Origin of the sequence: Streptococcus suis, assembly GCF_046032535.1 — a bacterium.
GTDB lineage: Bacteria > Bacillota > Bacilli > Lactobacillales > Streptococcaceae > Streptococcus > Streptococcus suis_AK.
The window spans coordinates 114,280-158,833 of the sequence record NZ_JARQPL010000002.1; the positions used below are offsets into that span (position 1 = coordinate 114,280).

The following is a 44,554-nucleotide window of genomic DNA, read 5'->3' on the forward strand; positions in this document are numbered from 1 at the left end:
GGCCACATGAGCTGGCAATAATTTGAGACCGATAGACTTTCCGACAATACCTGCTGTCAGGTCACGTTGGGTATTGAACACATCCGCGTCCTTATTGGCATTTTCATTGACCACAGACTGGTCCTTGCTCAACAGCTTATGAATTTCAAAATTAATATCGGTAGCCTGATGACGGCGAAAATCACGGCGTGTTCGGTATTGAATATAAAGCTCCGCCAAGTCATATAAATGAACCTTTAACAATTCCTGTTCAACGACCGTTTGAATTTCGTAAATTTGAACATCTTTCTCAAATCGGCGACCAATTTCAGCTAAAACAGCTTCTAATACTATTTTCAAACCTGCTTCTGAAACAGGATGTTCTAATTCTTGGTTTGCCCGCCGAAGAGCAGAAAAAATCTTATCCTGGTCAAAGGATACTGTCCGTCCATCACGTTTCAAAACTAATAATTCTATACTCGGTAAGACATTTTCTTGCACATTCATCTGACAAACCTCCAAAATTCTTCACTTCTATTAGTGTAGCACTTCACAAAACAAAAATCAATATCTTGTGTAAAAAAATATAAAAATTTAAAATTTACACTAGATATAGTTTTTTATTTCTGAAAAGCAAATGAAAACAAGAGCCTATTCTGACTCTTGTTTTCTAGTCCATAAAAAGTACAGGTTAATAGCACAGGCCACTAAAATCACAGCAGGCCAAAGCAAATTTAACAAAGGAAGTTTACCGACATTGTAGGCAATATAGAGAGTATTCCACACTACCCCCAAGCTATAGACAATCATCAAAATAATTTTCATAAAACACTCCAATTAAATGATAGTGCTATTATACTACAAACGACCGTTGATGTCCTTAATCTGCCGCTCCATTTTCCGATAATTTAGGAAAAAGAGAGAAGCGTAGACCAAGATAAAGAGGAACCAAAAGAAGATAAGAGCCCCAAGTTTCACGGGAAACCAGCCAGCCAAAATGCCCAGCGGTGTGAAGCCTAAAGCTGTGATACAAAAATGTGTCGCAGTCATTCGCAAAAGGCTCCAATCCTGTTCAAAAATCTTGTCTGCCAGCTGGAACAAGAGACCGATTGCCGCCCAAATAACTACACAAATCATCATGACGGTTACTTGATTAAAGTTGCTCAGGTAGTAAGCCCCCATGGTTGAAAAGGGATTTAGAGGAAAATAGGTTCCCTGTCCGAAGACGGCTGATGTGATAATGGAGATAATGGTTCCGATAGCGATGCCTAAACTGGCTGATAAGATGTATTTTTTCATAGTCCTAACCTTTCTTTGATAACTTTTAGATAGCGACGGGATGAGTAGGTGACCGACCCATTCTTCATGACCAGTTTGACCAGACCGTTGGCGGTCAGCTTGAGGTGGTCCAGTTGCTTAATGTGAATGATCTCCGACTGAGAGATTTGTAAAAAGTTCGCCGGCAAGTCCTCCTTGACCTGATACAAGCGTAGGTTGGAAGTGAAGGAAGCCTCCTGCGTTTCCACCTGTAAGATTTTGTCTTCCAAGTAGAGTCTGACAATCTCATCATGCTCCAAAAGATAAACCTGTTCCCCTTTTTTGACAGTTAGACTGGATCTCTGCTTATCCAAGTTTTGAACATAGGTCACCAAGTTAGTAATTTGCTCTGACATAGCTTGAGCTTCAATAGTTACTAAGTCTTCTACAATGTCTGGCGAAATAGCTAGTTTTACTTTCATATTCTCTCCTTTCTCTTTCTGCCCCTATTAAACACCATTTCTTTACTGGTTTCAAGGGCTTTTGGCTATGTGGTCGATTTCCTGCACTAAACGGCAAAAAAGCCAGAACGTTTGTCCTGACTTAGTCATTCTTTAGAAATGTTAGCCCCGTCACTATCTGCCAAGCTGTGATAGGATAGACAGTTAAGCGTTCATAAATGGCCATTACCGCCACTTGATTTTCTGCGATTGCCGTCTGCAACAATCCTGCAGCGACAAAACCACACAATCCGAGAAAAATACTAATGAAGCGATAAACCATTTTTTGATCGGGCAAGAAAAGACCTGTCAACAGCAAGGTGCTATTGCCCATCATAAAGGACAGACGTGCCCCAAATCCATGCAAACCGTCCTGACCAGGTACACCACCTTGGAAGAAACCAACTAAGAGACTCCCTAGACCAAAGAGGGTGACTATAAGCAGGATAAGGATTGCCAAAATTGGATGTCTTCGCCTTATCTTAGAGAAAATAAGCAGAGCATAAGAAAAGACAAAGCCAATCGCAGTTAGAATAAAGCCGCTATTCATAACAATCGCCCAATTCGAAAAGTTTTCTGGCACACCAGCTACCTGCTGACCATTGTATACCCCAAGAGCTGAAATAAACTGCCGACCATAGACATAGCTAAGCGGATAGCCCGTTCCAATAGCAGCGATTAATTCGGTTCCTAGGTAAATACTGGCATTTATTAGAAAGCCAATGGCTCCCCATTTTTGTAGATTATGTACTCTCATCTTTTTCTTTCCTTATTACTTTCTCTTGGTATTTTGCCACTAGACTTATTTAAAATCTGTAATTTTTTCTGCCTCAATACGAACAGAGTCAAATCCTGGTTCTTTGGCTTTTCCAATTGAAACCATCAGAACGGGAATATAACGGTTTGGATCCAATTCAAAAGTCGCCGCCATCTCCTCAGGGTCAAAACCTGACATAGGATTAGTATCATAACCGTGAGAACGTGCTATTAACATCAACTGCATGGCGGCTAAACTAGCATCCATTTTGACGACTTCTCTCATCGTAGCTGGTGATAAAGCATCATACATGCTCTTAATCACAGGTACTTGATAATCTCGTACTTCTTGGGGCATCTTACCTTCCGCTACAGCACGATCATAGATAACTTCTGTGTGCTCCTGTGGACGGACATCTGCAAAGATTAAAATCACCGCTGAAGCTGTATCGACTTGCTTAGTATTAAAGCGTACCATGGGACGCAACTTGGCCTTAGCAGTTGCGCTTTCCACAACCACAAAACGCCAAGGCTGCAAGTTCACAGAAGATGGAGCTGTAATGGCTTTGTTCAGCATTTCAAGCATTTCTTCGTGGTCAATCGTCACAGTCTCATCATATACTTTGATAGACTTGCGACCAAACATAATTTCATTAAAATCATTAGTTACCATACACGATTATCTTCCTTACATTAGCGCTGTTTTTACATGGGAAAGTAGAGCATAGGTTGTTGCAGGGAAAGCAAAAATCATGCGATTTAAATCTGTTGCTGTCAACTGTTGATTGATAATCAAGGTCAGTAAATTAATCAACTCTCCCGCTTCATGTCCCAACAAAGCAGCACCCTTCAAGGTCTTATCACTTCCTACAATCAGCGTAAAGTGAGCTTCTGTCTCCAACTTAGTTTGGAATTTTAATTGTTGTCCAAAGGGAATCTCTACAATCTTGTACTGTTCAGGATTCGCCTTAGCCTCTGCAACCGTAATACCAACTTGAGCCAGACGTGGCAGCGTGAAAACGACATTTGGAACAACTGGATAGGTAATTGGAGCTGGATTGCCCAAAATATGCTCCGCAATGTAGCTAGACTCAAAGCTAGCAGTCGGTGTCAAGCGAGGAATCGTTTTAGAAACCACATCACCAGATGCGTAGATATTGGATAGAGATGTCTGCATGAATTCATTCACCTTGATGCCAGTGCGATCAAAATCCACTCCAACCTCTTCTAAGCCTAGACCTTCTACATTTGAGACACGGCCTGTGGCGTCAATAATGGTGTCTGTCTCGATTTCTAAGCCCTGAGCCGTTTTGACAAGAAGACCACTTGCTGTTTTTTCAGCTGAAACAACCGCTTGATTGAAATGGAAGCTAACACCATCGGCGGTCATTTTATCAATGACACTAGCTACCATTTGCTCAGGATAGGCTGCTAAAGCACGGTCTGCAAATTCGATAATATGAACTTCTGAACCCAGTAGCGAAGCCATTGTCGCAAACTCCAGCGAGATAATCCCAGCACCGATAAAGACTAGTCTCTCAGGCATGTGATCCATATCAAGAAAGGCACGGCTGTCTTGAAACCATTCATTCCCAGGGACATTTAGTCGAGCAGGGCGTTGACCTGTTCCAATCACAATAAAGTCTGTGGTAATTTCCTTATCATCAACCATCACTGTGTGAAGGTCTTTTAACTGCCCATGTCCTTTTAACAGATCAATTGACAGGCTGGCAAACATACCTTCTAGCATAGGAGAGTAGGTTGGAATTTCCTCTTTTTTATACGCCATCAATTTTTCCCAGGAAATTTCTCCTGTTTTGGCAATCCCTGCTTTTTCATACCGTGCCAATCCATCCATAAACTCAAAGGGACTTTCTAGTAAAAACTTGGCATTACAACCGTAGTTTGTGCAAGTTCCTGCTGTGATATCTTTTTCGACAATGGCCACTTTCTTGCCTGCTTTTGCCAAATCAACCGCGGCATGCCAGTTGGCATGTCCTGAACCGATAAAGGTAACATCGTATTGATACATCATTCTTCCTCCTAATTCATCAACTTCGAAACAACTGTTTGGCCTAGGGCACGAGCAGATTGGGGATTTTGACCCGTCAAGATGCGATCATCCTGGCGAACAACGGGGGAAAAGGCTGTTCCAATTTCAACTTTAGCCCCTTTTTCACGAAGGGCTGTCTCCGTTAAAAATGGTACCAAGTCTGCGGTGCCGTTTAATTCCTCTTCTTGATTGGTAAAGCCAGTAACGACTTTTCCTTCAATCAAGGGTTGACCATTCTCATCTTTGATTGGCAATAGCCCTGCCACACCGTGACAAACTGCTGTGACGAGACCTCCGTTTTGGTAAATCTGGCTTGCCAGCTCTGCTATTTCTACAGACTCTGGAAAATCCCACATGACCCCATGACCACCTGTATAGTAAATCAACTCATAGTCCGTCGCCTTAACCTCTTCAGGTCGCAAGGTCTGACCGAGAGCACGATTGCGAAAATCAGCGCCCTTATAGTAAGTACGGTCTACATCATCCATCATGGTCAAACTATGTGGGTCTAGGGGCACATAACCACCTTTTGGGCTGACAAAATCCGCTTCATACCCCGCCTTGACCAACTCATCATAAAAATGGGTCAGCTCACTGAGCCACAAGCCTGTCAACCGTTCATGCTCACCATATTGTTCTGTATTGGTTAGGACAATCAGTGCTTTTTTCATGCTTCCTCCTAATTTCAATCGCGCGCGATTGTTTTTTGATATGTGTCTAGTCTATCCCTATTCATTTGATTTGTCAAGGTAAAAGAATTTTGATAAGATATTTTTATCGTGTGCGATTAGAAAGCGAGAAACCATGTCAGACTATCATTACTCAAAGCAGCTCTGCTATTCCTTCTACCAAGTCAACAAACTCTTCAATCAATTTTATATGAAAAATCTCAAGGAATTTGACTTGACCTATACCCAATACCTTGTGCTTGTTGTCCTCTGGGAAACAGCTCCACTGACACTCAAGGAACTCGGTAAAAAGCTAGATTTGGCCAGCAATACCTTGACGCCACTTCTCAAGCGACTCGAGGAAAAGGGCTACATCCAGCGAAGCATTCCTCTGGGAGATAAACGACAACTCCTTATCCAGCTCACCGAAGATGGTCAAAAACTCCAAGCCATTCTTGAAGACAAGTTACTTTCCTGCTTTCGCCAACTCGATGGCCTGACTATAGAAAAAAAACAATCGTACGTCAAGTACAATCAGGAACTCATCGAGAGTTTACAGAACTATTTGGACTAATATATCCCCTGCTTTTCTCCATGGAAGCAGTTTTTTTATTTGAAAAAAGCCAGAACAAGAGTCCTGACTTAGTCTTTTATATCAACTTTTTTATGTGAGGAGCCAAAAACCTCAGGAGCTTTACCCTTCAAAGTCATCTAGCCCATCGAAGGCTCCGCTTGCCTTCAACTGCTCCAAATCTTCTAAGGACAGACTGGCATCCGCCCTATCCACTGCCCGTGTGACTTCTTCATAATAGCGACGAGCCATCTTCTCAATAAAATCACGAGGATAAGGATAACGATTGGTCGCAACCCACTCTTCCAACCAAGCCGTTAGTTCCTCAAGAGACTTATCCTGTTGAAAGAGAAAATACTGCATGAGTTCGCTAGCCTGTTCATCATCCAAACCCAGATGATACACATACCAGCTAATCGGGGCAAATTGCGGATTTTGTCTTTCTAGTTCAGCATAGATATCCAAAACCAATTGTTCCAATTGAAACAGTTTATCTGTAATATATTTTGTATCTTTTAAATCCATTGTAGCTATTCTTCCTAAACTAATACACTTAATATCCCACGAACTCCTGCAGCCAATGTTCGAGCAGACCAATTATCTAATCCTGACGCTACTAATCCGTTTATGATTATCTGCTCAATTTGATACAAACCACCATCAATTGTTTGATCAATAACTCTTAAAGGACCTGTGATATACTGTAACGCATGCCCAAATCTTACTGCGGCTTTTCGTCCAAGTACTTTTCCTACCATATTCGTAAGAAACTGTCTGTTTCTGAGTATCCATTTAGCGATAACTCGTGCACTTTTTCCTGCACCAACCCTAGAATTATCACTGTATGCATTTACACTATATCCTTCTTTTCTAGCTAAATCTCGAATTTGCTTATACTGTGAATTACTAATATAAAGACTTCCTGTTTTGCTTACATAGTCATTATATAAATCAATTATAGGTTTCTCATCAGCCATCGCAACTTCAGCTGCTTTAACACTATCTACATTCACAATCGTAGTACTCAATATGTTAAATAACATGATAATTACTGTAAATAAATTAAAAATACCGAGCTTTTTTTTCATATGTTTTATCTCCTAATCAGAATAGAATTATAGAATCAGCCTATAAAAATTATAGTATTTTAATATTTTAGAATTCTGTTGACTTATCACTTTGCAAAATACAATTAAAATTTCAATTTTTATAAAAACATTATCTTAATCACAAATGTATCGATACAAACATATTCTATATCACTTATTCATAAAAGACAATTTTTTTCTTTAATTACCTTCCAAACGTTCGTTCTTTGCTCAAAAAAGCCAGAACGTTTGTCCTGACTTTCATTGTCTTATATTTTTTTCTTCAACTCTGCCACTGCCATCATGACTTCCATAGGGGTCATATTGTAGATGTCTAGTTTTTCCAGTTCATCAAGGACTGGGTGAGAAGGGGTGTCTGCAAAGAGGTCGATTTGACCAGACGGCTCTTCCACAACTGACGGAGCTGGGTTAGCTGGTGCAGTAGGAGCTTGATTTTCAAGTGTCTGCAAAATCCTATCCGCCCGCTCCAATAACTCCTCTGGCATTCCCGCAATCTTAGCCACATGAATCCCGTAGGACTTGTCAGCTGGACCTTGGGCAATCTTGTGGAGGAAGGTGACTTGGCCGTCCTTCTCCAAGGTCGATACATGGACATTCTCTAAGTGTTCCAAGGTCTGGCTAAGGTCTGTCAACTCATGGTAGTGGGTGGCAAAAAGAGTCTTGGCACCAATCTTGTCGTGGATGTACTCGATGATAGACTGGGCCAGAGCCATACCGTCATAGGTGGCTGTTCCCCGTCCCAACTCATCAAAGAGGATGAGCGACCGATCTGTCGCCAGACGGACTGCCTTATTGGCCTCCATCATCTCGACCATGAAGGTCGATTGACCACTAACTAGGTCGTCTGCCGCCCCAATTCGGGTGAAAATAGCATCAAAAATCGGTAATTCAGCCTGATCCGCAGGCACATAGGAACCCATCTGCGCCATGATGACGATAACTGCCAACTGCCGCATATAGGTAGACTTACCGCTCATGTTAGGCCCTGTAATCAGCTGCATATGTGTATCGGTATTCAAGTGAATAGAGTTGGGAATGTAGGTCTGCTTGCCCATGACCTTCTCCACCACTGCATGACGACCACGGTTAATGGTCAGTTCTCTTTGATCTGTAAAGCGTGGACAAACCAAATGTTGCTGCTCTGCCACAACTGCAAAAGCCTGCAAAACATCGATGGTCGCAATGGTCCGAGCCAACTTCTGCAAGCGACTGATGTATTTTTCAACCTCCTGGCGAATCCGCATGAAAATCTCGTACTCCAAGTTAGACGACTTGTCGCGCGCCTCCAACATCTGCCCTTCGATCTTAGCCAACTCTTCCGTTCCATAGCGCTCCGAATTTTTCAAGGTCGCCTTACGGAAAAAATGGTCCGGCACATTGCCCAGATTGGAATTGGTCACATGGAAATAGTAACCGTCTTTTTTATTGTAATCAATCTTAAGATTATTGATACCAGATGCTTCACGCTCCTTGGCCTCAATCTCCGCAATCCAACCCGCGCCCTCACGCATGACCAGACGATACTGATCCAGCGTTTCGTCAAAGCCTGTACGGATGATGTTTCCATCTGTGATGGTCCCTTGGGCTTCTGGGTCAATAGCAGAGCTGATGAGAGCGTGCAGTTCTGGGATTGGGTCCAATCCAGCCACCAGATTGCCTAGAGCAGGCTCATTGATTTGTAGCAAGATATTCTTGATTGCTGGGATATTTCCCAGAGTCTGGGAGAGCTGCAAGAGATCCTTGGGCATGGTTTTCCCAAAAGACACTCGGCTGGCCAAACGTTCGATGTCATAGACACCTTTTAAAGCCTCGACCAAGTCACTCCGTTCAAAGAAGTAATCCAGAAAAACCTGAACGACAGCCTGACGATTCTCAATCCGCTTAAGGTCAATCAAGGGACGATCAATCCATGTCCGCAATAGGCGCATACCCATGGCTGTCTTGGTTTCGTCTAGCAGCCAATACAAACTACCATGCTTCTTGCCTGTCCGACCGTTTTCAAGCAGATCCAGACTGGACTTGGTTGCATAGTCCATTTGCAGATAGTCCTTGATTTCATAGTGGACCACCTTTTGTAAGTGGCTCAGATCTCGCATCTGAGTCCGATGTAGGTAGCTGAGGAGTTTGCCCGCCGCAGCCTTTTCCAAGTCTGTCAAGGAGTTGTCAATCAGCTGGACATCTTCCGTCACCTCATCTTCAAAAGAGAGCAGGAGGTTCATCTGGTTCGAAAAGACCTGCTCTTCTTCCTCCGACAGATCATAGCCGATGACCAATTCACGTGCCCGTAAATTGCGGATCTCACCACAAAGACTAGTAAAATCATCCAAACTAGTCACAAAAAACTGACCTGTTGACACATCCATATAAGAAAGTGCGAACTGCACTCCCTGACGGTCAATCGCAACCAAATAGTTACTGTCTGCTCCCATTTTGGACGAGTCTGTTACCGTACCAGGCGTGATGACCTGCACCACTTCCCGCTTGACCACGCCGACTGCCTGCTTAGGATCTTCCATCTGCTCAGCTATAGCGACCTTATGCCCCAGTTCAACAAGTGTGTCGATATACTGTTGTGCCGCGTGATACGGTACCCCCGCCATAGGAATCGGATTTTCCGCATTCTTATTCCGACTGGTCAAGGACAATTCCAAAATCTGTGCCGCTTCTACCGCATCTTCATAAAATAATTCATAAAAGTCTCCCATACGGAAAAGCAAAAAAGCATCTGGATAGTTTGCTTTTATATCCAGATACTGCTGCATTCCCGGAGAAATTTTTTCTGTTGCCATCATCTCTCCTTGTTCTAATTCAAATAGTAGTTAATCTCCGCTTCAACTTGCTGGGCCGCAACCTCATCTCGACAAATAACTAAAAGTGTATTAGCTCCCGCCAGCGTTCCCAAAATAGTCTCTGGCTTTTCTGCATCAATGATATTGGCCATCAAGGCCGCTTCTCCCAGTTCTGAATGAAGGACCAGAATAAAACTAGCCCTATCTACTTTATACGCATATTGTGCCAATAATTGGATAAAATTCACGCGCTCTTCTTCGATAGCTAAGGAATAAAATGAACGCCCATTTTCATGAATTTTTATCACTCCCAACTCACGTAAATCACGAGACAAGGTTGTCTGGGTTACCACTACCCCTCGAGCCTCTAAACCTTGCTGAATATCCGTTTGTCGCCCTATTTTTTCTTGACGAATCATGGCCTTTATTAAATCATGTCGCCCTGCTTTATTCATCATTTTACCTCAAAATGTATATTTATAGAAATATTATAACACTTTTCCCCGCTATTAGCCTAGAAATGTGTTAAAATAGAATCAATAACTTTGGAGGAAATCCTATATGAATCAAAAACAAGTGATTGCAGAAAGATTGGCTGCCATCCTTCCGAGTTTGGAAGTGGAAGCTATCTACAATCTGCTAGAAAAACCAAAATCATCAGAAATGGGCGATATTGCCTTCCCTGCCTTCTCACTTGCTAAAGTGGAACGCAAGGCTCCACAGGCTATCGCAGCGGACATCGTTGAAAAACTCGATACAACTGGCTTTGAGAACGTTGTTGCAACGGGTCCTTACGTCAACTTCTTCTTGGACAAGGCTGCTATCTCCCACCAAGTCTTGACAGATGTTATTACTGAAAAAGACCAATACGGTAAACTCAACATCGGTCAAGGACGCAATGTTACGATTGATATGTCTAGTCCAAACATTGCTAAACCATTCTCAGTTGGCCATTTGCGCTCAACCGTTATCGGTGATGCCCTTGCTAACATCCACGAAAAGCTTGGCTACAAGCCAATCCGCATCAACCACTTGGGTGACTGGGGCAAACAGTTCGGTATGTTGATTGTTGCCTACAAACTTTGGGGAGACAAGGCTGCGGTCGAAGCAGACCCAATTTCAGAACTCCTCAAACTCTATGTGCGTATCAACGCTGAGGCGGAAGAAAAGCCTGAGTTGGACGAAGAAGCACGTCAATGGTTCAAAAAATTGGAAGACGGCGATCCAGAAGCTCACGAGCTATGGCAATGGTTCCGTGATGAAAGCTTGGTCGAATTCAACCGCATTTACGACAAACTCGATGTAACTTTCGACAGCTATAATGGCGAAGCTTTCTACAACGATAAGATGGACGAAGGCATCCAAATCTTAGAAGAAAAAGGACTTCTTCAAGAATCTAAAGGGGCCAAAATCGTTGACCTTGAAAGCTACAATCTTCCACCAGCCCTCATCATGAAAACAGACGGTGCAACACTTTACATCACACGTGACATGGCAACAGCTATGTACCGCAAACGCACTTACGACTTTGTGAAAAGCATCTATGTCGTTGGTCAGGAGCAAATCAACCACTTCAAACAGCTCAAGGCTGTCTTGAAAGAAATGGATTTCGACTGGAGCGACGATATGACCCACATCACCTTCGGTCTGGTTACCAAGGACAAGAAAAAGCTATCCACTCGTAAAGGAAATATCATCCTACTCGAGCCAACGCTTGACGAAGCCATTTCACGCGCCCTTACTCAAATCGAAGCCAAAAACCCTGACCTTGAAAACAAGGAAGAAGTGGCACACGCAGTTGGTGTCGGCGCTGTTAAGTTCTACGACCTCAAAACCGACCGTGACAATGGCTACGACTTCGACTTGGAAGCTATGGTTTCCTTCGAAGGTGAAACAGGTCCTTATGTACAATACGCATACGCCCGCATCCAGTCTATCCTACGCAAGGCAAACTTTGTACCAAGCGCAGAAAATGACTACAAACTGGCTGATGCAGAAACCTGGGAAATCATCAAACACATCCAAAACTTCTCAAACGTTGTAGAACGTGCTGGTGACAAATTTGACCCATCTCTCATCGCTAAATATGCTATCAACCTAGCTCAAGCCTTCAACAAGTACTATGCACATACTCGAATCTTGGATGAAAGCCCAGAGCGTGACAGCCGTTTGGCTCTTGCCTACACAACCGGTGTCGTCCTCAAAGAAGCTCTACGTCTTCTCGGCGTAAAAGCACCTGAAAAAATGTAATTACATCCTATCCTCAATCTTACTGGTTGAGGATTTTTCGTTTGCGATAATTTATCAATTTCAGAAAACAAATATAAAATGCCAAAAAATTATCCAACTTCTTGCGAATAGATTTAGCGAGGGGGAGTAAGAACCTGTATTCACAGTTCAGCACGTTCACCTAAGGCTAGTTTTCCAGTTACTCATCGTTCGTTTTTTTCAAAATACAGTCAGTATTCCCTCAAAAAACTGCCTTGATTAGCGAAAAACTATCTCTTATCTAAAAGCACTTTACTTGTGAATACAGGTTCTAAGACCCCTACAAAAAATCATCAAAGGAGTCTGAATGACAAAAACATCACTTACAGCAAACCAACCACGCTTTTCTATCCGCACTTATTCTCTCGGTGCTACTTCTGTTCTACTAGCCTATGCCTGTCTGGCAGCTGCTCCAGTAGCTAGTGCCAATACGACAACTAATCCATCTACAAGCCCAACTATAGCCCAAACAACAAATAGCACTACTGAACAAAAAAACAATCAAGTTAGTCAATCTAGTACAAACCAAACAAACACTACACCATCCACTAAGTCCAATACAGAACAAATATCGCAAGAAAAAAACGTTACGGGTACAACAACGTCAGCAATTCAACCAATCCAAACCACTACACCATCAACTAGTCCAGCTAGTCAAACACGTTCTCAACAAACAACACCTTCCTCACAGCAAAGTCAAAACCAGACTAGACAAACAAGTACCAACCAAATTCAAACTAATACTTCATCAACAAGTAGCTCTGCTATTTCCCAAAAAACAAACACCCAAACACAAACCAACACCACCAGAGCTCGACTGACTACCCAAACTCGTACTGCCAGCACACGTTCCAGCTCCACCAGTGCCTTGGGGGATGATTATCCTTATACAGCGGTTGACGCTATTGACCCTTGGAGGCTCTACACCCGTCAATGTACTTCTTTTGTAGCCTTTCGCCTCAGTAAAGTCAACGGTTTTGAAATTCCGGCAGCTTACGGTAATGCAGATGCTTGGGGACATAGAGCTCGACGAGAGGGTTACCGAGTGGATATGAACCCTGCCATAGGAGCAGTGGCTTGGTGGACCTCTCCTATGCACGTTGCCTGGGTATCTAGCATCCAAGGTGACATGGTCGAAATCGAAGAATACAACTACGGTACTCGATACACCTACAATCGCCGTCTGATCCATAAGAACTCTGTCAGTGGCTATATTCACTTCAAGGACCTAGCTGGCTCTCCTGTCAGTCAGACCAGTCCTGCACCTACTCAGACGCACACATCTGGCTTAGCAAACAGTGGTACCTATACCTTTACCCAGCAAGCACCAATTAAAAATGAAGCCAAACAATCTAGCACAACCTTGGATTACTATTATGCTGGTGAGAGCGTACGCTACGATCGGGTTCTAACAGCTGACGGCTACCAGTGGATTAGCTATGTCAGCTATAGTGGTCAAAGACGCTACATTCCTATCAAACAGGTACAGTCCTCCCCTGCACCACAGCAGCCAATTGTATCAACTCCTACAAAACCTCAAGGAACAATCCACATTACAAATATCAATCAAGCAGAGGGTAGTTTTGAAGTTATCGTCACCAATGTAAAATCTCCCAAGACTATCAAATCAGTATCTATTCCAATTTGGTCAGATAATAATGGGCAAGATGATATCATCTGGTATCCTGCTCAGCGACAAAGCGATGGCAGCTACAAGGTAAACGTTCAAGCAAGTAAACATAAAAATGACCGAGGACTCTACCACATCCATGTCTATTACACAGATTCCTCAAACAAACTCGAATTCATTACTGGAACTACAACTCAACTAACAGCAATATCTCAACAAACCAATCAAACAAACAGTAATTTACCAGCATCGGGTACCTATTATTTCAAGAGCAAAGCCATTGTCCGCAATAGCCCTAGTCAGTCCGCCAGTGAAATCACCTACTACGGTGCTGGTTCTTCTGTCCGCTATGACCGAGTTGTCACATCCGAAGGACGCCAGTGGATCAGCTATGTCAGCTATTCAGGAGTCCGTCGCTACATCGCCATCCCATAAAACAAAAGAAACTGCAGGTTCACTATGCACCATGCAGTTTTTTAGATGATTAAATATCAGTAGAATTGATAGCTGTGCTCGGTTTTTCTTTCGGTTTACGCAGATGGAAGAAAATAGTTACCCCAAAATAGATGGCAAATAGGACAACTCGAATAATATAATTCATCATTGCCTGCGCCTCTACTGACTGACGCATAACTGAATCCGTATAAATTTGACCCAACCCTTTCTCACCAATAAAAGCGTAGGTCGAAAATAGGAGAGTTACAAAAAGATAACCCAGGTAGGTATAAGAAGCCTGCTCATTTTTCTTGAGGAAAAGCAGCACAATCGTCGCAATCACAGCAAGTAGTAACACAACTGCAAATGCCTTATTGACAAGATTCGTCTGGAAATTGATAGATTCTCTCATGTAGATAAAATATGCCTCATCAATCCCCTCAACATTAAAATTCTGCAACAATTGACGCACAACAGCCTCATCGTACTTCGCAAAAAATATATTAAAGCCACGCAATACGCTCGCAATAGATGACAGTACAACAAAAATATACAGATGAATTGGCCTTTTCATATGGCACCTCCTAATTTTAGTCTTATTCTACTCCAAAAACCATGCTTTGTCAATGTGATTTTGTGAACAAGTTGAAATAAATATATTAAAATGCTATAATAAAGAAAAGTAGTAAGGAGGAAAAGTGATGAAACATTTCAAAAAATACTACTGGCAATACTGTTTCCTGTATCTCCTCTTCTATTTACTAGCAAAGCTCTTATTTCCTAGTTTAGCGGCTATCATAATTACTATCGGCTCCTGGTCTTTAGTCGCCATGCTAGCCTACACAATCTACTACTGGATTTCCTACTGGCTCTATGTCCGTAAACAGAGATAACAAAGGCTCCTCTAAGTTAGCTGCTTAGAGGAGTTCATTTTATTCTGACTTTTTATCAACCAAATGCACATTAACCCGACGATAAGTTTCTGTAAGGTCTAGCAATTCCGCTTCAATCTCTGGTGTCAATTGATCCGCCGTCATCCTCCAAGTCCAGTTGCCACCAAGGGTGTTTGGCAAGTTCATGCGAGCCGAACCATCCAAACCAAGTAGGTCCTGCATAGTAGCCACCGCCATAAAGGCAGGTGAACCAAAGAGCAGGCGGAAAAGAGCATGACTGACCGTTTCGCCCTCACGACGATTGCTGTACTTATCTAAGAATGCACGCGATTCTTTTGTTGTTTCATTTTCGTACCAGCCAAGAATCGTATCATTGTCATGGGTTCCCGTATATGCCACCACATTATTAGGATGGTTATGCGGCATTTCAATGCTGTCTCCTTCTGGATCAAAAGCAAACTGCAAGACTTTCATGCCTGGGAAACCAGTCCTTTCACGCAATTGAATGACCTTATCTGTCACTGTTCCCAAATCTTCCGCGATAATATTCAAATCGCCCAAGTGGTACTTGATGGTTTCAAAGAGTTCGAAACCTGGTGCTTCGACACGATAGCCATTTACAGCTGTTTCTTCACCCGCTGGAATTTCCCAGAAGGAGGCAAAGCCGATAAAGTGGTCGATACGTACCATATCGTATATCTTAAAGGATTCACGTAAACGAGCAACCCACCAAGTAAATCCGTCATGCTTCATCGCTTCCCAATCATAAATCGGATTGCCCCAAAGCTGACCAATTTCCGAAAAGGCATCTGGTGGGCATCCTGCAACCACACTCGGTTTGCCTTCTTCATCCGTTTTAAAGAAATGTGGATTAGCCCACATATCAGCAGAATCAGCCGCGATATAAATCGGCATATCCCCAACAAACTCAACACCTTTGGCATTGGCATAAGCCTTTAAAGCCTTCCATTGTGAAAAGAATAAATATTGTGTAATGCGGTGATAATCAATTCGATCTGCCAACAAGTGACGATAATATTCCAAGGTATCGTGGTAACGTAAGCGCGCCCCTTGATCTTCCCACTCTGTCCAAGGTTTGAGATCAAAATGCTCTTTTATAGCCATATACTCCGCAAAGGTATGAATCCAAAAGTCATTCTCCCCTAAGAACATCCAGTAATCTTCCGGCAAGCCTTGTGCCTTCATGTTGGCAACTGCCTTCTCCAGTAATGGACGGCGAGCATAAAAAATGGCTGCGTAATCTACCTCTGTAGGATTCTGCCCAAAGTCAACACCGTGTAAATCCTCTGCTGCCAGCCAGCCTTTATCAATCAATATATCGAAATCAATAAAATGGGTATTCCCTGCAAAAGCTGAAAATGACTGGTAAGGAGAATCTCCATAACTGGTTGTTCCCAAAGGCAAAATCTGCCAGTAGCGCTGCTTAGTTCTTACCAAAAAATCAACAAATTCATAGGCCGATTGTCCCATGGAACCAATTCCATATTTGCCTGGTAATGATGAAATGTGCATCAGCACACCACTCTGTCTTACTTTCATAAGCTCTCCTATCTAATCCGCTTACACGACGCAAACGTTTTCTCTTTTTCATTATATACTGAAAACGGTAACAAATCAAGGGGTTTTCCTTTAATTCTGTTCGTTCCTATACCATTTCATATTTCTCTTCATTATATATACAAAAAAATTCTTATGTTTTTTAAAACTCAAAAAAAATTTTAAATTTTTTTATAAAAACGCTTGCAAACGGATTCAATCTGGTGTATAATGAAGTCAACTTAGGAAAACGTTTGCGCTATGCAGACGTCACACAAAACTATTTATCTTCGGAGGGAAGAAAATGAAACACAATCTCCTTAAGAGCGTTGCTCTTCTTGCTGCATCAACTGCTGTTTTAGCTGCTTGCTCAAACTCAGGTTCATCAACAGAGGCATCTAAGTCTGCTGAAGGTAGCAAAGAATTGACTGTCTACGTTGACCAAGGTTATGAATCTTACATCAACGATGTCAAAGCTAGCTTCGAAAAAGAAAATGGTGTATCTGTTACAGTTAAAACTGGTGATGCTTTAACTGGTTTGGATAACTTATCATTGGATAACCAATCAGGTTCAGCCCCAGACGTTATGATGGCACCATACGACCGTGTAGGTAGCCTTGGTTCTGAAGGTCAACTATCTGAATTGACTCTTGCAGATGATAGCAAAGCAGATGACACAACAACTGCTCTTGTAACAAACGGTGGTAAAGTTTACGGTTCACCTGCGGTTATCGAAACACTTGTTCTTTACTACAACAAAGACTTGTTGACTGAAGCTCCTAAAACATTTGCAGAACTTGAAACACTTGCTAAAGACAGTAAATACGCATTTGCTGGTGAAGAGGGTAAAACTTCAGCATTCCTAGCTGACTGGACGAATTTCTACTATACATACGGACTTCTTTCTGGTTACGGCGGCTATGTATTCGGTGAAAATGGTACAAATCCAAAAGACATTGGACTTGCTAATGAAGGTGCCATCAAAGCAATTGAATACGCTAAAACTTGGTACGAAAAATGGCCTCAAGGTCTTCAAGACGGTACTGCTGCAAACAACTTGATTAACACTCAATTTACAGACGGTAAAGCAGCTGCTATCATCGAAGGTCCTTGGAAAGCAGCTTCATATAAAGAAGCTGGTGTAAACTATGGTGTTGCAACAATACCAACTCTTGTAAACGGCAAAAACTACTCAGCATTCGGTGGTGGTAAAGCATGGGTTGTTCCAGCAGGCGCTAAAAACCAAGAAATGGCTCAAAAGTTTGTTGACTTCTTGACTGCTACAGACCAACAAAAAGCACTTTACGACGCTACAAACGAAGTTCCAGCTAACACTGAAGCTCGTGAATATGCTGTAAGCAAAAAAGACGAATTGACAACTGCAGTTATCAACCAGTTTGCTTCAGCTCAACCAATGCCAAACATCTCAGAAATGGGTTCAGTTTGGACACCAGCTGGTAACATGCTCTTCGAAGCTGCAAGTGGCTCAAAAGACGCTAAGACTGCTGCAACAGACGCTGTGAAAGCTATTGCAGACGAAATTGCTCAAAAACACAGCAACTAGTCAAGTTTAAAGTTGGACTGGGAGTTCTCTTCCCAGTCTACTTTATTACTTAACGATAAACTGAATAGATATAGTCTTTTAGTTTACTTTTAGTACGAGGCAATGAGTCGCAGGCATAACTGAAGTTAGGCAAGGCGAGTTAACGAAGTAATAAAAGAAAAACTAAATGACGATAACATCCACCATCTATTCAGAAGCTATATAAGGAGACTATGACTATGAAACAAAATCCAGGTAAGGCACTCCTTTTGTCCCTGATCCCTGGTCTCGGACAAATCTACAATAAACAAAAAGCCAAAGGATACATCTTTTTAGGTGTTACGCTTGCCTTCCTTGTTTATTTTATTGCTATTGCAGCTGGTGAATTAGGCAACTTGATTACCCTCGGTAGTGTTCGTGGACAAGATAATTCACTATTCATGCTGATTCGCGGTTCTTTCCATTTGATTATCACGGTTGTCTATCTCGCTTTCTATGCACTCAACCTAAAAGATGCACGTGATACTGCGAAACGATGGAATTCAGGGATACCAGTGGCTACCACATTAAAAGAAATGGTAAAAGGTATCTATGAGAATGGTTTCCCATATCTCTTGATTATCCCATCATATATTGCGATGACCTTCGCTATCATCTTCCCAGTTGTCGTTACATTGTTTATCGCCTTTACAAACTACGACTTCAAACACCTGCCACCAGGTGCCTTGTTGGATTGGATTGGTATTACCAACTTTACAAACATCTGGAAACTAAGCACATTCCGTACAGCATTTGGTTCTGTACTTGGCTGGACAATTATCTGGGCACTCTGCGCTTCAACAGCTCAAATTGTTATCGGTATCTTGACAGCCATCATCGCAAATCAGCCATTCATCAAAGGAAAACGTATCTTCGGTGTTATCTTCTTGCTCCCATGGGCTGTTCCGGCCTTCGTAACTATCTTGACTTTTAGTAACATGTTCAACGATAGTGTCGGTGCTATTAACACACAGGTATTGCCATTCTTGAGCAAATTCCTACCATTCATCGATAATTTCCTTATTCCATGGAAAACAGATCCATTCTGGACTAAGGTTGCCCTTATTATGATGCAGGCTTGGCTTGGTTTCCCTTATATCTACGTCTTGACCTTGGGTATTTTGCAATCCATTCCAAACGACTTGTACGAAGCGGCATACATTGATGGTGCAAGTGCTATTCAAAAATTCCGCAGCATTACACTTCCAATGATCTTGGCAGTGGCTGCACCAACTCTTATCAGTCAGTACACCTTCAACTTCAACAACTTCTCTATCATCTACCTCTTCAACAACGGTGGACCTGGTAGCGTCGGTGGTGGTGCTGGTTCAACTGACATCTTGATTTCATGGATTTACAAATTGACAACTGGTACTGCTCCTCAGTATTCAATGGCTGCAGCGGTGACCTTGATTATCTCTATGATCGTCATCAGTATCTCTATGATTGCATTCAAGAAATTAAATGCATTTGAAATGGAGGATGTATAAGATGAAAGTATCTGTAAAAACTAGACGCATACTCAATCAGACCTTTACTTACCTTTATCTGATTACCCTCTCTATCATTATCATCTATCCTCTATTGATTACCATCATGTCAGCCTTCAAGTCTGGTAACGTGGTTGCCTTCAAATTGGATAGCAATATCAACTTTACACTAGACAATTTCAGCAAGCTCTTTAGCGAGACTCTATACGGAACCTGGTACCTCAATACGCTTATCATTGCTCTCTTGACAATGGTTATTCAAACAAGTATAGTGGTACTAGCGGGTTACGCTTATAGTCGCTATAACTTCATCGCTCGTAAGCAGAGTTTGGTCTTCTTCTTAATTATCCAAATGGTACCAACCATGGCCGCTCTTACTGCCTTCTTCGTTATGGCCCTCATGCTCAATGCGCTCAACCAAAGCTGGTTCCTCATCTTCCTTTATGTCGGTGGTGGTATCCCAATGAACGCTTGGCTCATGAAAGGCTACTTCGATACGGTGCCAATCTCACTTGATGAATCTGCAAAACTAGACGGCGCTGGTCACTTCAGACGTTTCTGGCAAATCGTCCTCCCACTCGTTCGTCCAATGATTGCTGTACAAGCGCTCTGGGCCTTCATGGGACCTTTTGGAGATTACATCCTATCCAAATTCTTGCTTCGTGAAAAAGAATTCTATACTGTAGCTGTCGGCCTTCAAACCTTCATCAGTGATGTGAAAAATATGAAGATTGCCTACTTTGCGGCAGGTGCTATTCTTATTGCCCTCCCTATCAGTATCCTATTCTTCTTCCTACAAAAGAACTTTGTATCTGGTTTAACAAGCGGTGGCGACAAGGGATAACCCTGTCCCACCTTTTCCCTTTTTAGGGGAAACATTGATATTTATGAAAGGTCCAACGAATGCTCCCATATCCTTTTTCCTATTTTTCTAGTATCTTCTCTCCAAGAAATATGTTTGCCAATCGTAGACTAATGAACCTTTGGCAACGGTTGTTTACAACGCTTTTTTTAGTGGCGCTCTTGCTCATTCCGAGCTCCCTACAGACTGTCAATCTCGAAACCTATCCTTTAGAAAATTTCGTAGAAGGTATCTATGCACCTCTGACAGATCAGGTCGTAGATGACCTCCGGCAACACGCAGTCATCGAAAACAACCACCTAACCTATACTGGAAATACTAACTGGGAGCAAGTGACATTTGGTGATACCGTTAGCTCTAGTTCTGACTTTACTTATCAATTCGCCAATCAGTCTCTGACTATTCGTAAAGGAAGTGATATTCTAAGCGAATTGACTTATGAAGGTTTGAATACTGACGATTTTGCTAGTAAGGAGACCTTGACTGCAACCATCTCTAAAAAATGGTATCAAGCCAACCGAGCAGCTGTCGGACTGTCCATCACTCTTATTTCGACCTTTATTTTAACAACAAACCTACTCTTCATCCTACTAGGAGCCAGCTTCTTCCTCTTTTTGACTAAAAAGTCTCGTTTCTTCCATTTTGAAACGTTTGCAGAGTGCTATAATTTTGCTCTCAACTGTCTGGGCCTGCCTACTCTTATAGCCTGTCTAATTGGACTATTTGGTCAACCTGTGACTACCCTTCTGACCATACAAAACATCCTATTTGTGCTATGCTTGTTATGGGTATTTTTCAAAACAAAATTCAGAGATGAAATCTAGGAGGTCTATATGCGTGCAACCATCAAAGATGTGGCTAAATTAGCTGGTGTCTCGCCATCTACAGTTACTCGTGTCATCCAAAATAGCTCTGCCATTAGCCAAAAAACGAAAGACTTGGTTAGGAAAGCCATGGCGGATCTCAACTACCATCCAAACCTCAACGCTCGAAGCCTGGTTTCTAGCTATACACAGGTTATCGGACTGGTTTTGCCAGATGACTCGGATGTTTTCTATCAAAACCCCTTCTTCCCTACTGCCTTACGAGGAATTTCTCAAGTTGCGGCAGATCATAATTATGCCATCCAAATCTCCACAGGAAAGAATGAAGAACAACGTCTAGAAGCAATTTCTCAGATGGTCTACGGCAAACGAGTGGACGGCCTTATCTTCCTCTATTCCAAGCCCGACGATCCATTGGTACAATTGGCTATCCAACACAAATTCCCCTTCCTCATTCTTGGTAAGGCGGATTCTCCATTCATATCACTAGTTGATAATGATAATATCCAGGCCGGCTTTGAAGCTACCAACTACTTCATCAATAAAGGTTACAAAAACATTGCCTTCGTCGCTGGTAACAAAGAGTTGGTCGTATCTCAAGACCGTTATACTGGTTACAAGAACGCCCTTAAATCGCACAATATTCCCCTAGATGAAAACAAGGTCAAGTTTGTGTCTGGCTTCCTTCTCGGAGACAGTGCCTATAAAATTTCTAAGAAATTACTCAAACAAGACCTGGATGCAATCGTCACAACCGACACTTCCGTTGCCGAAGGTGTTGTCAAATATCTCAACGAAGTCGAAGTCAAACTTCCTATCATTTCTTTTGACTCCGTCAAGCCAAAACTAGATATTGAAGCCTACGTTGACGTCCATGCTATTAAACTAGGACGCGTCGCATTCAACACTCTGCACCAAATCATCAATGACAACAAGGAAGACAAGCAAGTCTGCTACCGACGTGTCATTCCACATACCATCACCGAACTCTAACTTAGAAAGGAGCCTTTTGGCTCATGACATTACGACAATTCCAAGCATTCCTTGATGATGTAGCAACTATTCGCTTGGTCATGGAAAAACGATTCGACTCCGAACATATGAGCTTCTCACTCGAATCAAATGATGCTACGTCTCAACTTTTTATCCATTCCTGTCTAGAAGTAGACAATCTCGTTATCTATTATCTAACCAGCCTCCATGCATTGACATTGGATAAGGACTATACCATCTACGACCAGGACCGTAATAAAGCTGAACTCGGCTATGGTCATATCGTTCGCTCTACACTTTTTGAACAAAGTTATACATACAATGGCCAAGACTTGGGAGCAACCTATCGACCAGAGGCAACAACCTTTAAGTTATGGGCACCTATTTCTAAGCAAGTTTTTCTTGTTCTAGAAGGAAACCCACATGCAATGACTAAGGGAGCAAAAGGAGTTTGGGAAATTACTGTTGAAGGAGACCTAGAAGCGAACAGCTATCACTATCTCCACAAAGTAAACGGTGAATGGATTTCCGTTCACGATCCCTACGCCCTGTCTTCCACAGCCAACTCAGGTGACAGCTACGTTATCAATCCAGATAAACTTCATAAAATTCGTCGTGCTAAGACCCAACGACCTATTTCTCAGGCCATTATCTATGAAATGAGCGTCCGTGATTTCTCATGGCAAAAAGAAGCTGGGTTCAAGCATCGCAGTCAATTTCTCGGATTGACAGAATCTCCTACCATGGATGGAATGAAGCTAGGAATGGATTACATCAGAGAACTAGGCGTTACCCATATTCAATTATTGCCTGTTTATGATTTTGGCAGTGTGGATGAAAATAAACCCCAAGCTGTTTACAACTGGGGCTACGATCCTATGCAATACAATCTGCCAGAAGGTTCCTATTCTAGCCAACCAAACGATCCTTACGCACGTATTCTAGAGCTACAAGAAGCTATCCAGGCCTACCATGATGCAGATATTTCAGTTATTATGGACGTTGTTTACAACCACGTCTATCATGCTGAAAAGTACGCATTTGAGCTCATCGTTCCAGGCTACTTCTATCGCTATGATGACCACGGCATGCGAACAGACGGGACATTCTGCGGTAACGACGTTGCCAGCGAGCGCAGTATGGTCCGCAACTACATCAAACAATCCCTTCGCCAATGGCTAGAACTCTATGGTTTTGATGGCTTCCGTTTCGACCTTATGGGTATTTTAGATAGCGAAACAATCAACCAGATTCAAACTGAATTATCTGCCATTCACCCAAATGTCTACCTCTATGGTGAAGGATGGAAAATGGCAACAGGTCTCGAATTTAAAAAGCTGGCTCACCAGTACAATGCAGAGCATTTACCTGAAATCAGCTTCTTCAATGACGATTACCGTGATACCTTTAAGAAACTCTTGCTCAATCCAAACCGTCTAGTAGATAAGCAATTGCACGAAAAGGTACAACATCTCCTGACTGGTAGCCGATTAAGCCATTTCTTAACACCTCAACAGTCCCTCAACTACATCGAATGCCATGATAATGCTACAGCATTTGACTATTTCCATATTGAGAATCCAAACTGGACACCTCAACAGCAGAAACGTGCTGCTAGTTTTGGTCTCCAGCTCATCTTAATCTCTCAGGGTATGGCCTTCATTCACAGCGGGCAGGAATTTTTCCGTACAAAAGATGAGATTGACAATACATACAATGTCTCTGATACAATTAACCGCTTAGATTGGACAAGAGCTATTCATTACAAGGAACATATTGAATTCATTCAGGAATTAATTGCTTTCCGTAAAAACAATCCAATTCTTAGCCAAGACAACTACGAAAGTATTCAACAAACATGTGATTTCTACTGGTTAACTGAATATGTTCTTCGCTATCAAGTGACAAGTGAAGAAAAGACCATTCAATTTATCATCAACTTTGCGGATAGCGACTTTACCTATGAACGTGAAAAAGATAAGGCAGTTCTCTACAACTATCCTCCAGTCGAAGAGCGTGATCAGCAAGAAATCACGATTGCAGGACAGAGTATTTGCATTTTAGAAGACAAATAGGACTTTAGACCGATGAAACACGATATAGTCTGAGGTATACTATAGTCAATCCTAAATATTTTTCATAATCTCCTTAAAACTCACTGGTCACTCTGGTGAGTTTTTTTGTGTAACCAAAAAAACAACCCAGCATAAAGCTGAGTTGAGGCTCTTTACATCAATTCCATTATCTTCCGACCAATGCGTTCAATGTCATTCTGCATTCCTCTGAGTTCAAAGGTGTCTATAACAGGAAAATTAAATCGCTCAGCATATTGCTTGGCGGTCAGACAATATTGGTTGTTAAAATTGCGGTTGCCTGAGCCAACGACACCCAGACAGAGCTCTGCATTGGTCCCCAAAGCGATAAAATCTCCGAGAGGATTGGTCAGAATTTCCACATCTCCGTTGTCCACTCCATTTCCACCTTCTAAGTAGGTAGGTAAAAAGGCGACAAAGGGTGCATCTAGCTGATAGAAAGGAATATCCTGCTTGACCAAATCTTTAACATGGACCAGTTCAATCTCCCAGTCAGTTTGAAATTGGAAAAAAGACTTTAGACGTTTCACAAAACTCTCTGTATTGCCACTCAAACTGATGTAAACCAAATATATTTTCTTCTTCATACATTTCCTCTTTATAATAAAAACACTACATGTAGACTGTAAATACTATTTTACTCCTACATGTAGTGTTTGTCAATCAGTCACTTTCCACAAACCGACCAATAATATTGACGTTGTCAGCTACAGATACAAAGGCTTGAGGATCTGCTTTTTTCATAATTTGCTTAAATTCACTAAACTCCGCACGCGTGATAATAGTAATCAGTACCGTTTTTTGCTCATGGTTATAAGCACCCTCAGCACCGTTGATAATGGTCACACCGCGATTGAGCTTCTTGTGAATTTGTTTAATAACTCGGTCTGGCTGATTGGTAATAATCATAGCCTGCATCCGCTTCTGCTTGACAAAAATAGCATCTGTCATCCGACTGGAAATGAAAAGAGCCACCATCGAATAAAGGGCGTATCGCCAACCAAAGGTCATCCCTGCTATCAACATAATCATAATATTAACAATCAAGGAAATAGAGCCGACTTGTCGTCCCGTCTTCTTGCGAATAATAATAGAGACAATATCAGTACCACCACTGGATACATTGTTCCTAAGCGCAAAGCCAATTCCAGTTCCCAGCATGAGACCACCAAAAATAGCATTGACTAACGGATCCGTCGTCAGGGTAACTGGCGGCATAAATTGGATAAAGAAAGAACTGAAGGATACCGTAATAAAGGTAAAGATAGTAAATTTATAACCAATTTTATACCAAGCTAAGATAAGCAAGGGAATGTTCAGGCCGTAGTAGACCACCGCAATCGGTACATTCCAACCAGCGTAAGAAGCTGCCAGAGCAGAAACAATCTGTGCAAGACCAGTAACTCCAGACGAATAAACATTCCCTGGTCGAAAGAAAAAATTGACTGCAATACTAGATAGGAGTCCATAAATAATGGACCCCGATATCCGTTCAGCATATTTTTCCCGAGAAATTCCCAAAATGACCGACCAAAACTTATTCTTTCTGGCCTTTCTTAAAAAGCGTACACGCTGTTTTCTGAAAAATTTATTCATTTTCAAGTGTAATGTCTAAAGCCAATTCCTCTAATTGTGCTGATGCAACCGTACTTGGTGCCTGTGTCATCGGATCAGATGCCTTGTTATTCTTCGGAAAGGCGATAACTTCACGAATGTTATCCTCACCAGCCAATAACATGACAAAGCGGTCCAAACCGATAGCCAAGCCACCATGTGGTGGGAAGCCGTAGTCCATAGCTTCTAGCAAGAAACCAAACTGCTCATGCGCATCTTCAGCAGAGAAGCCAAGCGCCTTGAACATCCGTTCTTGCATGTCTTTTTGGTTGATACGAAGACTACCGCCACCCAATTCATAACCATTCAAAACAATATCGTAGGCAACTGCACGCACCTGCGCCAAATCACCATCCAAATGATGAGCTGTTTCTTCCGTCGGCAAGGTGAATGGGTGGTGGGCACTCATGTAGCGACCTTCCTCTTCAGACCACTCAAACATTGGCCAGTCTACAATCCAGAGGAAGTTGAACTTGCTTTCGTCAATCAAGCCTTGCTCTTTTGCCAAGCGGTTCCGTAAAGCTCCCAGGGTATTATTGGCAACTTCCAATTCATCTGCTACAAAGAGGACCAGGTCCTTGTCTTCAAGTTGTAAACTTGCTGTCAAGTTTTCTGTAATACCCGTCAAGAACTTAGCAACTGGACCCGCTAATTCTCCCTTATCAACTTTAACCCAGGCAAGGCCCTTGGCACCAAATTGTTTAGCGTATTCTGTTAATTTATCAATATCTTTACGTGAGTAGCTATCCGCCGCACCCTTGACCACAATAGCCTTTACAACAGGTGCTTCTGAGAAGACTTTGAAGTCAACTTCCTTGACAGTATCTGTCAAGTCTTGCAAGAGCATGTCAAAACGAGTATCTGGCTTGTCTGAACCATAGAAATTCATCGCATTGTCATAGGACATACGAGGGAATGGCAAGGTTACATCGATTCCTTTGGTATCTTTCAAGACCTTAGCAATCAAGCCTTCTACGATGTCTTGGATTTCAACTTCATTCAAGAATGAGGTTTCCAAGTCCACCTGTGTAAACTCAGGTTGACGATCCCCACGCAAATCTTCATCACGGAAACACTTAACGATTTGGTAATAACGGTCGAAACCAGCATTCATTAAAAGCTGCTTAGTAATCTGTGGACTTTGTGGCAAAGCATAGAAATGACCTTTGGACACACGAGATGGTACCAAGTAGTCGCGCGCACCTTCTGGTGTTGACTTGGTCAACATTGGTGTTTCCACATCGATAAATTCCAAGTCATCCAGATAATTGCGAATGCTGTGGGTTACCGCTGCACGTAATTTGAAGTTGTTGAGCATTTCTGGACGGCGAAGATCCAAATAACGGTAACGAAGACGAGTGTCATCGCTGGCTTCAATGCCATCCTTGATTTCAAATGGAGTTGTCTTAGCTGTGTTCAACACTGTCAAGCTGGTTACTTGCAGTTCAACAGCTCCTGTCGGGATATTGTCGTTAGCTTGCTCACGCTCAACAACCGTTCCTGTTACTTCGATAACGAATTCAGAGCGAAGACTCTCAGCTTTTGCCATCACTTCAGCCTCAACTGACTCAGGGTTAATCACCAATTGCATAATGCCTTCACGGTCACGCAAGTCAATGAAAATCAGGCCACCTAAGTCACGACGGCGGCCAACCCAACCTTTCAAAGTAATTTCCTGTCCGACATGTTCCTTACGAACACGTCCAGCGTACATAGAACGTTTCATTTTCTTCCTCTTTTACTGATTTTATACCTATTCATTCTACCATAAAATGGCTGATTTTTGGGAGAAATTGCCGAGAAAAATCGAAAAACCAGCCCTAGTTGACTGGTTTACGGTATAACATATCCAAATGTGGGATATCATCCTCCAAATATACTTCAGAAATCGGTTCGAAGCCAAGCGATTGATAGAATTTTTCCAAATAGGCTTGGGCCCCGATTTTAATCTGACTTTCCTTCCACTCGGTTGTAATGTAAGCGATAGCTTGCTCCATCATTGGCCGACCCAATCCTTTGCCACGATGACTTGGCTTGATGACCACACGACCGATGGAAACTTCATCATAACTTAAACCAGCTGGTAAGATTCTCAAGTAAGCCACTAACTCCCCATTGTCTGTTCCTAAAAGATGAAGACAGTTTGGATCCTTTCCATCAATTTCAGGATAGGGACAGGCTTGTTCTACAACAAACACATCTGTCCGAAGTGTCAAGATAGTGTAAAGTTCCTGTAAACTAAGTTGTTCAAATGTTTTTATTTCCCACTTCATACATTCCTCCTATGGCAAAATGTTTCCTGCACTTCTGTAAATCTCGTACCATTCTGGTCTGGTTATGGTAATCTGGCTAGCTTGAGCAATCTTTGTCAGGCGATCTGGATTCATAGAACCCACAATCGTTTGAATCTTTGCTGGATGACGCAAAATCCAAGCTACGACAATTGTTTCATGTGAAACATTGTATCGCTCTGCTATTTCCCCAATGGTCTGATTTAAAAGAGCATAGTCTGGATGATTGGCAAAAATACCTCGTTGCAAATCAATCAAGAAAGGAGACCAGGCTTGGATAGTGATTTTTTTAAGCTGGCAATAGTCAATTAGCCCACCATCACGCATAGTCGCAGCATCATCTTTCATATTGACATGTAGTCCAGCATCAATCAAAGGCGTGTGAGCAGGAGATAGCTGCAATTGATTAACTGCAAGCGGTTGATCGAGATAGGATTGTAATAACTCCATTTGGTAAATGTTTTGGTTGCTGACGCCAAAATGATGAACCTTCCCTGCTTTTTTCAAGAGATAAAAGGCTTCTGCCACTTCCTCTGCCTCCATTAGAGCATCCGGACGGTGTAAGGCGAGAACGTCTAAATATTCCGTATCCAAGCGCTTTAAAATCCCATCCACAGATTCCAAAATATACTCTTTTGAGAAATCAAAATAACCTTTACGAATACCACATTTTGATTGAAGGACGATTTCCTCTCGTTTGATTCCTACCAATTTTGCCCCCTGAGCAAAACGGATTTCTGATTCACCACCACCATAAATATCCGCATGATCAAAAAAGTTGATTCCCTGTCCAACGACTGTATCTAACACTTCAGCAGTTTCCTGCTCTGTCAGACTAGCCATTCGCATACAACCTAGACCAATTCGTGAAACTTCTAGACCTGTTTGTCCTAATCTTTGCATTTATCTTCTCCTTTGTAAACGCTTTTCGTATTCCTTATTATAACAGAAAAACTCAGCCGAAACTGAGTTTTAGTTAAAACCATAAATTCTTTTAGCGATTTTATAGACGGCATTGGAAATTTTTCGACCTGGGTAACCGTAAAGGTTGGTTAATTGCCCAAGTAACCCTTTTCGAACAATTTTAAATAGAGCAGGATTATTATCCCGAATATAGTGCCATAGTTCCTGCTTCTTCATCATATGCTCAGCAGTACCAGCACGATTGAGAAGAGCACAGGAGATAATGGTCGTAATTTCCACATGATTGAGCAGGTAACTTCGCAAATCAGGATTGTCAATGACCTCCAAGTCCAAATTATCTACCAAGATTCGATTGACTTTTAACTGCTGGTCAATGCGCTTAATCATGACGGATTCATTGACAGACTGGTCATTTCGCCCAATAAAGTAACGATAAAAATCTACTGGCAGATAGAACATCGTTTTCACAGCCTGCAAAGGAGTAAATACAAAAATATTATCCACATAAAAAGTATGCTCTGGCAGAACAAGACCAACCTCACGCAATAAATCTGTCCTGTAAATCAGGGAATGCATCATCATGTATTGCCCCTTGGAAAAGGCACCTACATCCTCCCAGCCAAAAATCCGATTTTCTGGTAAAACATCCTGATAAGACATGGATTTTTTGCGAGATTGTCCCTCTTTTTCATAAACAAAGTTGGAGATAAAGGCATCAACTGGCGTATTTTCATCTTCCAAAGCCTGCAAACTCTCTAGGATCTTCAAATAGGCCCTGGTATCGACCCAGTCATCTGAATCTACAACTTTAAAGTACTTCCCCTTGGCCTCACGTATCCCTGTATTAACAGCTCCGCCATGACCCTTATTCTCTTGATAAATAGCTCGTACATTCGAAAATTGATTAGCAAGTTCCTCTGCAATTTCCTGAGTCCGATCGGTCGAACCATCGTTAATAATCAGAATTTCAACCTTATCACCCCCCATAACAAGGGAATGAACACAGTAATGAAGGTAGGCCTCCGAATTATAACTCGGAATAGCAATGCTTAGTAAGGTCATCTTTCTCTCCATTTGACACAATTTGTTACTATTTTATCACATTTTCAGGAAAGTTGCTTTTGATATTTTCTTTTTGCTTGATAGGCTCTCCATAGTTGGCCTAGGCCCTTGAAAAAATGGCCATTGACAATGGTTAGAATCCCTTCCACCATCGGTAAATCGAGCATGTCACCTGTCATCTTAGCCATAGCCCTAAATGGCATATTATAAAGGAACAGCAGGTTCAAGTCAGGAGTCCCTTTCTGCTCTGCTTTTTTCAGTAAGCTAGCCAATAGTTTATGCACGCCACGTGCCAACCCACTCTTAGCAAATTGGAGTTTCAAAACTGGATCGTTCAGGCTCAGTTCTTGACCAATTTTCCAGGTTTCTTCTGGAACTGGACGTCCAAGCAATTGTGCAAAATCCTGCGATGAGACGGCCTGCACTTGGGCTGTCAGATAAGTCGGAATCTGTTCTGAAGCAGGAAATTGGTCTATAGTGCCTTCTTGGGTAATCTCGCCAACTAAGCGAATATCCTGACTACTTGCACCTACATGCAAGAGATAATTTCCAGCCTCTACTTCAAATTGGCCTGTCTCTTTATTAAAATAACGGAACGTATAGTCCTCAAAAGGAATAAAAATCTGTTTGGACTCGCCTGCTTTTACATATACTTTTTTAAAGCCTTTTAACTCCTTTGCAGGGCGGTAAATCTGACTATCTTCTTTGCCTACGTACAATTGGACAATTTCAGCACCATCAACCAGACCAATATTTGTAATAGTGACTGTGACTCCTAATTCGGTCACATCCAATTGACTGTAAGAAAAGTCTGTGTAGGATAATCCATAGCCAAAGGGATACTTGACAGTCTTGTCAAGGCTTGTAAAGTAACGGTAGCCTACATAGAGAGCTTCCTTATAGAGGGCAAAATCGCCTTCCGCTGGATAGTCATCCGAAGATGGAACATCTGCAAGATTAATAGGATAGGTTTCGCTTAGTTTTCCTGATGGGTTGACACGTCCTGTCAAGGTATCTAACATAGCTCTGGCACCAGCTTCTCCTGATAGATAGCCGTGAAGAACCGCATCTGCATCCACATCCCAATTCATATCCACAACTGAGCCTGCTGATAGGACAACAACGATTTTTTTACCTGTCCCTACCAAGGTATTCAGTAAGGATAACTGATTTTTAGGGAGACTTATATGATGGCGATCCAAGCCCTCACTTTCACTCATTTCATCTAACCCCATATAGTAAAGAACAAGTTCCGCTTGGTTTGCAAGATTGACAGCCCTGTCAACTAACACCCTGTCTTCTTTATCTACACGTTGATAGCCTTGTTCGTAACCAATGACATTTAATGGATAATCTGCGATGCAACCCACTGTTTTATCTAATTGTCTTGTATTGATTAAAGAAGAACCTGCTCCCTGATAGCGAGGATTTTGGGCAAATTCTCCGATGAGGGCTATTTTTGTCCCCCTAGATAAGGGCAAGATCTGATCCTTATTTTTTAATAGCACAATGCTCTCAGTGGCAGCCTGACGGGCCAATTCATGTTGTTCAGAATAATCTACAGCTTGTTTTTCAGCATTGGCCAACTCTAAAACCACATCAAGTAGCTCATCCACGCGCTCATTCAATACTTGCTCGGATAGACGACCTGACTGAACAGCGTCAATAATTTCCTTTTGACCGACCTTTTTAGTACCTGGCATTTCCAAATGACTACCATTTTCAACACCGAGAACATGGTCATTGGAGCCACCCCAATCCGATACAACAAAGCCTGTAAAGCCCCATTCATCACGAAGAATGTCACGCAAGAGACGCTTGTCTTCATTAGCATAGACGCCGTTTATTTTGTTATAGGCAGACATGATTGCCTTTGGATTTCCTTCACGCACCGCAATCTCAAATCCTGTCAGATAGAGCTCTCTCAGCGTGCGCTCATCTACAATGGAGTCTGAAGCCATACGGCGCAATTCCTGACTGTTTACAGCAAAATGCTTAGGCGTTGCCGCAACACCTTGCGACTGCATTCCCCGAATCATTGCGGCCGCCAGTTTTCCCGCTTGATATGGATCTTCTGAATAATACTCAAAGTTTCGACCACATAAGGGACTGCGCTTAATATTAAGCCCCGGCCCCAAAATGACATTGACACCCAAGCTATTTGCTTCTGCGCCGAGACCCTGTCCGACACGCTCAACCAGATCCACATCCCAAGAATTTGCTAAGGTAGCAGCTGTTGGGAAGCAGGTGGCAGGAACAGAAGCGTTCAGCCCTAAGTGATCTCCTTCACCTTCTTGCTTGCGAATTCCATGTGGTCCATCAGACAAAAAGATAGATGGAATTCCTTTTTCAGGGTAATCCTTTGTTTCCCAAACAGATTTTCCTGACATGAGTGCAGCTTTTTCTTCCAACGTTAAACGATTAATAATCTCTTGATGCTTCATTTCCTGTTCCTCATTCATATTTATTTACCATTATCATATCAGACTACACAAGCAATTAAAACGCTTTCTTCATAATCTGTACGATTTTAGGCATAATCTGCTATGAAAAATCTCCCTAGAAATACCAGGGAGATCGTGTTCATCACTTCTTATTTCATGATTACAAACTTCATCATTGGATAGTTGACAGCCACTTGAACGAAAATATTGACCCAGTTGGCCGCTGTCTGTGCCCAACCCAAACTCAAGCCCCATAATGTAAAGAGTTGAGTGGTGTAAGGCGGTAGCACGATGGACAAAATTCCTGCAACTACAACAGTCAAGATATACCAATGGAGGGTTTTGGATATATCGTTTTCTGCTCCGAATACCAACTTCCTTTGGACGATATAGTTGACAACCTGCGCCGCTACATAAGCCAAGAGGAAGGAGAGAAAGCCGTTCAAACCGCCATTTTCTACGGAATAGTGAAAGATAAACCAATCAAATGACTGACTTGACAGGGCTGTAAAGAGGAAATTGGTTGACAACCAAAGGACGCAGAAGTTTGTAATGGTTGCGATGTTTGATAAGACATTAAACTTGATAAACTCCCACAAATCTGGGTGTTTGGCAATCCATTCTTTCATACGGTCTCCTATGCAAGACAAGGGGGAAGGCCCCCTTGTTATGCTACTTCTTTTTCTTCTTTTTTCTTACCTGTCAACTTAACGAGTCCAAGATCTGTCAAGCCGATAAGGGCAATATTGCTTGCTACTAAAGCTACAATCCACCATTTTGTTTTTGGTTTATAGATGTCAAAGGCTGCAGAATGAGCAACGGTGTACAAGATATTTTTGCTTGCCTGACGAAGGGCTGCAACACCTTCTTCTGTACCTGTTGAGGCTGCTGTAGGGAGGCTTCCCATAGGTGTCAACATGAGGTCACCGCCATTGCGGATAGCCTGGTCTGGACTCATGTAATCCTTACCTGCAAAGTCTGTGATCACCATCCCTTTGAAGCCCCACTCGTCACGAAGGACAGTATTCAAGAGGTCGCTATTACCCCCTGCCCAAAGGGTACCGATACGGTTGAAGGAAGACATAATAGCAGTTGCTCCGCCTTCTTTGACAGGAATTTCAAAGGCTTTCAAGTAAATTTCACGAATTGCCTGTTCATTTGACCAGGTTGCAACGCCATCACGGTTATCTTCTTGGTCATTAAGGGCAAAGTGTTTGGTAAAGGTATAGACGCCATTTTCAAGAGCTTTTGCTACAAGAGAACTTGCCATTTTACCTGAAATCAGCGGATCTTCTGAGTAGTACTCGAAGTTACGACCTGAGAATGGTGAACGGTGGATGTTAACTGCTGGTGCATATAGACCAACGATACCGTGTGCCAAGGCCTCTTTGGCAAAAGCATCACCCATTTCTTCTGCCAAGTCTGTGTTCCAAGTAGAAGCAACGACAACCTCTGAGTTGTATTGAATACCTTTGATACCTTGGAAGATACCGTTGATACCAGCAGGTCCATCCAAGTCAACAACAGCTGGTTTATCGATTGATTTGACTGCTCCTGTTGCATAACCACCAAAGCCAACCAAGTTGACCATTTCATCAACAGACATTTGAGCAACTAGTCGTTCCCAACGCTCATCATCATAGTCTGCACCAATCAAATCAACCAAACGAAGTCCATTGTCTTCTGTTGTCACAGTATCAATCGGTGTTTCTGAAGATTCGTCAATGCGGAAGTTCGAGCGATCAACCTCAGCAGCAATTTGCTCACTAGCCTCTTTATCTTTTGTACGTTCAGTTGGCAAAGTACTTTCCCAGTCCGCACGGGCTACATAGTTAACATCACCAACAGCATATTCAAAGGCATTGGTTACCTCAGCCTTGTCAGATGAACGTTGCTTCAAGACTTCCTTACTGTCAACAGTGTAGGTTTCTGAATCCAAAACATCATGAGCGTTATTCATGAGTTTGATTTGGTAGTCACCTTCATCCAAGACATAGGCTTTTTCAGTCTTTTCGTCGTAAGATGCCATATCATCACGGTCGAAGGAAATGGTCATTTCTTCGCTCTGACCTGGGTCAAGGACTTCAGTCTTATCAAATCCAGCTAAAACAACGTGTGATTTCTCAACACCACCTTCTGTATATGGAGCAGTGTAATAAACTTGTGCAACTTCTTTACCAGCCACATCACCAGTGTTGGTTACCTTGACATTGACCTCAATCTTGTCACCATTTTCTTTCATGCTGGTGATTTCTTGGTCAAATTTTGTATAGCTCAAACCGTAGCCAAATGGATATTGCACTGTTGCATCGTAGGCTGCCTCATCTACTTGACCAGTCGCATTGTCAATAAAGCGAGTTTCATAGTAACGATATCCTAGATAGATGCCTTCTTGGTAGTTAACAAATTTGTAGTTAAAGGTCTGAGGCTCTTTTGCTCCCCATGGAGTATCTTCATAAGTAATATTTGTATAAGAGAAGTCACCTGTATTCCAGTAGGTTGGATTGCTTTCCAAGTCGTAAGCGTAGGTATCGACCAAGCGACCAGATGGGTTGACCTCCCCTGCCAAGATATTGGCTACACCAGTCAAGCCGGTTGAGCCAGGACCACCAATCCATAGAGCTGCATCGACACCTGCATCTTCCAAGAATCCAAGCTCCATAGCATTTGAAGAGTTGACTAAGACAACAACCTTATCAAAGTTTTCGGTTACAGTTTTCAACATAGCTTTTTCAACTTCTTGGAGTTCAAGGTAGTGCTTATCCTTGTCACCTTGTTGGTATTCTGCCATGTTTTGTGGAAGGTCCGCCCCTTCACCACCATTACGGGAAATAACTACTAAGGCTGTATCAGAGAAGTTCTTAGCATTTGCTAGCAGTTCCTCTGAGTATTTATCTTGAGTTGGCTCGTAGATATTGTAATCTCCACCATTGAGGGAGAAAATATTTGTCCCTTCTTTTTCTGGAAGGTTTTCTGTGTAGAAGTCTGTCAATTCGCTGTTGACTTCAAAACCTGCATTTTCAAGACCTTGTTGCAGATTGATGTTTTTGGACTCATCTGCCGCACCTGAACCAGATCCACCGTAAGTAATGGCTACAGAAGAAATACCAAAGACATTGACCTTGGATGATTTTTCAAGTGGTAGGGTCTTATTCTTGTTTTCAAGCAAGACAGTACCTTCTTCTTGAATGGTCGTTACCAAGGACTTAGAAACTTCTTCTGCATCAGCAATTTTAGCAGCATCTGCATAAGATGGAGCAAAATATGTGTCAATCACATTGACAAACATATTGACAGCATAGTTAGCTCCAACGATAATGATACTCAAGAGAGCCAAGAGGCTAAAGCCCAACTTTTTCTTCTTGCTAGAGAGGGATTTTTCCTTCACTACGCGATAAATCGCAAATCCCAATAGGCCAAGGACAACTACAGCAGAACAGATAAATACTGTTTTTACAATCCCGACCGCATCCCATGATTGATAGCTACTTGGATAGCTATCTGCATAGACTGTTTTTCCTGATAGCAGAGCTCCTGCTAGGCTCAAGAGAGCCCCTTTCTTTTTCCAAGCCTTCATAAGACTTCCTCCTAAATGTTTCGGCTTTCATGTAAGCCTTTTCTTTTTCTTGAATCCACTATATCAATTAACATACTCAATGAAAACCCTTTCTTCATAATCTGTCATTTAACCTTCATAATTTGTAAATTTACAAGAATAATCCTACTCTTGCTATTTTATCATTTGATTTTCTAAAATATAGCTAACAATTTCATTTTAATTTTGATATACTGATAGAAAATAAAAGGGGTGCTTTATGAAAATCGCGATTGTAGAAGATCAAAAAATTGAGCAAGATAGATTGTCCAACTGCATCAAAACCTACTGCCAAAAAGCTGGGATTGCAGTGGAAATCAGCTGTTTTAATGACGGTCTCCATATCACTAGTGACTATCAAAAACAATTTGACCTGATTTACCTAGATGTTGAGATGGAAATTATGGACGGGATGACCACCGCTCAAAAAATTCGGTCTGTGGACAAAGAAGTTCTATTAGTATTTGTGACCAATCATTCTCACGTAGCGATTCAAGGGTATTCAGTTGAAGCTATTGATTTTCTGCTCAAGCCACTGAGTTCTTTTGTCTTTGAGGAACATTTTAAAAAAATTCTTAGAAAATTACCCGATAGCCAAGAGAAACAAAGTTTATATATAAAAAGCAAGCAGTCCACCGTAAAACTCTATCAAGAAGATATTGTTTACCTAGAAAGTCAAGGACATCAGGTTTACATCTACACAGTTGACGGTGGCCTAACGATTACCCATAATAGTCTCAAGAATCTCGAAGCCATGTTAGACAGTAAAGTGTTTGTACGAGCCCATTCAGCTTATATCATCAATCTTTCCCATGTTCAAAAAGTGGAAGGTAGCCTAGTTTACGTCACAAATACAGCCTTGCCAATTAGCCGCCCAAGGAAAAGAGAATTTATGACAGCTCTAACCAACTTCATCGGAGATAGCCTACTATGATCAATTTCCCTGATATTCCACGTTTCTATACTGCACTAACAGAAAGCTTGGCCTGCCTACTGGTATGTTCCTCACTTGTTTTGTCTGAAAAATGGGCACGCAAACAGGTACGTATCCTCCTGATTTTTCTCATACAAATCTTACTTCAACTTGTAGCTGGCAAACTCCCTTTGCTTTTTTGGACTGTAGGAATGGGCACCAATATCGCTTGGATGTTTGTTTCCATTCGATTGCTTGGAGTTATCCACAAGAGGACTAGTCTCTATTTGACAGCAAAAGCCTTTATCATTGCCGAATTAGTAGCCTCCATTACTTGGCATCTCTACTGTTTGACGATTTATCAACAACCTGTGGATAACTTGTGGACACAGGGGCTATTTCTGTTGATAACTTCTCTACTTTCTTACTGGCTCATCTATCTACAAGATAAAAAAGTTCGCTTAGAAGAATTGGATAAATTCATTGAGCAGCGAGATGTTACTGTAGCCGTCTTTACAACCTTATCTATCTTTGTTCTCAGTAATATTGGTTTCATCCTCTCTGGCACGCGCCAATTTCAAGATTCGACCAGCATCTTCATTCTTCGGACAACCGTCAATCTCTCTGGTCTTCTACTCCTATTCACCCAAGAATCTCAACAATACGATCGCTATTTACGGCAGGAATTGACTTCTATCAATAATATCTTTCAACTTCAATATAAGCAATACCAAGCCTATCGTGAAAACAGTGAGATTCTTGACCGTAAGGTCCATGATTTAAAGCATCAACTGACCATCATCCAACAAGAATCGGATAAAACCAAAAAGGAACAATACCTAGAAGAAATGAGCGAGGTGATCCAGACCCTTGATGCCAAGATTGAAACAGGAAATCCCGTTCTAGATACCATTCTTAGCCAGAAAAATTATTACTGTTTGCAAAACGGTATTAACTTTACCTGTATTGTTCAGGGAGAACCTCTCCATTTTATGGATGTAATGGATATTTCAGCTCTATTTGGAAATGCCATTGACAATGCCATCGAGGCTGTGGAAAAAATAGACAATCCTGAACAACGCTTGATTACTTTAAAGGTTGCCAGCCATCAGCAATTTCTCATCATCCGATTAGACAACTACGATACTTCTTCACTTGACTTATCCACAGGACAGCTCCCAGAAACGTCAAAAACAAATAAGGACTACCACGGATTCGGTCTTAAGAGTATGGAGTATGTTGCCAATAAATACGGTGGCAGTCTCACACTTAGCAAGGAAGATAATTGGGTTCAACTAAAAATCATTCTCCCTTTACAAGCATAGAAAAATCCCGTTTAAAGGCGGGATTTTCTTTCTATTTATCATTTAGAAACCGTTACTTGCTCTACATCTCGACTTTGGCTCCGTTTTATAATCACATCAAGATAGTCAGCTAAGAAACTTCTCGGTGACACTGCTTGCAAGCTCTGATAAGCCTGGCTTGGAAATACTGTGTCATCAAGCCAAGTCTGATCTAGTTTTTCTCCTGAAAAATAAGCACGGTTGGCCGGCATGATAAATTGTGAAATAGCATCTGCCGTCTCGCCGTCATACCAACCTTCATCGTTTAACATATTGTGCACCATGATGTCACTGGTATGATCAAAGACAGTTTGTAAGTAGGTAACGTGATCCTGCAAATTTGGATCACTAGGTTGGTGCTTTTCTGTCCACGAAGCCATATCAAGTTGAGTTTTTTGATAGTGAATACTTGTATCATCAAGGCTCAATTGGCCGATAATAGCTGGATAAATAGAAAATGCTCCATTGACCACTTCAGTATAGCTAACTTGTCCCAAGTCTTCCTTAACAATATTCTGAGAATGAGTGTGCCCTGAAAAACCAAATTGAATCCCATACTGATTAAGTAAAGCCTTCAAATCGGCAGCATTATCCAAAGTGTACCCTTTTGTCAGCATAGCATGCTGTTGCAAGACATTGTGATGGACAACAGGTATCAGGCTCACTCCAGCTTCCTTTGCTGCCTGAAGCTGAACTTCTATCCATTCTAGGGTCTCTTTTTTGATACTTCCATTGGTTGGAGGAGCTCCTTTTCCGTAGCCGTCAGAGTAGATGTTGCTGTCTATCATCAGAAACCAAGCATTGGAAAATGGTTTAGCCAGGTAGCTCAATGAGGCTTTGTCACGACTGCTAGCTTGTTGATAACCGTGATTTGCAAATAGCTCTGCAAATTGCTGAGCGGTGACCTGATCCGTCACTATCTGCTGGTCTCCCTTAAAGACCCTAGCCCAGCCACTGGCAATATCATGGTTGCCAGGAATCACCAAAACCTCAGTTCCTTGTTCTTCAATCTCTGTAAAATACTGAGCTAATTCAACCATGCTCTGCTTTTCACCGTTTAGAGTCAAATCCCCACTGACTAGTAACAAGGAAGGATGTTCACGCTCAACCTGCTCAACCAAAGCCTCCATCCGCTCTTTTCCATAACGTAAATCCTTGCCAGCAGCTGTTTTTTCTATATAGGAAAAAGCCTCTCCATCATCAAATAAATCCTGTGATAAATAATGCAAATCAGTGATAATCCAGATTTTATCCTGGTCTCTTAATTCAGCCTCGGCATAGGATTGCTGACGCTGACCAGCAATAGCAGACCAAATCAAAACAATGACTGCAATAGCTCCTAACAATAATACTATTTTCTTCTTCATACCTTAAAAGTATATCATCTTAGAGATAGAGGGACAAGAAAAAGAGACTCGCCTTCTTTCTGCCGAGCCTCTTGTATCTACAATTTATTTCTTAGCAAATCCTGCTGCCTGTTCACCAGCCTGACGACCAAATACGATGATATCTGCTACAGCATTACCACCAATACGGTTTTGACCATGAACACCACCAGTTACTTCACCAGCAGCATAAAGACCAGAAATTGCTGAACCATCTGTTTTCAATACTTCAGTATTGGTATTGATTTTCACACCACCCATTGTATGGTGAACACCAGGTGCAACTTTAATCGCATGGTAAGAACCAGTATTCAAAGCATGGTCCATACCTGATGTACGACCAAATGCCGCATCATTCTTATCTGCTACAGCCTTATTCCAAGTATCAAGTGTCGTTTGAAGTGTATCCGCAGGTAGGTCAATTTCTTTAGCCAAATCTGCAAGTGTAGCACCCGTTTTTACAAGTCCTTTTTCTTCGTATTGAGCAATAGCTTTCACACGATCTTTCAAGGCATCATCAAAGATAACATAAGCATAGTTTGGCTCTAAGCTATTGATAGCCGCAGAAACTTTATCACGAGTTTCCAATTCGTTAACAAAACGCTCACCTTTTGAGTTGACAAGGATAGCACCTTCGCCACGAACTGCTTCTGTAATCAAGTAAGAAGTTTCTTGCTCAACACTTGGGTGAATTTGGATTTGTTCCATATCAACAGTTGCTGCACCTTCTGATTCAGCAAGCGCAATACCGTCACCTGTTGAGCCTTCTTGGTTAGTTGTAACATAACCTTTCAATGCTGGGTTTAATTTAGCAACCATTTCCAAATCTGCACCGAAACCACCAGTCGCCAATACAACTGCTTTAGCTGAGATTTTCTTAGTTTCACCAGCAATCTTCACTTCAACACCTGTCACAGCTCCATCCTTGTCTTGGAGTTTTGTAACATCTGCATTGACAAAAATTGGTACTTCACGTTCAACAAGATTGTGGTAAAGACCATTTACCAAGTAGCCACCAACAGCTGAACCATCTGCAGGACGGTGGGTACGTTTCTCGCTCATACCACCAGTTGTAGTTAGGTTGCTAAGAGTGATCCCCATTCCATCCAACCAGTCAATTGCACCAGCTGAGTTATCTACAAGGTAACGAAGTAATTCCGGATCATTTGTTCCTTTACCACCTTTAAGTGTTTCTTCATAGAATTTATCGTTTGAATCAGCAATACCTTCCGCTTCTTGGAATTTGGTTTGTGAAGCATTCATACCAGCTGATGATTTAGCCGTATTACCACCGATAACAGGCATTTTCTCTAACAAAACAACACTAGCACCAGCATCTTTAGCTGAGATAGCTGCCGACATACCTGCACCACCTGAACCAACAACGATAACATCGTAGCTATCTTTCAACTCAGATGGATCTGTATAAACTTTCTCAGATGCACCTGAAACAGCTTCTTCTGATGAAGAAGAGGTCGTAGATGATGAAGATGTAGCTGTCTTTTCAGACTTGCCTCCACATGCCACTAAAAACACAACAGCAAGTAGACTCAATAATAAGCCTAACCAAGCTTTCTTTTTCATGATAAACCTCCAATTTTTATCTGATATTAGTATTATACAAGATTGTGAAATGTTTTTCAATCTGTTTTGAAACATTTTTCACAATAATATAAATGCATAGAATTCAAATCATACATTAATAAAAATTATTTACCACCCTTGAAGAGCTAAAAAGCTTGCTATTTCGGAAATTGTTGCCTGACTCCCTTTACGAAGTATTCCAGATAATTTACCCGATTTATAATAGGTTAAGCTAGGAACCGTAGCAAGACCTTGACTCTGTCGAAATTGTTGTATTTTTCCATTCGGATCCGACTCGCTATCCAAATAGTAGATAGTCGCACGTGATTGCTCTACTGCCTCTGTTAATTTCGGAACAAAATCACGACAATAAGGGCATGTCTCACGACCTATGTATAATATAAATTCTTCCTCGTCTTGGACCTTTTGCTCCACTTCATCTATCGAAATAGTCTGGTAACTCTTTACAGCCTTCACATAGTCTGATTCATTTGGCGTAGTCGCTGATTGAGATAGAAAGAAGGCCCCACCTACGACCAAAATAGCTATTAGCACTAGCAAAAAATACTTACGCCACATAATCCCTCCTAAAATACAGACAAAAAGCCCTTGTAAATAGGGCTTTTAAAATATCAATACAAATCTTAGAGCATTTTATTGTAGAATTCTACGACAAGAGCTTCGTTGATTTCTGGGTTGATTTCGTCGCGTTCTGGCAAGCGAGTCAATGAACCTTCAAGCTTTTCAGCATCGAATGATACGAAAGCTGGACGTCCAAGAGTTGCTTCAACAGCTTCAAGGATAGCTGGAACTTTGATTGACTTCTCACGAACTGAGATCACTTGACCAACTTCAACGCGGTATGAAGGGATGTCAACGCGTTTGCCGTCAACAAGGATGTGACCGTGGTTTACGAATTGACGTGCTTGACGACGAGTAGTTGCCAAACCAAGACGGTAAACAACGTTGTCCAAACGACGCTCTAAAAGAAGCATGAAGTTGAAACCAAGAGTACCTTGTTTGATTTTAGTAGCTTGTACGAACAAGTTACGGAATTGTTTTTCACCCAAACCGTAAGAGAAACGCAATTTTTGTTTCTCAGCCAATTGCAAACCGTATTCTGACAATTTAGAACGGTTGTTTGGTCCGTGTTGACCTGGTACGTAGTTACGACGTGCCAATTCTTTACCTGTACCTGTCAATGACAAGCCAAGACGACGAGCTTGTTTCCAAGATGGTCCTGTATAACGTGACATGTGTTATGTCCTCCTAAAAATAAAAATTTCCGTCATTTCGTTTCTCTTTTATTACGTCGTTAAGTCGGCTTGGCATACCTCAGTATAGCCTGCACCTCCTTGCCAACTACTAAAAGGAAACAAAAAGACTTGTCTGTAGGAAATAACGTTTTAAGCAAACCTGATTCGTGCAGGAGGCCTTCATCGAAACAGCAACGATTACTCTTCTTGCTGACCTTCTGTTGACGAGCTTCATTTTGCCCTGCTGTTATTTCACACAAATATCAGTATAGCACAAAAAAAAGGCTCTGTAAAGCCTTTTTCATCGTTCTTATTGCATTTCTTCCATTTCTTCCAATAATTCAACCAGCTTATCCTTTTGAACCTGTCCTGCAAAAGAAACCTTGAGGGTTCCATCACTATTGATAAGGATATGTGTCGGAAAAGCAGCAATACCAAAATGTGTCATCGCCTGATCTTTAGTATCAAACAAGACTGGATAGGTCGCTCCTAACTCACTGGCCTTCTCCAAAATTTCAGCCTTGCTCACATCCGCAGGATTGGTATTCGCAAACTCAGCATCCTTAGGTGACGTGATAGACAAGAAAACATAATCTTCCTTATCCTTGTACTCTTGATAAACTTCCTCCAATTCAGGAATTTCCCTCTGACAAGGACCACAATAGGTTGCCCAAACATTGATGTAAATCTTTTTCCCCTTGTAATCCGCCAGATTGACATCATTTCCATCCTTATCCTTTAGGGAAAAATCTAGCGTGACTGGTTGATTGACCTGTAAAGTCGACTCAGTAGAAGACGGACTGACCAATGGTAAAAGGGAACAGGCAGTCAAAACAAAGCAAGAAACAAGTAAGCAAACGACAATTGATACCAACTTTTTCATAAATAAATCCTTTCTATCCTACTGGAAAAAACGCACAAGATGTTGGAAGAAACCTGTTAAAATACTCAACCCTATCAAGAGCAATAAATAGCCTGAAATACGCTTAGTCCAAGCCAAATAGTGCCGATTGTTCTTGAAGAAGGCCAACATTTTCTGAGAAAAGAAGGCAACCAAAATAAAGGGAAGAATAAAGCCAAGACAATAGACCAACAGCAAGATACCGCTCAACCAACCCTGCTGACTGCTAGCATAAATAAAAACAGATGCCAGAATAGGTCCTATACATGGAGTCCAAGAAAAACTAAAGGTAAAACCCATCAGGAAAGCTAGAAATGGAGTAACCTGTTTTCCTGCTTGGTACACCTTATTTTTAGCAGAAAATTCACGCTCTAACATGGGAATATTGAACCAACCCAACTGCAAAATTCCCATCAGAACAATCAATAGACCACTAATAATCTGCAAGAATTGAGCATTTGCTTGTAAGACCCTGCTCAGCAAACTAGAAGCAAAACCCAATAAGAAGAAGGTCAGAGCAATCCCAACTACAAAACTTAGCGTATTGACGAGAACCTTCTTCTCTCCCTCTTTCCCCTCAGCTCCACCTGCCAACAAACCAATGTAGATAGGGAGAATGGGCAGAACACAGGGTGATAAGAAAGACAAGAGCCCTTCTGCAAACAGAGCCAGAACTGTAAACCATTGAAATTCCATATAAACTCCTTTCTATCTAGCTCAAAAGACAGTATTGAAAACGTTTTTATGTACTAATATTGTAACACACCGCTTTACCTTAGTCAATATATCGTTTTGTTATAGACAATATGTAAAGACCCCCAGTTGAGAATTCGTGGATTTACCTGTACACTAGAATAAAAAAACAATCAACTTCTAACAGGAATTACCACACTCAATTGGAGGTCTTATATGTTTCATTTTACCACACTTTTC

Annotated in this window: 41 protein-coding genes (1 of these 41 cut by a window edge); 12 read left to right on the forward strand and 29 right to left on the reverse strand. The window is 41.8% G+C overall.

Annotation, left to right across the window (positions count from 1 at the left end):
• The 8 genes from nrdD to P7J58_RS01505 form a co-directional block, all read right to left on the reverse strand.
• Positions 1-486, reverse strand: partial view of an anaerobic ribonucleoside-triphosphate reductase gene (gene nrdD / locus P7J58_RS01470; protein WP_408555393.1) — the 5' portion only. It extends 1,686 nt beyond the left edge of the window; 486 of the gene's 2,172 nt are visible here — the first part of the coding sequence; the start codon lies at positions 484-486; its stop codon lies beyond the left edge, outside the window.
• A 144-nt stretch (positions 487-630) separates the two neighbouring features.
• Positions 631-804, reverse strand: coding sequence for a hypothetical protein (locus P7J58_RS01475; protein ID WP_171943691.1), 174 nt, complete (start codon positions 802-804; stop codon positions 631-633).
• A 33-nt stretch (positions 805-837) separates the two neighbouring features.
• Positions 838-1,278, reverse strand: coding sequence for a DUF3021 domain-containing protein (locus P7J58_RS01480; protein WP_408555392.1), 441 nt, complete (start codon positions 1,276-1,278; stop codon positions 838-840).
• Positions 1,275-1,718: a LytTR family DNA-binding domain-containing protein gene (locus P7J58_RS01485; RefSeq protein ID WP_408555391.1), complete on the reverse strand. Its 444-nt coding sequence runs from the start codon at positions 1,716-1,718 to the stop codon at positions 1,275-1,277. Before P7J58_RS01485 ends, P7J58_RS01480 begins: the two co-directional genes overlap by 4 nt.
• 121 nt (positions 1,719-1,839) lie before the next feature.
• Entirely contained in the window at positions 1,840-2,493 is a 654-nt protein-coding gene (locus P7J58_RS01490) for a DUF998 domain-containing protein (protein WP_044671948.1), read from the reverse strand.
• A 45-nt stretch (positions 2,494-2,538) separates the two neighbouring features.
• Positions 2,539-3,165 (reverse strand): nitroreductase family protein, encoded by a 627-nt coding sequence (locus tag P7J58_RS01495; RefSeq protein ID WP_408555390.1) that lies wholly within the window; start codon positions 3,163-3,165, stop codon positions 2,539-2,541.
• Positions 3,166-3,180: 15 nt separating this feature from the next.
• Positions 3,181-4,524 carry a dihydrolipoyl dehydrogenase family protein gene (locus P7J58_RS01500; protein ID WP_408555485.1) on the reverse strand — a complete coding sequence of 448 codons (1,344 nt, stop codon included), beginning with the start codon at positions 4,522-4,524 and terminating at the stop codon, positions 3,181-3,183.
• Positions 4,525-4,535: 11 nt separating this feature from the next.
• Positions 4,536-5,216, reverse strand: a complete 681-nt coding sequence (locus P7J58_RS01505; RefSeq protein WP_408555389.1) for a type 1 glutamine amidotransferase domain-containing protein — start codon at positions 5,214-5,216, stop codon at positions 4,536-4,538.
• Between the two features lie 133 nt (positions 5,217-5,349).
• On the opposite strand from P7J58_RS01505, the gene P7J58_RS01510 reads away from it, so the two are divergent.
• Positions 5,350-5,787: a MarR family winged helix-turn-helix transcriptional regulator gene (locus P7J58_RS01510; RefSeq protein ID WP_408555388.1), complete on the forward strand. Its 438-nt coding sequence runs from the start codon at positions 5,350-5,352 to the stop codon at positions 5,785-5,787.
• A 120-nt stretch (positions 5,788-5,907) separates the two neighbouring features.
• Here the strand turns inward: P7J58_RS01510 and P7J58_RS01515 are convergent, their stop codons facing one another.
• The 4 genes from P7J58_RS01515 to argR form a co-directional block, all read right to left on the reverse strand.
• A complete protein-coding gene (locus P7J58_RS01515; protein WP_248052135.1) occupies positions 5,908-6,309 on the reverse strand; it encodes a hypothetical protein in 402 nt (133 codons plus the stop codon).
• Between the two features lie 14 nt (positions 6,310-6,323).
• Positions 6,324-6,872 (reverse strand): hypothetical protein, encoded by a 549-nt coding sequence (locus P7J58_RS01520; RefSeq protein ID WP_225620753.1) that lies wholly within the window; start codon positions 6,870-6,872, stop codon positions 6,324-6,326.
• Positions 6,873-7,141: 269 nt separating this feature from the next.
• Positions 7,142-9,682 (reverse strand): DNA mismatch repair protein MutS, encoded by a 2,541-nt coding sequence (gene mutS, locus P7J58_RS01525; RefSeq protein WP_408555387.1) that lies wholly within the window; start codon positions 9,680-9,682, stop codon positions 7,142-7,144.
• 14 nt (positions 9,683-9,696) lie between these two features.
• Positions 9,697-10,137 (reverse strand): arginine repressor, encoded by a 441-nt coding sequence (gene argR, locus P7J58_RS01530; protein ID WP_002941938.1) that lies wholly within the window; start codon positions 10,135-10,137, stop codon positions 9,697-9,699.
• Between the two features lie 106 nt (positions 10,138-10,243).
• Between argR and argS the strand changes: the two genes are divergently transcribed.
• Positions 10,244-11,932: an arginine--tRNA ligase gene (argS, locus tag P7J58_RS01535; protein ID WP_408555386.1), complete on the forward strand. Its 1,689-nt coding sequence runs from the start codon at positions 10,244-10,246 to the stop codon at positions 11,930-11,932.
• Positions 11,933-12,257: 325 nt separating this feature from the next.
• Positions 12,258-14,015 (forward strand): SH3 domain-containing protein, encoded by a 1,758-nt coding sequence (locus tag P7J58_RS01540; protein ID WP_408555385.1) that lies wholly within the window; start codon positions 12,258-12,260, stop codon positions 14,013-14,015.
• A 49-nt stretch (positions 14,016-14,064) separates the two neighbouring features.
• On the opposite strand, the gene P7J58_RS01545 is transcribed toward P7J58_RS01540, so the two are convergent.
• Positions 14,065-14,589 (reverse strand): membrane protein, encoded by a 525-nt coding sequence (locus P7J58_RS01545; RefSeq protein ID WP_029177199.1) that lies wholly within the window; start codon positions 14,587-14,589, stop codon positions 14,065-14,067.
• A 127-nt stretch (positions 14,590-14,716) separates the two neighbouring features.
• Here P7J58_RS01545 and P7J58_RS01550 point away from each other — a divergent pair, with 127 nt between their 5' ends.
• Complete coding sequence (locus tag P7J58_RS01550; protein ID WP_024376023.1) at positions 14,717-14,908, forward strand: hypothetical protein; 192 nt, start codon at positions 14,717-14,719, stop codon at positions 14,906-14,908.
• 39 nt (positions 14,909-14,947) lie between these two features.
• Here P7J58_RS01550 and malQ read toward each other — a convergent pair whose 3' ends face one another.
• Complete coding sequence (malQ, locus tag P7J58_RS01555; protein ID WP_024377580.1) at positions 14,948-16,468, reverse strand: 4-alpha-glucanotransferase; 1,521 nt, start codon at positions 16,466-16,468, stop codon at positions 14,948-14,950.
• Positions 16,469-16,769: 301 nt separating this feature from the next.
• Here malQ and P7J58_RS01560 point away from each other — a divergent pair, with 301 nt between their 5' ends.
• From P7J58_RS01560 to pulA, 6 genes are all read left to right on the forward strand, one after another.
• A complete protein-coding gene (locus tag P7J58_RS01560; RefSeq protein WP_044758459.1) occupies positions 16,770-18,029 on the forward strand; it encodes an extracellular solute-binding protein in 1,260 nt (419 codons plus the stop codon).
• A gap of 212 nt (positions 18,030-18,241) precedes the next feature.
• Positions 18,242-19,537 carry an ABC transporter permease subunit gene (locus P7J58_RS01565; protein ID WP_408555384.1) on the forward strand — a complete coding sequence of 432 codons (1,296 nt, stop codon included), beginning with the start codon at positions 18,242-18,244 and terminating at the stop codon, positions 19,535-19,537.
• 1 nt (position 19,538) lies between these two features.
• Entirely contained in the window at positions 19,539-20,381 is an 843-nt protein-coding gene (locus P7J58_RS01570; RefSeq protein WP_408555383.1) for a sugar ABC transporter permease, read from the forward strand.
• 131 nt (positions 20,382-20,512) lie between these two features.
• Entirely contained in the window at positions 20,513-21,223 is a 711-nt protein-coding gene (locus P7J58_RS01575; protein WP_015445375.1) for an integral membrane protein, read from the forward strand.
• A gap of 9 nt (positions 21,224-21,232) precedes the next feature.
• A complete protein-coding gene (locus P7J58_RS01580; protein WP_099832419.1) occupies positions 21,233-22,216 on the forward strand; it encodes a LacI family DNA-binding transcriptional regulator in 984 nt (327 codons plus the stop codon).
• Positions 22,217-22,239: 23 nt separating this feature from the next.
• A complete protein-coding gene (gene pulA, locus P7J58_RS01585; RefSeq protein WP_408555382.1) occupies positions 22,240-24,291 on the forward strand; it encodes a type I pullulanase in 2,052 nt (683 codons plus the stop codon).
• A gap of 152 nt (positions 24,292-24,443) precedes the next feature.
• On the opposite strand, the gene nrdI is transcribed toward pulA, so the two are convergent.
• From nrdI to P7J58_RS01630, 9 genes are all read right to left on the reverse strand, one after another.
• Positions 24,444-24,896 (reverse strand): class Ib ribonucleoside-diphosphate reductase assembly flavoprotein NrdI, encoded by a 453-nt coding sequence (nrdI, locus tag P7J58_RS01590; RefSeq protein WP_009911016.1) that lies wholly within the window; start codon positions 24,894-24,896, stop codon positions 24,444-24,446.
• Between the two features lie 76 nt (positions 24,897-24,972).
• The gene (locus P7J58_RS01595; protein ID WP_099871028.1) at positions 24,973-25,911 is read right to left on the reverse strand and encodes a YitT family protein; all 939 of its coding nucleotides are present in this window, start codon (positions 25,909-25,911) and stop codon (positions 24,973-24,975) included.
• Entirely contained in the window at positions 25,898-27,649 is a 1,752-nt protein-coding gene (gene aspS, locus P7J58_RS01600; protein WP_024376011.1) for an aspartate--tRNA ligase, read from the reverse strand. Before aspS ends, P7J58_RS01595 begins: the two co-directional genes overlap by 14 nt.
• 94 nt (positions 27,650-27,743) lie before the next feature.
• Entirely contained in the window at positions 27,744-28,196 is a 453-nt protein-coding gene (locus P7J58_RS01605) for a GNAT family N-acetyltransferase (RefSeq protein WP_044759658.1), read from the reverse strand.
• A 9-nt stretch (positions 28,197-28,205) separates the two neighbouring features.
• Positions 28,206-29,117, reverse strand: a complete 912-nt coding sequence (locus P7J58_RS01610; RefSeq protein ID WP_408555381.1) for an aldo/keto reductase family oxidoreductase — start codon at positions 29,115-29,117, stop codon at positions 28,206-28,208.
• Positions 29,118-29,186: 69 nt separating this feature from the next.
• Positions 29,187-30,200, reverse strand: coding sequence for a glycosyltransferase family 2 protein (locus tag P7J58_RS01615; protein ID WP_044689955.1), 1,014 nt, complete (start codon positions 30,198-30,200; stop codon positions 29,187-29,189).
• 44 nt (positions 30,201-30,244) lie between these two features.
• Positions 30,245-32,644, reverse strand: a complete 2,400-nt coding sequence (locus P7J58_RS01620) for a glycoside hydrolase family 3 C-terminal domain-containing protein (RefSeq protein WP_408555484.1) — start codon at positions 32,642-32,644, stop codon at positions 30,245-30,247.
• 149 nt (positions 32,645-32,793) lie between these two features.
• Positions 32,794-33,273, reverse strand: a complete 480-nt coding sequence (locus P7J58_RS01625; protein WP_105146663.1) for a GtrA family protein — start codon at positions 33,271-33,273, stop codon at positions 32,794-32,796.
• Positions 33,274-33,311: 38 nt separating this feature from the next.
• A complete protein-coding gene (locus P7J58_RS01630) occupies positions 33,312-36,221 on the reverse strand; it encodes a glycoside hydrolase family 3 protein (protein WP_105146664.1) in 2,910 nt (969 codons plus the stop codon).
• A gap of 238 nt (positions 36,222-36,459) precedes the next feature.
• On the opposite strand from P7J58_RS01630, the gene P7J58_RS01635 reads away from it, so the two are divergent.
• Both P7J58_RS01635 and P7J58_RS01640 read left to right on the forward strand, forming a co-directional pair.
• Positions 36,460-37,173 (forward strand): LytR/AlgR family response regulator transcription factor, encoded by a 714-nt coding sequence (locus tag P7J58_RS01635; protein WP_105146665.1) that lies wholly within the window; start codon positions 36,460-36,462, stop codon positions 37,171-37,173.
• Entirely contained in the window at positions 37,170-38,477 is a 1,308-nt protein-coding gene (locus tag P7J58_RS01640; RefSeq protein WP_105146666.1) for a GHKL domain-containing protein, read from the forward strand. The genes P7J58_RS01635 and P7J58_RS01640 overlap by 4 nt, the downstream gene beginning before the upstream one ends.
• A 38-nt stretch (positions 38,478-38,515) precedes the next feature.
• Here P7J58_RS01640 and P7J58_RS01645 read toward each other — a convergent pair whose 3' ends face one another.
• From P7J58_RS01645 to P7J58_RS01670, 6 genes are all read right to left on the reverse strand, one after another.
• Complete coding sequence (locus P7J58_RS01645) at positions 38,516-39,862, reverse strand: metallophosphoesterase (RefSeq protein ID WP_408555380.1); 1,347 nt, start codon at positions 39,860-39,862, stop codon at positions 38,516-38,518.
• An 84-nt stretch (positions 39,863-39,946) separates the two neighbouring features.
• A complete protein-coding gene (locus tag P7J58_RS01650) occupies positions 39,947-41,464 on the reverse strand; it encodes a flavocytochrome c (protein ID WP_408555379.1) in 1,518 nt (505 codons plus the stop codon).
• A gap of 129 nt (positions 41,465-41,593) precedes the next feature.
• Positions 41,594-42,043, reverse strand: a complete 450-nt coding sequence (locus P7J58_RS01655; protein ID WP_044759664.1) for a thiol reductase thioredoxin — start codon at positions 42,041-42,043, stop codon at positions 41,594-41,596.
• Between the two features lie 65 nt (positions 42,044-42,108).
• Positions 42,109-42,720: a 30S ribosomal protein S4 gene (gene rpsD / locus P7J58_RS01660; protein WP_002938227.1), complete on the reverse strand. Its 612-nt coding sequence runs from the start codon at positions 42,718-42,720 to the stop codon at positions 42,109-42,111.
• A gap of 310 nt (positions 42,721-43,030) precedes the next feature.
• Positions 43,031-43,603 (reverse strand): TlpA family protein disulfide reductase, encoded by a 573-nt coding sequence (locus P7J58_RS01665; protein WP_408555378.1) that lies wholly within the window; start codon positions 43,601-43,603, stop codon positions 43,031-43,033.
• An 18-nt stretch (positions 43,604-43,621) separates the two neighbouring features.
• Positions 43,622-44,317 carry a cytochrome c biogenesis CcdA family protein gene (locus tag P7J58_RS01670; protein ID WP_408555377.1) on the reverse strand — a complete coding sequence of 232 codons (696 nt, stop codon included), beginning with the start codon at positions 44,315-44,317 and terminating at the stop codon, positions 43,622-43,624.
• Positions 44,318-44,554 lie beyond the last annotated feature (237 nt).

Excerpts from the sequence above, each read along its gene's own strand:
- P7J58_RS01475 (WP_171943691.1), bottom strand. The coding sequence starts at position 804 with ATGAAAATTATTTTGATGATTGTCTATAGCTTGGGGGTAGTGTGGAAT.
- P7J58_RS01480 (WP_408555392.1), bottom strand. The coding sequence starts at position 1,278 with ATGAAAAAATACATCTTATCAGCCAGTTTAGGCATCGCTATCGGAACC.
- P7J58_RS01485 (WP_408555391.1), bottom strand. The coding sequence starts at position 1,718 with ATGAAAGTAAAACTAGCTATTTCGCCAGACATTGTAGAAGACTTAGTA.
- P7J58_RS01490 (WP_044671948.1), bottom strand. The coding sequence starts at position 2,493 with ATGAGAGTACATAATCTACAAAAATGGGGAGCCATTGGCTTTCTAATA.
- P7J58_RS01495 (WP_408555390.1), bottom strand. The coding sequence starts at position 3,165 with ATGGTAACTAATGATTTTAATGAAATTATGTTTGGTCGCAAGTCTATC.
- P7J58_RS01500 (WP_408555485.1), bottom strand. The coding sequence starts at position 4,524 with ATGTATCAATACGATGTTACCTTTATCGGTTCAGGACATGCCAACTGG.
- P7J58_RS01505 (WP_408555389.1), bottom strand. The coding sequence starts at position 5,216 with ATGAAAAAAGCACTGATTGTCCTAACCAATACAGAACAATATGGTGAG.
- P7J58_RS01510 (WP_408555388.1), top strand. The coding sequence starts at position 5,350 with ATGTCAGACTATCATTACTCAAAGCAGCTCTGCTATTCCTTCTACCAA.
- P7J58_RS01515 (WP_248052135.1), bottom strand. The coding sequence starts at position 6,309 with ATGGATTTAAAAGATACAAAATATATTACAGATAAACTGTTTCAATTG.
- P7J58_RS01520 (WP_225620753.1), bottom strand. The coding sequence starts at position 6,872 with ATGAAAAAAAAGCTCGGTATTTTTAATTTATTTACAGTAATTATCATG.
- mutS (WP_408555387.1), bottom strand. The coding sequence starts at position 9,682 with ATGGCAACAGAAAAAATTTCTCCGGGAATGCAGCAGTATCTGGATATA.
- argR (WP_002941938.1), bottom strand. The coding sequence starts at position 10,137 with ATGAATAAAGCAGGGCGACATGATTTAATAAAGGCCATGATTCGTCAA.
- argS (WP_408555386.1), top strand. The coding sequence starts at position 10,244 with ATGAATCAAAAACAAGTGATTGCAGAAAGATTGGCTGCCATCCTTCCG.
- P7J58_RS01540 (WP_408555385.1), top strand. The coding sequence starts at position 12,258 with ATGACAAAAACATCACTTACAGCAAACCAACCACGCTTTTCTATCCGC.
- P7J58_RS01545 (WP_029177199.1), bottom strand. The coding sequence starts at position 14,589 with ATGAAAAGGCCAATTCATCTGTATATTTTTGTTGTACTGTCATCTATT.
- P7J58_RS01550 (WP_024376023.1), top strand. The coding sequence starts at position 14,717 with ATGAAACATTTCAAAAAATACTACTGGCAATACTGTTTCCTGTATCTC.
- malQ (WP_024377580.1), bottom strand. The coding sequence starts at position 16,468 with ATGAAAGTAAGACAGAGTGGTGTGCTGATGCACATTTCATCATTACCA.
- P7J58_RS01560 (WP_044758459.1), top strand. The coding sequence starts at position 16,770 with ATGAAACACAATCTCCTTAAGAGCGTTGCTCTTCTTGCTGCATCAACT.
- P7J58_RS01565 (WP_408555384.1), top strand. The coding sequence starts at position 18,242 with ATGACTATGAAACAAAATCCAGGTAAGGCACTCCTTTTGTCCCTGATC.
- P7J58_RS01570 (WP_408555383.1), top strand. The coding sequence starts at position 19,539 with ATGAAAGTATCTGTAAAAACTAGACGCATACTCAATCAGACCTTTACT.
- P7J58_RS01575 (WP_015445375.1), top strand. The coding sequence starts at position 20,513 with ATGAACCTTTGGCAACGGTTGTTTACAACGCTTTTTTTAGTGGCGCTC.
- P7J58_RS01580 (WP_099832419.1), top strand. The coding sequence starts at position 21,233 with ATGCGTGCAACCATCAAAGATGTGGCTAAATTAGCTGGTGTCTCGCCA.
- pulA (WP_408555382.1), top strand. The coding sequence starts at position 22,240 with ATGACATTACGACAATTCCAAGCATTCCTTGATGATGTAGCAACTATT.
- nrdI (WP_009911016.1), bottom strand. The coding sequence starts at position 24,896 with ATGAAGAAGAAAATATATTTGGTTTACATCAGTTTGAGTGGCAATACA.
- aspS (WP_024376011.1), bottom strand. The coding sequence starts at position 27,649 with ATGAAACGTTCTATGTACGCTGGACGTGTTCGTAAGGAACATGTCGGA.
- P7J58_RS01605 (WP_044759658.1), bottom strand. The coding sequence starts at position 28,196 with ATGAAGTGGGAAATAAAAACATTTGAACAACTTAGTTTACAGGAACTT.
- P7J58_RS01610 (WP_408555381.1), bottom strand. The coding sequence starts at position 29,117 with ATGCAAAGATTAGGACAAACAGGTCTAGAAGTTTCACGAATTGGTCTA.
- P7J58_RS01615 (WP_044689955.1), bottom strand. The coding sequence starts at position 30,200 with ATGACCTTACTAAGCATTGCTATTCCGAGTTATAATTCGGAGGCCTAC.
- P7J58_RS01620 (WP_408555484.1), bottom strand. The coding sequence starts at position 32,644 with ATGAAGCATCAAGAGATTATTAATCGTTTAACGTTGGAAGAAAAAGCT.
- P7J58_RS01625 (WP_105146663.1), bottom strand. The coding sequence starts at position 33,273 with ATGAAAGAATGGATTGCCAAACACCCAGATTTGTGGGAGTTTATCAAG.
- P7J58_RS01630 (WP_105146664.1), bottom strand. The coding sequence starts at position 36,221 with ATGAAGGCTTGGAAAAAGAAAGGGGCTCTCTTGAGCCTAGCAGGAGCT.
- P7J58_RS01635 (WP_105146665.1), top strand. The coding sequence starts at position 36,460 with ATGAAAATCGCGATTGTAGAAGATCAAAAAATTGAGCAAGATAGATTG.
- P7J58_RS01640 (WP_105146666.1), top strand. The coding sequence starts at position 37,170 with ATGATCAATTTCCCTGATATTCCACGTTTCTATACTGCACTAACAGAA.
- P7J58_RS01645 (WP_408555380.1), bottom strand. The coding sequence starts at position 39,862 with ATGAAGAAGAAAATAGTATTATTGTTAGGAGCTATTGCAGTCATTGTT.
- P7J58_RS01650 (WP_408555379.1), bottom strand. The coding sequence starts at position 41,464 with ATGAAAAAGAAAGCTTGGTTAGGCTTATTATTGAGTCTACTTGCTGTT.
- P7J58_RS01655 (WP_044759664.1), bottom strand. The coding sequence starts at position 42,043 with ATGTGGCGTAAGTATTTTTTGCTAGTGCTAATAGCTATTTTGGTCGTA.
- rpsD (WP_002938227.1), bottom strand. The coding sequence starts at position 42,720 with ATGTCACGTTATACAGGACCATCTTGGAAACAAGCTCGTCGTCTTGGC.
- P7J58_RS01665 (WP_408555378.1), bottom strand. The coding sequence starts at position 43,603 with ATGAAAAAGTTGGTATCAATTGTCGTTTGCTTACTTGTTTCTTGCTTT.
- P7J58_RS01670 (WP_408555377.1), bottom strand. The coding sequence starts at position 44,317 with ATGGAATTTCAATGGTTTACAGTTCTGGCTCTGTTTGCAGAAGGGCTC.